Origin of the sequence: Rubripirellula reticaptiva, from assembly GCF_007860175.1 — a bacterium.
In the GTDB taxonomy this organism is placed as follows: Bacteria; Planctomycetota; Planctomycetia; order Pirellulales; family Pirellulaceae; genus Rubripirellula; species Rubripirellula reticaptiva.
In genome coordinates, this window is the sequence record NZ_SJPX01000003.1 from 409,488 (window position 1) to 457,369 (window position 47,882).

At 53.3% G+C, this 47,882-nt stretch carries 59 protein-coding genes and 1 pseudogene; 51 read left to right on the top strand and 9 right to left on the bottom strand.

What is annotated here, in order from left to right; translation table 11 throughout:
- Window positions 1–334 precede the first annotated feature (334 nt).
- The 5 genes from Poly59_RS14315 (at window position 335) to Poly59_RS14335 (ending at window position 5,514) form a co-directional block, all read left to right on the top strand.
- Window positions 335–691: a hypothetical protein gene (locus Poly59_RS14315; RefSeq protein ID WP_146534784.1), complete on the top strand. Its 357-nt coding sequence runs from the start codon at window positions 335–337 to the stop codon at window positions 689–691.
- 691 nt (window positions 692–1,382) lie between these two features.
- A complete protein-coding gene (locus Poly59_RS14320; protein WP_146534785.1) occupies window positions 1,383–1,886 on the top strand; it encodes a hypothetical protein in 504 nt (167 codons plus the stop codon).
- 124 nt (window positions 1,887–2,010) lie between these two features.
- Window positions 2,011–2,607: a hypothetical protein gene (locus tag Poly59_RS14325; RefSeq protein WP_186776251.1), complete on the top strand. Its 597-nt coding sequence runs from the start codon at window positions 2,011–2,013 to the stop codon at window positions 2,605–2,607.
- 963 nt (window positions 2,608–3,570) lie between these two features.
- Window positions 3,571–4,482, top strand: a complete 912-nt coding sequence (locus tag Poly59_RS14330) for a hypothetical protein (RefSeq protein ID WP_146534787.1) — start codon at window positions 3,571–3,573, stop codon at window positions 4,480–4,482.
- A gap of 675 nt (window positions 4,483–5,157) precedes the next feature.
- Entirely contained in the window at window positions 5,158–5,514 is a 357-nt protein-coding gene (locus tag Poly59_RS14335) for a hypothetical protein (RefSeq protein WP_146534788.1), read from the top strand.
- A gap of 80 nt (window positions 5,515–5,594) precedes the next feature.
- Here the strand turns inward: Poly59_RS14335 and Poly59_RS14340 are convergent, their stop codons facing one another.
- Both Poly59_RS14340 and Poly59_RS14345 read right to left on the bottom strand, forming a co-directional pair.
- Window positions 5,595–5,891: a hypothetical protein gene (locus Poly59_RS14340; RefSeq protein ID WP_146534789.1), complete on the bottom strand. Its 297-nt coding sequence runs from the start codon at window positions 5,889–5,891 to the stop codon at window positions 5,595–5,597.
- Between the two features lie 33 nt (window positions 5,892–5,924).
- A complete protein-coding gene (locus Poly59_RS14345) occupies window positions 5,925–6,269 on the bottom strand; it encodes a hypothetical protein (protein WP_146534790.1) in 345 nt (114 codons plus the stop codon).
- 47 nt (window positions 6,270–6,316) lie between these two features.
- Between Poly59_RS14345 and Poly59_RS14350 the strand changes: the two genes are divergently transcribed.
- From Poly59_RS14350 to Poly59_RS14375, 6 genes are all read left to right on the top strand, one after another.
- Window positions 6,317–6,880: a hypothetical protein gene (locus tag Poly59_RS14350; RefSeq protein ID WP_146534791.1), complete on the top strand. Its 564-nt coding sequence runs from the start codon at window positions 6,317–6,319 to the stop codon at window positions 6,878–6,880.
- Window positions 6,881–7,000: 120 nt separating this feature from the next.
- Window positions 7,001–7,378 carry a hypothetical protein gene (locus Poly59_RS14355; protein ID WP_146534792.1) on the top strand — a complete coding sequence of 126 codons (378 nt, stop codon included), beginning with the start codon at window positions 7,001–7,003 and terminating at the stop codon, window positions 7,376–7,378.
- 670 nt (window positions 7,379–8,048) lie between these two features.
- Window positions 8,049–8,489 carry a PEP-CTERM sorting domain-containing protein gene (locus Poly59_RS14360; protein WP_186776255.1) on the top strand — a complete coding sequence of 147 codons (441 nt, stop codon included), beginning with the start codon at window positions 8,049–8,051 and terminating at the stop codon, window positions 8,487–8,489.
- Window positions 8,490–8,595: 106 nt separating this feature from the next.
- On the top strand, window positions 8,596–9,030 hold the full coding sequence (locus tag Poly59_RS14365; RefSeq protein ID WP_146534794.1) for a hypothetical protein: 435 nt from the start codon (window positions 8,596–8,598) through the stop codon (window positions 9,028–9,030).
- A gap of 665 nt (window positions 9,031–9,695) precedes the next feature.
- Window positions 9,696–10,136, top strand: coding sequence for a hypothetical protein (locus Poly59_RS14370; protein ID WP_146534795.1), 441 nt, complete (start codon window positions 9,696–9,698; stop codon window positions 10,134–10,136).
- Window positions 10,137–10,232: 96 nt separating this feature from the next.
- Complete coding sequence (locus tag Poly59_RS14375; protein ID WP_146462533.1) at window positions 10,233–10,727, top strand: hypothetical protein; 495 nt, start codon at window positions 10,233–10,235, stop codon at window positions 10,725–10,727.
- A gap of 102 nt (window positions 10,728–10,829) precedes the next feature.
- Here Poly59_RS14375 and Poly59_RS14380 read toward each other — a convergent pair whose 3' ends face one another.
- Entirely contained in the window at window positions 10,830–11,090 is a 261-nt protein-coding gene (locus Poly59_RS14380) for a Lar family restriction alleviation protein (protein ID WP_146534796.1), read from the bottom strand.
- A gap of 56 nt (window positions 11,091–11,146) precedes the next feature.
- On the opposite strand from Poly59_RS14380, the gene Poly59_RS14385 reads away from it, so the two are divergent.
- From Poly59_RS14385 to Poly59_RS14400, 4 genes are all read left to right on the top strand, one after another.
- On the top strand, window positions 11,147–11,755 hold the full coding sequence (locus tag Poly59_RS14385; protein ID WP_146534797.1) for a hypothetical protein: 609 nt from the start codon (window positions 11,147–11,149) through the stop codon (window positions 11,753–11,755).
- An 88-nt stretch (window positions 11,756–11,843) separates the two neighbouring features.
- A complete protein-coding gene (locus Poly59_RS14390) occupies window positions 11,844–12,107 on the top strand; it encodes a hypothetical protein (RefSeq protein WP_146534798.1) in 264 nt (87 codons plus the stop codon).
- A 90-nt stretch (window positions 12,108–12,197) separates the two neighbouring features.
- Window positions 12,198–12,635 carry a hypothetical protein gene (locus tag Poly59_RS14395; RefSeq protein ID WP_146534799.1) on the top strand — a complete coding sequence of 146 codons (438 nt, stop codon included), beginning with the start codon at window positions 12,198–12,200 and terminating at the stop codon, window positions 12,633–12,635.
- Between the two features lie 976 nt (window positions 12,636–13,611).
- Window positions 13,612–14,187, top strand: a complete 576-nt coding sequence (locus Poly59_RS14400; RefSeq protein ID WP_146534800.1) for a hypothetical protein — start codon at window positions 13,612–13,614, stop codon at window positions 14,185–14,187.
- Window positions 14,188–14,279: 92 nt separating this feature from the next.
- On the opposite strand, the gene Poly59_RS14405 is transcribed toward Poly59_RS14400, so the two are convergent.
- Complete coding sequence (locus Poly59_RS14405; protein WP_146534801.1) at window positions 14,280–14,492, bottom strand: hypothetical protein; 213 nt, start codon at window positions 14,490–14,492, stop codon at window positions 14,280–14,282.
- A 1,659-nt stretch (window positions 14,493–16,151) separates the two neighbouring features.
- Here Poly59_RS14405 and Poly59_RS14410 point away from each other — a divergent pair.
- The 21 genes from Poly59_RS14410 to Poly59_RS14510 all read left to right on the top strand — a co-directional run bounded on the left by Poly59_RS14410 (window position 16,152) and on the right by Poly59_RS14510 (window position 34,392).
- Entirely contained in the window at window positions 16,152–16,667 is a 516-nt protein-coding gene (locus Poly59_RS14410; RefSeq protein ID WP_146534802.1) for a DUF4303 domain-containing protein, read from the top strand.
- Window positions 16,668–16,793: 126 nt separating this feature from the next.
- Window positions 16,794–17,285 (top strand): GspE/PulE/PilB domain-containing protein, encoded by a 492-nt coding sequence (locus tag Poly59_RS14415; RefSeq protein ID WP_146534803.1) that lies wholly within the window; start codon window positions 16,794–16,796, stop codon window positions 17,283–17,285.
- A 118-nt stretch (window positions 17,286–17,403) separates the two neighbouring features.
- Window positions 17,404–17,901: a hypothetical protein gene (locus Poly59_RS14420; protein WP_146534804.1), complete on the top strand. Its 498-nt coding sequence runs from the start codon at window positions 17,404–17,406 to the stop codon at window positions 17,899–17,901.
- 1,574 nt (window positions 17,902–19,475) lie between these two features.
- A complete protein-coding gene (locus Poly59_RS14425; RefSeq protein ID WP_146534805.1) occupies window positions 19,476–19,910 on the top strand; it encodes a hypothetical protein in 435 nt (144 codons plus the stop codon).
- A 190-nt stretch (window positions 19,911–20,100) separates the two neighbouring features.
- Window positions 20,101–20,535 (top strand): hypothetical protein, encoded by a 435-nt coding sequence (locus Poly59_RS14430; RefSeq protein ID WP_146534806.1) that lies wholly within the window; start codon window positions 20,101–20,103, stop codon window positions 20,533–20,535.
- 92 nt (window positions 20,536–20,627) lie between these two features.
- Window positions 20,628–21,059, top strand: coding sequence for a hypothetical protein (locus Poly59_RS29515; RefSeq protein WP_186776256.1), 432 nt, complete (start codon window positions 20,628–20,630; stop codon window positions 21,057–21,059).
- Between the two features lie 1,056 nt (window positions 21,060–22,115).
- Window positions 22,116–22,544: a hypothetical protein gene (locus Poly59_RS14440; protein WP_186776257.1), complete on the top strand. Its 429-nt coding sequence runs from the start codon at window positions 22,116–22,118 to the stop codon at window positions 22,542–22,544.
- A gap of 79 nt (window positions 22,545–22,623) precedes the next feature.
- Window positions 22,624–23,145, top strand: a complete 522-nt coding sequence (locus tag Poly59_RS14445; RefSeq protein WP_186776258.1) for a hypothetical protein — start codon at window positions 22,624–22,626, stop codon at window positions 23,143–23,145.
- A gap of 98 nt (window positions 23,146–23,243) precedes the next feature.
- Window positions 23,244–23,588, top strand: coding sequence for a hypothetical protein (locus tag Poly59_RS14450; RefSeq protein WP_222436106.1), 345 nt, complete (start codon window positions 23,244–23,246; stop codon window positions 23,586–23,588).
- A 96-nt stretch (window positions 23,589–23,684) separates the two neighbouring features.
- Window positions 23,685–24,095, top strand: coding sequence for a hypothetical protein (locus Poly59_RS14455; protein WP_146534811.1), 411 nt, complete (start codon window positions 23,685–23,687; stop codon window positions 24,093–24,095).
- 136 nt (window positions 24,096–24,231) lie between these two features.
- Complete coding sequence (locus Poly59_RS29520) at window positions 24,232–24,825, top strand: hypothetical protein (protein ID WP_186776259.1); 594 nt, start codon at window positions 24,232–24,234, stop codon at window positions 24,823–24,825.
- 175 nt (window positions 24,826–25,000) lie between these two features.
- Window positions 25,001–25,357 (top strand): hypothetical protein, encoded by a 357-nt coding sequence (locus tag Poly59_RS14465; RefSeq protein WP_146534813.1) that lies wholly within the window; start codon window positions 25,001–25,003, stop codon window positions 25,355–25,357.
- Between the two features lie 145 nt (window positions 25,358–25,502).
- Window positions 25,503–25,991, top strand: a complete 489-nt coding sequence (locus Poly59_RS14470) for a hypothetical protein (protein ID WP_146534814.1) — start codon at window positions 25,503–25,505, stop codon at window positions 25,989–25,991.
- A 1,513-nt stretch (window positions 25,992–27,504) separates the two neighbouring features.
- Window positions 27,505–27,975 (top strand): hypothetical protein, encoded by a 471-nt coding sequence (locus Poly59_RS29525; protein WP_186776260.1) that lies wholly within the window; start codon window positions 27,505–27,507, stop codon window positions 27,973–27,975.
- A gap of 160 nt (window positions 27,976–28,135) precedes the next feature.
- On the top strand, window positions 28,136–28,339 hold the full coding sequence (locus tag Poly59_RS14480) for a hypothetical protein (protein WP_186776261.1): 204 nt from the start codon (window positions 28,136–28,138) through the stop codon (window positions 28,337–28,339).
- A gap of 147 nt (window positions 28,340–28,486) precedes the next feature.
- A complete protein-coding gene (locus tag Poly59_RS14485) occupies window positions 28,487–28,939 on the top strand; it encodes a class II glutamine amidotransferase domain-containing protein (RefSeq protein WP_146534817.1) in 453 nt (150 codons plus the stop codon).
- A 168-nt stretch (window positions 28,940–29,107) separates the two neighbouring features.
- Window positions 29,108–29,488 carry a hypothetical protein gene (locus Poly59_RS14495; protein ID WP_146534819.1) on the top strand — a complete coding sequence of 127 codons (381 nt, stop codon included), beginning with the start codon at window positions 29,108–29,110 and terminating at the stop codon, window positions 29,486–29,488.
- Window positions 29,489–30,437: 949 nt separating this feature from the next.
- Window positions 30,438–30,773: a hypothetical protein gene (locus Poly59_RS14500; protein ID WP_146534820.1), complete on the top strand. Its 336-nt coding sequence runs from the start codon at window positions 30,438–30,440 to the stop codon at window positions 30,771–30,773.
- A 331-nt stretch (window positions 30,774–31,104) separates the two neighbouring features.
- Window positions 31,105–31,338, top strand: a complete 234-nt coding sequence (locus tag Poly59_RS14505; RefSeq protein WP_146534821.1) for a hypothetical protein — start codon at window positions 31,105–31,107, stop codon at window positions 31,336–31,338.
- Window positions 31,339–31,798: 460 nt separating this feature from the next.
- Window positions 31,799–32,179 (top strand): hypothetical protein, encoded by a 381-nt coding sequence (locus tag Poly59_RS29960; protein WP_222436107.1) that lies wholly within the window; start codon window positions 31,799–31,801, stop codon window positions 32,177–32,179.
- 1,223 nt (window positions 32,180–33,402) lie between these two features.
- Entirely contained in the window at window positions 33,403–34,392 is a 990-nt protein-coding gene (locus Poly59_RS14510; RefSeq protein ID WP_146534822.1) for a hypothetical protein, read from the top strand.
- Window positions 34,393–34,450: 58 nt separating this feature from the next.
- On the opposite strand, the gene Poly59_RS14515 is transcribed toward Poly59_RS14510, so the two are convergent.
- A complete protein-coding gene (locus Poly59_RS14515; protein ID WP_146534823.1) occupies window positions 34,451–34,720 on the bottom strand; it encodes a hypothetical protein in 270 nt (89 codons plus the stop codon).
- A 565-nt stretch (window positions 34,721–35,285) separates the two neighbouring features.
- Here Poly59_RS14515 and Poly59_RS30675 point away from each other — a divergent pair.
- Both Poly59_RS30675 and Poly59_RS30175 read left to right on the top strand, forming a co-directional pair.
- Window positions 35,286–35,444: pseudogene (locus Poly59_RS30675) on the top strand (HNH endonuclease); the annotation flags it as partial.
- Between the two features lie 189 nt (window positions 35,445–35,633).
- Window positions 35,634–36,089 carry a hypothetical protein gene (locus Poly59_RS30175; RefSeq protein ID WP_246151657.1) on the top strand — a complete coding sequence of 152 codons (456 nt, stop codon included), beginning with the start codon at window positions 35,634–35,636 and terminating at the stop codon, window positions 36,087–36,089.
- Between the two features lie 87 nt (window positions 36,090–36,176).
- Here the strand turns inward: Poly59_RS30175 and Poly59_RS14525 are convergent, their stop codons facing one another.
- Together Poly59_RS14525 and Poly59_RS14530 are read right to left on the bottom strand one after the other, a co-directional pair.
- Window positions 36,177–36,404: a hypothetical protein gene (locus Poly59_RS14525; RefSeq protein ID WP_146534825.1), complete on the bottom strand. Its 228-nt coding sequence runs from the start codon at window positions 36,402–36,404 to the stop codon at window positions 36,177–36,179.
- 332 nt (window positions 36,405–36,736) lie between these two features.
- Complete coding sequence (locus Poly59_RS14530) at window positions 36,737–37,030, bottom strand: hypothetical protein (protein WP_146534826.1); 294 nt, start codon at window positions 37,028–37,030, stop codon at window positions 36,737–36,739.
- A gap of 115 nt (window positions 37,031–37,145) precedes the next feature.
- On the opposite strand from Poly59_RS14530, the gene Poly59_RS14535 reads away from it, so the two are divergent.
- The 4 genes from Poly59_RS14535 to Poly59_RS14545 all read left to right on the top strand — a co-directional run bounded on the left by Poly59_RS14535 (window position 37,146) and on the right by Poly59_RS14545 (window position 39,451).
- The gene (locus Poly59_RS14535) at window positions 37,146–37,436 is read left to right on the top strand and encodes a hypothetical protein (protein ID WP_222436108.1); all 291 of its coding nucleotides are present in this window, start codon (window positions 37,146–37,148) and stop codon (window positions 37,434–37,436) included.
- Window positions 37,437–37,603: 167 nt separating this feature from the next.
- On the top strand, window positions 37,604–38,005 hold the full coding sequence (locus Poly59_RS14540; protein WP_146534828.1) for a hypothetical protein: 402 nt from the start codon (window positions 37,604–37,606) through the stop codon (window positions 38,003–38,005).
- Window positions 38,006–38,073: 68 nt separating this feature from the next.
- Entirely contained in the window at window positions 38,074–38,232 is a 159-nt protein-coding gene (locus Poly59_RS29530) for a hypothetical protein (protein ID WP_186776262.1), read from the top strand.
- A gap of 814 nt (window positions 38,233–39,046) precedes the next feature.
- The gene (locus Poly59_RS14545; protein WP_146534829.1) at window positions 39,047–39,451 is read left to right on the top strand and encodes a hypothetical protein; all 405 of its coding nucleotides are present in this window, start codon (window positions 39,047–39,049) and stop codon (window positions 39,449–39,451) included.
- A 550-nt stretch (window positions 39,452–40,001) separates the two neighbouring features.
- Here the strand turns inward: Poly59_RS14545 and Poly59_RS14550 are convergent.
- Window positions 40,002–40,322 carry a hypothetical protein gene (locus tag Poly59_RS14550; protein ID WP_146534830.1) on the bottom strand — a complete coding sequence of 107 codons (321 nt, stop codon included), beginning with the start codon at window positions 40,320–40,322 and terminating at the stop codon, window positions 40,002–40,004.
- Window positions 40,323–41,134: 812 nt separating this feature from the next.
- Window positions 41,135–41,488: a hypothetical protein gene (locus Poly59_RS14555; RefSeq protein ID WP_146534831.1), complete on the bottom strand. Its 354-nt coding sequence runs from the start codon at window positions 41,486–41,488 to the stop codon at window positions 41,135–41,137.
- A 46-nt stretch (window positions 41,489–41,534) separates the two neighbouring features.
- Between Poly59_RS14555 and Poly59_RS14560 the strand changes: the two genes are divergently transcribed.
- The 9 genes from Poly59_RS14560 to Poly59_RS14600 all read left to right on the top strand — a co-directional run bounded on the left by Poly59_RS14560 (window position 41,535) and on the right by Poly59_RS14600 (window position 47,272).
- A complete protein-coding gene (locus tag Poly59_RS14560; protein WP_146534832.1) occupies window positions 41,535–42,125 on the top strand; it encodes a leucine-rich repeat domain-containing protein in 591 nt (196 codons plus the stop codon).
- Between the two features lie 95 nt (window positions 42,126–42,220).
- Entirely contained in the window at window positions 42,221–42,646 is a 426-nt protein-coding gene (locus Poly59_RS14565; RefSeq protein ID WP_186776263.1) for a hypothetical protein, read from the top strand.
- A gap of 239 nt (window positions 42,647–42,885) precedes the next feature.
- A complete protein-coding gene (locus tag Poly59_RS14570) occupies window positions 42,886–43,191 on the top strand; it encodes a hypothetical protein (protein ID WP_146534834.1) in 306 nt (101 codons plus the stop codon).
- Window positions 43,192–43,244: 53 nt separating this feature from the next.
- A complete protein-coding gene (locus tag Poly59_RS14575; RefSeq protein ID WP_222436109.1) occupies window positions 43,245–43,739 on the top strand; it encodes a hypothetical protein in 495 nt (164 codons plus the stop codon).
- A 183-nt stretch (window positions 43,740–43,922) separates the two neighbouring features.
- Complete coding sequence (locus Poly59_RS14580) at window positions 43,923–44,264, top strand: hypothetical protein (protein ID WP_146534836.1); 342 nt, start codon at window positions 43,923–43,925, stop codon at window positions 44,262–44,264.
- Between the two features lie 112 nt (window positions 44,265–44,376).
- Entirely contained in the window at window positions 44,377–44,823 is a 447-nt protein-coding gene (locus Poly59_RS14585; RefSeq protein WP_146534837.1) for a hypothetical protein, read from the top strand.
- A 116-nt stretch (window positions 44,824–44,939) separates the two neighbouring features.
- The gene (locus tag Poly59_RS14590) at window positions 44,940–45,341 is read left to right on the top strand and encodes a hypothetical protein (protein WP_146534838.1); all 402 of its coding nucleotides are present in this window, start codon (window positions 44,940–44,942) and stop codon (window positions 45,339–45,341) included.
- A gap of 956 nt (window positions 45,342–46,297) precedes the next feature.
- Window positions 46,298–46,546 (top strand): hypothetical protein, encoded by a 249-nt coding sequence (locus Poly59_RS14595; protein WP_146534839.1) that lies wholly within the window; start codon window positions 46,298–46,300, stop codon window positions 46,544–46,546.
- Between the two features lie 114 nt (window positions 46,547–46,660).
- Window positions 46,661–47,272 (top strand): SMI1/KNR4 family protein, encoded by a 612-nt coding sequence (locus Poly59_RS14600; protein WP_146534840.1) that lies wholly within the window; start codon window positions 46,661–46,663, stop codon window positions 47,270–47,272.
- Window positions 47,273–47,882: the final 610 nt, after the last annotated feature.

The window sequence follows — 47,882 nt, forward strand, 5'->3', positions numbered from 1 at the left end:
GCCGAACCTGTGTTTGCTGTTGGCGTTTGTTGATGGCACCGCAACGTTTTTGATTCTTCGTTTATGAACAACACGCCCTGCCGGACGACGACACCCGTTTACTTGCCGACCGGGTCAACGCCCAATTACTTGCCGCACGAATCGACGCCCGCTAGACTGTGGCGACGCGGTTTCCGCTTCCCAGAACCCGATCAACGCTCGTCCATAAAAGCCGATAACCAAGTGATTCAACGGAGTCGGGCTTGCAGGGTTTTCGCAATGATCACGTCTAATCTCCCGACCCGCTGATCACCAGCGTTATCGCACTGATTTTGACTGCATCGAACCGCATGCCATGAAGCTGCCAATTCGCGAGCGGATCCCGGAGTCCTTCGTCGCCTACCTTGCCGAGGTTGATCAGTTGATTCGGTGCTCGGATCCGTCGGCCATTACACCTTCAGATGACCTACTGCAATGCGATGACGCCTATGGTGGTCGGCTTGACGATGGATCACTGGACTTTGCATTCACGTTTTTTCCAGAACCATTTGACGATCTTCCATTTCCGCCGCTTTGGTACTTCACTCTTTCAGAAGATCAGATTTCAAAAATCGCTGCTGGAAACCTAACTGATCTGGATATGTGGAGATGCCCTGCCGATTGCGGATTCCGTGGCTCGACACCTGACTACTACTGCTCTCGTTGCAACTAGCGACGTCAACAGCTTGGGAACGTCTGGGCGATAACCATGGCATTCACACGAAGCACGGCATAAGATACTTACAAATGGAAGCCACATAGGCCGTGCTCGGTGATGCCGGTCGTTCTGCTACTGAATTATGAATCTGCATCGCACTTTGATTTGTCTCGTTGCAACGGCTTTTTTGCCTGTAGTAACATCGTGCAATAAACGCAGGGCACCGACGACACTCAGCAACAACAAGTTCCGGACGGGGGCAGTGACGACTGGAAACAGTCTCGACGGCGATGGATATTTTGTAACGACTGTTCATCGGCCAGACGAACCGCCATGGCTTCTCGTGGCAAAGCCGATGCCATATGGAAAGGGAGGACGGATTCACGACCGAATCCTCAACTGATTCGATTACTGTCACAATCGACGGACGTGAATACACGCGGGAGCCCGGTGTGTGTTTCGTTGCTCTTGATACTGGCACTAAATACACGTCACAACGATTAACTGTTCCCGGAAACGCAACACTCGAAGAACTAAAACAGGTATCGCTGGCAATCGAATTGCCTCAGTTCAAACAGCTAATCGATCCACTTGAAAGAGCAGAACCATCCGATGCACCGAAGGACCGGGCGTCGCGTATTGACAATGGAAAATCAACTTCCGGTCCTCGGTGATCGGTACCGTTCTGCATGGACCAAATTTGCACATGGACCTTCGCCCCACACTTCAGCCCTCGAAGATCGACGAGGAGCTCGCCGCACGTCTTGCGGAACTTGCCGCAAAGATCGACGGTGCACGCCCCGGCGAATGGGAGGAATGGCTTGCCGAGTTCAACAATCTCGCGAGCACGTCGATTCCGTTCGGGCACTTTCAGGGAATCTACGGTGGTGAAGACCACATTGATTGGGTACGCCGTATTTTGCACGAAGAACAAACAACGCCGGCCGAAGATGTCACACGCGAAGAGCTAATCGAGATTGTTTGTCGCGCCATGCCGGAGAATGGATACGCCGACCATCAAGCGTACATGGAAATTCTCGACAAGAATGTACCGCGACCCGATGCATCAAATTTGATCTTCTATCCGCCTGACTACGATGCGGCTACCAACACATGGGCTGATGGTCGTATGATGGGTGAATATGATCCTACGCCCGAACAGATTGTCGATTGGGCATTGCAACCCGATCCAAGAAATGCAGAACAATGACATGCACGGGAGGACGGCTTGCGGCGTTTGCTGAAATGAATCGTCAACTCTCCGTCCCCCGTGATGTCTGCCGTTCTGTGACCTAAACAACTGCTCTGCGGCAAACGCAAAAGCCGCTCGAAACTTGACAACTAACGCAGATGAATCCCTTCGCACGACATTAGCGAAATTCAACCTGACACTGGCGGAGTACGTCATGCTAAATCTCGTGCGTTACGAGCCGAGGCATGTGAATGATGCTCCCGGCTACGCTCGCGGATTGGTCACGGACACGTCCGTCCCAGTTCCGACCGTTTCCGAATGCAAAGCCGCAATACGTACGCTTTGCGACCGGAATCTGGCACGAGTGATTGACCTCGATTCACAACGCGAGATTCGACGCTTCGTTAGCAGTCTCAATTGCATCGGCCCAACGGATGGAATTCCTCTCATCGGCCAGTTCGATTACACCATCGACGGTGCGAGTCTTTGTCGCGATGTACTGAATTTCGCGAATTCGGATTTTGGCGACGATTACTATTGGCACAATTACGTTTGCTTTATCCGACGACGAAGCCTTACAATCGTCTACACATTTGACTCGGAATGGGCGGACGACAGCATCACATCCTGCGAACTTGTTCCTGTCAGCGATTGGGAACCAATCGGTATTTGGCGTTCGCAATGGTGGCATGAGATTCCAAGCGGATATAGACGCGAGTGCCTCCCAGACCTCGACTGAAGCAGCACAGAACCATGTCATGCACACGAAGGACCGCGTGACGTTTTTACAAGTGGAAACCACATTGGCGGTCCTCGGTGATGACCGCCGTTATCCGTCTAACACTGATACGGAAAGACATGACCCGCCAGGACGCTATCAACGACCAAGAAGACTAGATGTCATGACACTTGTGACTCTCTTGGTAGCGTGAGCAGTTGCGCGGACGACATGCAACGGCGAACTGCTGCTGCGGTGATCGTCCGCATTTCACTTTAGAAGATAAAAGGTTTGAAATGCGGACGATCACCTTGCTATCTTTCGGATGGCAAACCTGATTCTTGGTTCACACACACCGGGCGACGACATGCTCGTGCAGAATCAACTTGATTCACACTTGAATCTAAGACACAATACATTTGCCATCGCAACATCGCATGGTGGTTTCTCCCATCGCTAACTACCGACGGATAACAAAACGATGAACCGAAGCGGCGGATTTCCGCGGTTTTGGGATGGAGAATCCAATCCCGCCACTCGGTTATCGTAGGCGTTATCCGACTGACTCCCTTAGGTGTCCGGCGTATTTGTTCGCACAAGCGATCATTTCAACGCTCGAATGCGAATTGGTCGTTCGGCTTTTGCGTTAGTGAGTCGACGCGTCAAATGTTTTGATCCTCCGTTGGCGTTGGCTACAACGTTGGTTGATCGCTGACTGATTTCCGTCTTAACGAATGGCGTTTGTCGATGGCACCGAAACGGTTCTGATCCTTCGATGAACGGAATTGCTTGCCGCGTACGTTAGGGCCCGCTAGACTTTGGCGACTTGAAATCCACTGCCCAACACTCGATCAATGCCCGTCGATAAAACGGATAACCATCGGTTGTACCGGAGCGGCGGTGGGCGCGTTGTTTTGAAATCACGGCACTCGCCGCCGCCCGGTAAACCGCAACGTTATGTCGCTAAACCATGCGAGGCCCCAAATGCGTTTGATTGCCCTTTCGCTTACTTGCTGTTTCCTTGGTTTGCTTGTCGGATGCTCCAAGCCTCAACCAAATGGCTTGCGTTCAGTCTCGTCATTAGAAGATGCCTCAGGTCAGGAAGACGCCGCAAACGAAAAGCTGTCCGAACAGGCAGGTCGAAATGCAGCAAAGCTGAAATCGCTAATCACCAAAGAAATTGAGTCACTTGGCAATCACGCTTGGGCTGGGTCGTACTACATGGGCGATGGGCTAGGAGAAAACGTCTCGCTAGTAATATCACCAACCAATGGGTACGTTTTTGAATGGCATGGCTGCATGGGCTTGTATGATCGAAATTTCGGGAAAATCAAACGCCAAAATGACCGCCTTCAACTTTCATTCACCTTTCCGAATAATCAACAGGGCTTTCAAGGGATCGCGGGAGAGTTCACGCCTGTCTCTTGGGCAAATCGAACTTATTTGATTCCGTCGAATGATCTAGTTGGGTTTTGCAACGACATAAATAGCGGGGCGGAGCCACGCAAACAGGTTCATGGCAATTACCTACTTCGTGATGGTGATGAATCGAGTCTTGTGACTGGGCATCCTGAGATTCCCGTGAAATTCAAACCATATCTGCTCGACCAACCTATCGAGGCAGCAATCATTGAAATTGGAGATGTTACGACTCGCCCAAGTGTTTGTGATTGGAATTTCAAGGACACTGAGGTAATCATAGACTCAGGGACCAACGCCGGCGTCCTGCAGGGAATGGAACTATATGTCGTTGCGCCGAATGACGTAGTTGAATCGGTTATAATTCGAAGCGTAGAGAACAACAAATCTATTGGCGTAATGACTCAGATCGACGACGATGAAACAGCAATCAAAGCCGGCTGGAAACTTTCGACCCGACCACGCTGGAACGACTGAAAAAATCGCGACATAACAATGCGATGCACGCGAAGCCGGACTTGCGCGTGGTTTGGAAATGGATGATCGCTGGTTCCGGCTCGGTGATCGCTGACGTTCCCCGACTGAAAGATTTAACGCGACAACCAACGTTGATCGATCACGAAAACCCATACGCACCTGCGTCGACGTTGCCTGCAAGCAATCGCGGTAATTGCCCAATCTGCGGCAACCGTGTTGGCTACGTTCGATTCATCTTTCCTTTCGGGCACTGTGGCGACTGCGGAAACTATTTGACGGTCCGAAATTGGGATGGTGCGAGTTGGCCGTGGTCTGTGGTTTTATTCCTGATCATTGCGTCTCCGATCATCGCGAGATACACCCTCGGTCCTGGTTCCGACGCTCCAACGATACGCCTGCTGCTATGTTGGCTCGTTGCTCATACCATCTACGACAAGCTCGTTGGGCGATTGGTGCCGGCCGTCTGCTGGGGATTGGTTGCACTTCGGGACGATGATCGCTTACCATCAAAGGACTCTCCCCATTGTCAGTCATGACGAAGAAGCGGGGAACCATCACATGCACCGAAGGACGCGAGTCGAGCGGTTTGGCAATGGAAAATCTTTCGCGCGTCCTCGGTGATGTGTAACGTTATCCGACTCGCGATGTGATGTTAACCCGCTTTTACATCAGGATATGACCTACCATTCTCCCTACCGTCCGCCCATTAAAGATTGCTCCTTTGAGGGCACCTCGCCGGCTCTACGCCTGCTGGACTTCTTCAAGCGTGGCTTCCGCATGGGCGCGATTGTCATGGGAATCTATCTGGTGATTCCATGGGCGCTAATGGTCGCATCATACCTCTACCGATGGTTTTCTGGCGGCACCTGCACATCTAAGTCGGTTCCCTGGTTGCTGGCGTTGCAAACGATCGGCTCTTCGCTCGGATTTGTCGCTGCGATGGGACTGGTCTGCGGCGTGTTCTGGGCAGCACTAAACGTAGTTTACCGATTTGCCTTCGGTAAGGCTCTAAATCCTTCAGACGGCGGATAACCATTCCGATGCACGGGAGCGGCGAAGTCGCGTTTTTCGACAATTGAACATTTCTCGTCGCCGCCCCGTGATCGGCGACGTTACCGTGACCAACAAGGCACGCCGTCACGTTGATACTGTGCTTTCCAGAACGCAAGCCTCCGAGCAGCCTCGTCCTGCGTTTCATGAGGGCCGTCAAGCGTCACGACTCCCATCGTTGTGTACGTTTTCTCAACACCCGGATTCAATCGCTGCCGTATCGTCATCATTCGCTTATGTCCGTTGTGGTAGATCGTCCAGTACCTCAATGGCGGTACGAACAGGCTCACCATCCACCGAAAGGGCACGGTAACAATGCCGTGCAACGGAGCGGCGGCAACGTCTGTTTTTTGATTCATAGTTTTTCCTTCGCCGCCCGCTGACGGCTGACGTTATCGGGATGTAGCCCCGACGATTTGGTTTCGCACGTCTGCCACTTCTTCTGTGATCGGCATCCCGTGCATGATCGCTTCCGTGATGATCGCCTGCGCCCGTTTATTCAATTCGGCTACCACGATGACCGTTGCCTTTAATCTCATCTCCTCGTTCAACCCGAACGATTTCGCGGAATCGTAGCCGTGCCGCACCGCCACATTGTTTTGCATGATCTCGCGAAACTTGTCCTCCAGTTCCATCTCTGCCCGTGGTTCTTCGTATTGCTCGTCAAACATAAAACACCCGATAACAATGTGATGCACGGGAGTTGCGGGCAGCCCGTTTGGTGGAATCAACGTCACGGGCCGCAACCCCGTGATCACTAGCGTTATCCGACTGAACTGAAGCCATGGCCATAAAAACGAACGACTGGGTGCGATCCTACTCTGCTGGCGTTTGGCGCGTTCTCTCGGAAGTGCCACCACACTTCGAGATGCGAACTTCGCCCGACGAACCGAAGGAGCTCTATGACGGGCCATTGTTCATCGTCAAACGTATTGTCAACAACAAATGGAAGCCTGCGTTTGAGATTGAGGCAGCACACGCCGCATTCATCAAGCCATTGAACAAGGCTGATACCAAGAAGTTGGAAGCGTTCATCTCACAGAACGATAGCGTCCTCAACGAATTTACGTCCTACGAGCGTCCATTGAAATGCATACTTAACATCGGATTTGCATTGAAGCGTAAGTCTGACCTCAAGAAGTTGCGCGATGAAGTTGCTGCAATATTAGGTGAAGACCTGTCCAAAGGTGTCTCGGCACCAGCAATCGCCAAAGCGATTTCCTCGACTTCATACGCTGCACTATGCAACGAGTCCCCCCAATCAGGTACACTTCAGTTCGTCAACTTCAACTATGAAATCCGTCGGCGTGAATTGATCTTTCGAGAAATGAACGCACTGAATTTCTGAACTGAATGGAGAACGGCGGATAACCAAGCGGTGAACGGGAGCCGCCGATGACGCGGGTTTTGAAATCATAGTCCATTGGCGGCGGCCCCGTTACCGCCAGCGTTCCCCGACTGAAGAATCGTGTCCGAACCGATTGCTGAAACCAAATTCGATTGCGTCGATCGACACGGAAACGCTTTTGTAGCGACCGTCCAGATCGGCGATCCAACGACCCGCGAGGACAAGCACGGCCGGACCGAGTACCTCATTCACATTTCGTTTGATCCGTTCATCGCAAAACGTCCACAAGGCGGACACGACACATTCACTGTGATGTGTTTCGCGATCGAACTTGTGCGTAAGGCACTGCGAGTGTTTGTGGCTCATGGTGGTTCGGTGTTTATGCACGGCACGCGCTCTCCCATCGACATCGACGACCCATACTTTACGCCCATCTGTGGTATCATCGATCGTAAGTTCATCGACGGAGAGCCCGCCCCAGGTTCACCTCGGCTCTGAGATAGCGGGGAACCATCCCGTGCACCGGAGCCGGGCTTGCGAGTTTTTTCAAATGGACAATCAACTTTCCCGGCCCGGTGACGGGTGACGTTATCCGACTGAAATACTCATGCATGAACCCAATCCCTACGCTACACCAGTAGGCAATGCCGATCGCGACAAACCCCGATCGGACGCAACTACCAACTGGTTTGACGCGCGATTTCTGTTTCGCTGTATGCTTGCGACCGTGGCGTCATTCCTAGTGCTGCCTCTCCTGTGGATCGTTACGCTCACTGTTCGCGACTACGACCGCGGAACTGACTTAACTGTGCTTGGCGACACGTTCTGGCAATATGTCTTCGTCTCAAAACTTCCTGTTCTCTTTATGCTCGGGTGCGTCGCGGCATTGGCTCTCCTCTTTTTCCTTTCGCGGTCTCACCGCAAACGATCATTCAGCAAACGCGCGTCGTAGCCCATTCCGTGGTGTGCGCGGACGTATTGCTTGGGCATTGGTGGCTCGACTATACTATCGCGGACGGTTCTGGTCCTGCGATGCAACGGCGCGTGAGCGGATAACCAAGCCATGCACCGGAGCCGGGCTTGCGCGTTTTTACAAATGGAACATCAACCGTCCCGGCCCGGTGATGGCAGACGTTATCCGTCTGTAACCCTAAGCACAGGTCCAATCATGATCGAGAATCGATACTCAAACGCAAACTTTCTTTCGAAACTCGGCTTGTTTGTAACATTCGAAATCGCAGTGTTCGCGATCGCGTCGCCGCCTGCCTACGCGGATCTTATTTACACGACTTACTTATACAACAGTGATGGCTTTACCGACATCGGCGACACCTACCGTTCGGTTGACTACGATGGAAGTACGGTTGGCTGGTCAGCGTTACGATCCGACGGGTCTTTCTACGTTCAGTCGCAAGGCGTGATTGACACATCCTCTCTTAGCGGCGAAATCGTTGACTGGGCATTTTCTACTTCTTCGGGTGGCTACGTCATTACTAGATCAATCGCGGTCCCGGAACCCTCGTCGGTACTTTCTGTCGGACTTCTGTTTCTATTTCTTGGGATAGCGCGTCGGCGTATTCGGCCAGGCTCCCCAACCACAGGTCAATGACGGATAACCACGCAATGCACCCGAGACGCGAAGTCGGGCGTTTTGACAATGGAGAATCTCTCGTCGCGACCGGGTGATTTTAGACGTTCCCTCAATGAGTTGACATGTGATACGTCGCACCCTCATTTGCACTGCGATCCTTCTGGCCATCGCGGCGGGATCGTGGGGCGTGTGGATCGCGTCTCAGGTCGCCGGAATACCACGCGAGGCGTACGCGTCAGATTGGACAGCGGTATTCATCATTGACCACATTCGCACGACGGGTGCTTGGCCCAACGGTTGGGACGATCTTCGCGACGAATACGATCGCATGGCCGTTCCACAACACTACGCGTGGACATTCGACGAACTCCAACAACTAATCGACGTGAACTGGAACACAACGGTTGACGAAATTCGTGGCTCGCCAAGTCCGCCAGACAATGTGCGTCTGACTAGCGGTCGTCAGCTTAGTTACAATGGCGACCCAGACAAATTGATCCACGACTTCGTCTTAACTGGCAACGACCCTCATCAAATCAGCGAACGAATCGGAAACTGAGGGAACCATGACATGCACGGGAGGACGGCTTGCGCGGTTTTTGAAATGGAGAATCTTTCGTCCGTCCCCCGTGATGTCTACCGTTATCCGACATACTCCCTCAGGTGTCCGGCGTATTTCTTCGCACAAGCGATCACTTCAACCTTCGATTGCGAATTGGTCGTTCGGCTTTTGCGTTAGTGAATCGACGCGTCAAACGTTTTGATCCTCCGTTGGCGTTGGCTGCAACGTTGGTTGATCGCTGACTGACTGCGGTCTTTACGGTTGGCGTTTGCCGATGGCATCACAACGGTTCCGATCCTTCGATGAACGGAATTGCTTGCCTGGGACTTTAGGGCCCGCTAGACTCTGGCGACTTGAAACCCACTGCCCAACACTCGATCAATGCCCGTCGATAAAGCGGATAACCATCGGTTGTACCGGAGCGGCGGTGGTCACGTCCTGTCGAAATCACGGCCTTCGCCGCCGCCCGGTAAACCGTAACGTTATCCGAGCTACCGAGAATTCGCATGCGAACTCTTGCTGTCTGCATCCTATTCGCTTCAACTTCGATTGCATGCGCTGAGAACGTTACGCACTTCTACCCAATTGGCACACAAGTAAGATTCACGGTCGACTCCAGCACGTTTGCACCGACACCCAAATGGCGACCGAGTAAGGGAAGGGTGCCGTTGTCTAGTGAGGACGCAATCGCCGTCGCGATGCGTTACCATAACTCTCTTTCGTTCTCGCGGTCGTTGGCACAACCTTATCGTTGGCAATTTGCTAGAGCCATCTTGATCTCACACGATGATGAACACTGGTACTGGGTCGTGACGTACAAAGGGGTGTTCGATATGAAGCTGATGGGCGCGGGTCACGCCAACTTCGGCGGCTATTCGGGCCCCTCCTTTCCGAAGACGATATTCACCCACTACCCGGTGCTGTTTAGTGGTGAAATGCCGAAGCCTGTTAAGCGACAGCGGGATGATCCACACCGCCCGGCAGAAACAGCGGGTGATCTGATCAAGATGCTAGAGAGTGATGGAGAAAAATTCACTCCGATCCTAAACCTCAATGAATGGCCTGTCCTAAACAACGGTACTCCAACGAGTGACGACGGATAACCATCGCGTGCACACGGAGGCCCGTTGGTTCGTTTTCACAAATGGATACTCAACTCACGGGCCCCGGTGACGCGGGCCGTTCCCCGACCGAAATTGATGACCACAAGACGCACACCGACTCAACGTTACGCATCCTATGCTATTGCGACGTTGCTGATTTGCGCTGCTCTATTCGGACTGCTATACAACGCAGGCTCACTCTTTGCGGCGTTTCAAGGTGCGTTCGACGAATCGCCGGACATCGCTCAATTGCCGCACTTTTTCACTGCGTTTTATGTAATGTCCACGATTTGCATCGTCTGCTACATCTCGATCATCGTCGCTTCTGTTGGGCTCTGCCTTGGCTCCGCGACCTGTGCACGGTTACTTGCGATGTTGCTGCTGTTTGAAGTTCTTTACTTTTTCGCGATTGGTGCGATGTGGACTCTACCGAACGCGGGTCGGGGAATTGGAGCCGCAACAGGGATCGCGAACGGCGGACTTATGGCTCAGTTCATCCTCTTAATGCCGATTTGGATACCGATTGCATTTGCTTTCCTTGGGCTCTACCGCCAAAATCCAGTGTTTGCTGATGATGGCACGTTGACCTGAACACCATTACCACACGGCGGGGAACCAAACGATGCAACCGAGCGGCGAAGTCGGGCGATTTGAAGTGGTTGATCTTCCGTCGCCGCCGGCTGATCGTAACCGTTATGCCTTACGAGTGTTCCATTTCTCCAGCACCTTCGCCTCGGCCTGCTCGCGTATCGAATACGTTCCTACACCTTGCTTCCATTCTTCAGCTTGCTCAGCAAATCCTATCCCACATAGTTCACAACGAATGCCCACCATGTTCGGCGTGTAACCCCAGTCGCCTTGCTTGAATGTCATTTGGACGCTGCTTCCGCAAAACGGGCACGGCATAACAATCGGTTGCACGGGAGCACTTATCGTCGTTTTCTCTGAACTCATAGCTTTCCTTTCGTGCCCCGTGAACCGCAAGCGTTAGCCCACAGATTTGAAGGCTCATGAATAGTCAGGTTCGCTTTGCGATGCATCCCGCCGACGAACGCGACTTCGAGCATTTGCTCGTCAGTGATGAGGCGATCCGTTTCATCGCAGGCCCTCGGTGGAAGGCGGAAACGCCAGTAACTTCGAGATCGCTTGCCGACATTGACACTAACTACTGCATCGTTTGGTCCACAAGCGACATCGCGAAACTGAAGGCCGAGTACATACCCGCGTGCGACGACTGGTACTGCCGTTCCGAGTACGCAACCATCCAGTTTCTTCGTTCTGAAATCGACGAGGCGTTGATCACTGAGGGGCGCATTGCAGTCTCTACGGTTCCAAGCCGCGACTTTCCGACGTCGCGCGTCAAGAGCCTCGAGAAACGATACAGCGACCTGCGGAAATACTTCCGGAAGAACTACTCGAATTCGATAATCCAATGGCGTAACCCGACTGTTGCTTATGCCCCCGCCGGTCCCAATCGCTCCGCGAACCCAAGCAAGCCCGATCCACAAGTATGGGTTGGTCCGCATGCGTTACGTTGGCTCCGCGAAGAGCCGGACCGTAGAATAAAGCAAAGTCGACAATCGATCGTCGAGGCCGTCCTCGTCGATGGCATGGGCTAACCATCGCATGCAACGGAGCCGGCGGTCGGGTCGGTTTTGAAATCAACGCATTTCGCGCCGGCCCGCTGATGCGTGTCGTTCGCCCATCATGACAACCGTCATTTTTTCAATCTTCTTCGGCATCGGCTGGGTCTTTGCTATTCTCGGAGCAATCAACGACTTCCGCATCCTGGTACACGGAAAAATCGAAGAAGACACGAACATGACTGGTATCCCAACGGAGGAACTTACCGGCATCGCAACCCGGCTCGGCTTCGTTCGCTTGATCGCTGCCCTCCGTTTGGTATTCGCCATCGCTTGGATCATCGCTGTTCCGATGCTTGCGATCCGAGCGTGGTGGGGCGAACCATGAAATGCACGGGAGGACGGGAGTCGCGTTTCTTGGTCAGCTTGCAAGTCTTTCACCCGTCCCCCGTGATTTCTAACGTTCCCCGACTGAAGAATGAAGCTCAAGTATCTCGTCGTTGGGCTATTGCTATTGGCGATTCCGCCAATCTTCCTTCTCTGCGCTGGCGCTCCGTTGCTTTTCCCAAACCGTGAAGGCTTCCCGCCATGGGAGAAGTTTCCGGATGGCAATGGCATCACATACGTTGACAAATACACACATGACCCAGGGATTGATCCTCTCTACCTTGCGTCATTCCGCTACGACGATGACGCGGCACTCGAACGCTTCATACAAACGTTTGGCCTTGTTCCACTTCAAGGCGAGGAAGACGCGGCAACGTTCACGACCACGATGCCTGATGCCGTGCCCTGGTTTCCGCTCTCAAACGTGACTACACAATACGTATACCCGGACAAGGATGTTGAATATGTCGCGAACGTTTGGATCGATTCCACGCAAAACTATGGTATCATCGAACGAACTTGGTGGTGAAACCAACACTCACCCAAGATACGGGGAACCATGACATGCACGGGAGCACGGCTTGCGGCGTTGTTTGCAATGGATCGTCAACTCTCCGTGCCCCGTGATGTCTACCGTTATCCTATAAATTGATGCTTGATGGCACTTCGACTATTCAACCATACAAGTCGGAACATTTTCGAGGCATCAGTTGCCGAGTCTGACGAACGTGTTGGGAAGTTCTTCACGGATTCAAACTCGCGACGCATTGGGCGTACCAGCTTCGAGCTCGTAGCGACGCTTGACGCTCGCTTCCTCGGTAACCCGAGTCTGGGTCTTCCTGCACAAGTGCCATTCGTGTATCGGGTGCGAAGCCCAGATTTCCATCCGTTTGCATATAGCGTCCGACCGAACGGACGCATCAAAATACTGTCGAAGTTTCTAACTGTTTCACTCCCGAAGATAGAGCTGAAATCGGAGCAATTGATTTTCGGCACCCGGCGTAAATACGATCCGACTGACGCACAGGACGCGCTTGATTGGGCCGGCGTATTTGGACTCGATCAGCTCGACAGCTCTCAACGTCAACGCGCAATTTCGCTCGTTACGGAATCCTGGGGTGATGATTGGTCGTCGCATTGCATTTGTCCAATCAAATATTACGACTCGCCATGGTCAATCCTTCGTGGCGAATGGATTCGACCGTTCTCGCAGAGTGCAAGCTTTTTTTGTCCGGTCCGTAATTCAAATTGTAACGAATTGGCCGGTCCAAGATCGACCGTTCCCATTGCCACTTTGAAAACTGACGATGCGTTCGATCTCTTCGGAGGATATCATGCAACGCTGATATTGACATTCTGCAAAGTTTGCAAAACGTTTTGCGTCGAGAATGAGGCAAACTAGGATAACCATCGCGTGAACCGGAGAACGCGAGCTGAGCGTTTTGGTCATTAGAGACTTTTCCGCGCGTTCCCGGTTACGCGTACCGTTACCCGACTGAAATGCCATGACTGAAACAGAACGCCACAACCGGGTCAACATTCATCATCACTTACGTGACGATGTTCTCGTTCTGCTTCCCTATGTCGCGTATCGAAACGGAACGCTCGGATACGGCGATGGCTGTGTATTAGCCCGACGTGAATCGGAAGCGATCGGCGATGCAGTCTTGCGTATGCTCGACCATTGCAAGACTGTTAACACACATCCACTGGAGCGAGCGCGAGACGCCGCAATGCAACGGCTACGCGAAGGTTTTGAACTGACGTTCGATGAACAGTTTCCGTCATTTGGCTTTCCGGACAATTGGGGACGCTTGTACGAGCAATACCCTGAAATCCTGCTTCATCCATTGCGGTCTGCACGATACTTTTCAACTGCTGGCATTTCGGATCGCAACGGCCCTGACCTCCTTGTTCTCGAACATTTAGTTCCGAATCGCAAGAATCGTGGAATCTACTATCCTACTGACACCACGAACCTGGATCGTCATCTCGGTAGGGCTGTGATCGGTGAGACGATTGCAGAGAAGCTACACTCCTGGAGACCCGCGCCGGGCATCCTTGCTCGTTTGATCGCTTAGTCACGTTGCGGGTAACCAAGCCGTGCACCGGAGTACGGCATCGCGCGTTAACAAATGGTAAATCAACTCGCCGTACCCGGTGACGGCCAACGTTATGCGGACGCAAGGCATTCGTCACAAAGACACCAGCCCTCGAATCCTTCTGGATGTTCAGGCTTCCCGTAGTTCGGTGCATCCTTCCGCGTCTCCCAGTTGTCCGCCACCGTCGCGATGTGGTCCGACAACCACTTGGGCGCATCATATTGGGCCAGCACGTAACTGAGTGATTCGACTAATGTCATGTCGTCCGCGAGTGTTTTGGCCATGTTTTTCTCAAATCGCCGCATAACAATGCCGTGCAACGGAGCGGCGAAGTTGCCGTTACACGAATGGAAAATCTTTCGTCGCCGCCCGCTGACGACAGGCGTTCTCCCGCTCGACTATTGGCTGCCGAAGATCAACCTCAATGGATCGTCTTGATAGAATGATGCGCGTGATGATTAGAGTCGCTCACAGATCTCGAATTCGCAATTCATGACGAGATTGAACGCGATTGTGAATACCATTTTCGCCCGCAGGCTTCCAGCACGGCTAAGACTGACCTTGCTGAAAACAAACCCTTCGAGATGAGCCGGATAAACTTCGGTAACGCCAATAAAAAAATCGCAGGCTCCCAGCGCGACGATATCTGACCATGCTCAAATCTTTACCTTTCGAGATGAACGGGATAGACTTCGGTCGTCCCAAAACGAACTTGGTTCAAATACTTTGACATCCCTCACGAAGATCGAATATACTTCTCCTAGCAGGCTGACGGATAGCGGGAGAACCATGCGTTCAACCAAAGCCGCCGAGCTTGTCCAACTTACTAAACAGCGTTACCCGGCGGCTTGGTTAACGCTCACGTTCCGCCGCTGATGCGCTTGGCAGGTAATCGTACGCGCTTGATGAAGAAGAGACAGTTGCGATTGCAGAATTACCTGTCTTGAATCTTATCTCAGAGAAGAAGAACCTCTTCAAACTGACAGAAGTTCCAAGAAAGCAATGCTCGATGGCTTGCGGTAGTTTTCGGCACTCGATGAACAACTTTGGATAGCATTGTGTCTCGATATCTTCGATATGATGTATGTTGATATTGCCGGGTTCGGGCTGACGCGATCAATCGCTGTTGGAACGACAACTTTGGATAGCATGGATTCACAACAACTTCGAACTGGCTGCGCTTGATTCTCGAACGCACTGGTGTATTCACAAACGCAGGCTTCCAGACCGACGGGACGAAATGCTGGACAAACCAATTCAGTTTCGATAGACTTACCCTCGGCAAACGCAGGGCGACAAATGCGGCGGAACAATGCCATGAACCCAAGTCGCCGAGCCTGTCCAACTTACTAACACAATCATTCGCGGCGACTGGGTTATGGCCGCCGTTATTCGGCTTGAATCACCGTGAACCCCTACCAGCCGCCAGTAACGGAAAACAAGCGAAGTTCGACTGGCGAGCTCGTGACGTCTCGTCGCGGGCCTGCTTTGTACATCATCGCCGCAGGGCTTGTTGGCGGCATCTGCTCGGTACCACTCCTAGTGATGCGAAGCCCGCTTGCTCTCCTTACGCCACTCGCAGGTTGCGTTGTCGGCGGACTAATTTTTCGTTCCGTTTCTCAACACTGGCCGCACGATCCGACTGTCCGGTCTCGTCAGACTCTGTTTTCGCTGCTCGCACTCACGGTGCTGCCCATCGCACTTGTCATCACCGCGAGGATCGAAGCGTATCGCTTGCCGTTTGGAATAATTGGTTTGTCGATTGGCAGTGCTGTCTCAGCCGGTATAATGGTGAGCGGTACTCGGCGTCTGAAGAGATACACGTGCGAATAACAAGGCGGATGCACCGCAGGCCGTGTGGCGACCGGAATTTTGCGGATCCAAGTCTTTCTCACGGCCGCAGTGATCCTATTCGTTACCCGAAGATGGACGAAACATAATAAATGCCCTCAGACTACTTCAGCGATTTTCGCAGGCCTTTGAAGACCGAACTGACCCAACTTCTTGCACAGCTCGCGGGGTACTCGGACAACTACGGTTTTGCTCTCGCCATTCCGAGTGACTATGGAAGTGCTTTCATGGTCTACGCGGTCGGGAAGGAATCAAATCTTAAGACCGATTCACTTGACAACCGGTATTCACCGGTTGAATGGACTCCGAGTTGGATGCCGTTAGCTGACGCAAACGACGCGTTGCAAGAGGCTGTCGCACGATTTTCTACGGACTACGAAATCGTCGATGACGAAGAACGAGAGGCGTTGCATGATCGGTTCATCGCTGATTGTGCCACAGCGTGTCTCGAAGTTCTTCAGGAGCTTGATGAGGAGGGACTCTTTGGCAGCATCTGGTACAAGGTGCTGGACATGTCCGACGAGGAGCATCCAGTTGTGGCTGAAGCGTTTCGTCGACTCAACACCGGCCGAGCCCGGTCAGAGGCTGCACCGCTTTTTGACTATTGACCGTCAGCCTCCGACGACCGGATTGGCGGGTAACCATCGCGTGAACCGGAGCACGCGAGGGAGCGTTTTTGAAATTGAGAGTCTTTCGCGCGTGCCCGGTTACGCGTAGCGTTACCCGACTGACTCATGCTGAACGCTAGCGATCTGGACCGAATTGCGATTGACGTGGACGTTCTCGAGATTGTCCCCGAATCTGTCGCACGGAACCACACGGTCCTTCCGCTCTCGTGGGATGAAACGACCATCCATCTCGTAATCCCTTCTGACACGCCGGGCCGCACCGACGAACTGCTGACGACCTTGCGATTTATTCTTGATCGCAAACTAACCTTTGACGTTGCTGAACGCTCAATACTCGAAACTACCGTTGACCTTCACTATTCAGCCTGCGGTTCTGTAATTCAAAACTGCCCTCGAACGTTTCTGTTCCGCTGCAACAAGCGATGGGTTGACCTGGACCGAACAAGCGATTCACAGCTCCGGCATTGTGGCAAATGCGACACCAACGTCCGCCTATGCAAGATCGGAGACGAACTTGATGCCGCAGTTGCTCGTGGTGAATGCGTGGCGTACTATGATCGCTCTGAGGCATTTCTTGGCATCATCTGCGACGACTGACCGGTATACTCAAATCGCGGGTAACCAAGCCATGCAACGGCGCACGGCTTGCGCGGTTTTTGGCAATGGACAATCAACTTTCCGTGCCCGCTGATGGCCAACGTTCGCCCACTCAAAGATGAAACTCCGCTATACGATTCGATCAGCGCTATTTGCAACCTTCGCTATCGCCGTTGCGTGCGGATGGTATGCGTGGAACGTAGCGGAACGCCAAAACGAAATCTTAGTCCTGGGTAATCTAGAGCGTCTGACTGAGCACGGTGTTGTCATCGCCGATGGTGGGCATCCTTACGACGGATGCGGAACATGGAGCGGCGCAATGGCCCACCTCGACTTCCGTGGTCCGTCATTTTTACGCGATCTGAATCTCGACGCATTCAAGCGTGTTGTGCGAATCGAAATTCAATACGAACAGAATTCGGAAATCATCGCACTGATCGGACAATTTAAACATCTCGACGAGGTCTTTTTCGACAACGGTTCCATCTATGCCAAAGATGAATTGCCGCCGGAAGAAATCGGATACCTGACTGCTGTTCGGGAATTTCGCTCCTCAAATCCCACAACGAAAGTCCGATTCTGGGACTACGATGAACCGGACGAAACAATAGATTGATCGCTGATTTGTCCACAACCTTAAGACGGGGCGAACCATGTGGTGCACCGGAGGACTCAAAAACGCGTTTCCTACTGGTGGCCTTTTCGTTCGTCCCCGGTGACCACCAACGTTATCCGACTGACTCCCTCAGGTGTCCGGCGTATTTGTTCGCACAAGCGATCATTTCAACGCTCGAATGCGAATTTGTCGTTCGGCTTTTGCGTTAATGAATCGACGCGTCAAACGTTTTGATCCTCCGTTGGCGTTGGCTGCAACGCTGGTTGATCGCTGACTGATTTCCGTCTCAACGCCTGGCGTTTGTCGATGGCACCGCAACGGTTCTGATCCTTCGATGAACGGAATTGGTTGCCGCGTACTTTAGGCCCCGCTAGACTTTGGCGACTTGAAATCCACTGCCCAACACTCGACCAATGCCCGTCGATAAAGCGGATAACCATCGGTTGTACCGGAGCGGCGGTGGTCGCGCTGTTTTGAAATCACGGCACTCGCCGCCGCCCGGTAAACCGTAACGTTATCCCTTGCAGCAGGATGGAACCGTTGTATGGCACTTTGCTTTGGTCTTAGAATACCCTGTTAAGTCCGTGCTGTTTGCAGATGATGACCTATAAACTGAGGCTTCAATTTACCTATGGAAAACACGTATACACCCTCAAGAATATCTGGCGCGTTCTTGATCTTAGCGTTTTATTCATTTGCCGGAATTCTGGCATCAATTGTCTACAGTGGCTACGTTGCGATTGTGATTGGCATCGTTGTCATTGCTCTTGCACTTGGAACAAAGTATCCTGACGCAAAGCGAGACCGAACTATTGTATTTTCATTAGCTGCCACAAGCGTACTACTTGGCGTCGGTGCAATTACACTTGGCGCCGTGGCACGGACGCTCACTCAAATAATACAAGCGGGATAACAAAGCGATGCACCTAAGCCGCCGAGCGGGGCGTTTTGACAATGGAAAGATCACTCCGGCGGCTAGGTGATCGCTGTCGTTCGCCGACTGAACCGCACACCTGCTACGCCGTCACCTCGCGTCCTTATGACTATCCGGTACCTTTTGTTTCTAACCGCGTTGACCGCCGCAGTATCGGTTGTCTGGGTATCCAATTGGGCTATTGGTGCATTTCTGGCGGCCGCTGCATTGCTTCTCGCGTCAACACACCTTCGGGGGAACATTCCCAAGCAGCGAACCTTGAGACGCTCGGCAGTCCTTTCCGCCGTTGTCCTCGTGTACACTCTTGCGGTTGGCCCGGCGCTCGCAATCGCACATGTCTGCAATAAGCTTCCAACATCTGTGCACGAAACAAAGGTGGTCGGAACCATGTTTCCCATGCAGGCTCGCGTGATCGACTCGGTCGCTATAACTGGTGCTCCAAATGGCAATAGCCTCACTTGCGATATTATTGCTGACTACGTGTATAACTGGCGTCGCGTCGGCGGTACCTGTCGCAGGTTTCTAACTGTACTTCGCGGCGAACCATGACATGCACGGGAGGACGGCTTGCGCGTTTTCTTGAAGTGGTGAGTCTTTCGTCCGTCCCCCGTGATGTCGGACGTTCCCCGACTGAAACGCGATGGGTTACGACCTTCACATCACCCGAAATACAGAGCCAAGCGAAGACGACTTCGACGGTGGTATCGACTTCGATGAATGGAAAACGTACGTCGAGGGTGATCCATCTTTGCGACTGGACGGATACGCGGAGGCACACGGGCCGAACGGCGAGACGTTACGTGTCACCGACGATGGGATTGCGGTTTGGACGGATCACCCAACCGCAAACGGCGAACACGGTTGGGCGTGGCTACACTTCCGCAGTGGCGAAATCTGTGTCAAAAGCCCCGACCAAGAATTCCTCGCTAAAATGCTCTCGATCGCTGCCGATCTCAACGCGTTTGTTGTCGGCGACGACGGCGAGCTGTATGAACGACCGGATGACCACGGTGTGCTTCCGGCTGAAACGCTCGCTCCGAAACCAGCATCAAAACCGTGGTGGCAATTCTGGTAACTCAAAACAGCGGGGAACAATGCCGTGCACCGGAGTACGGCATCGCGCGTTTACAAATGGAAACTCAACTCGCCGTACCCGGTGACGGCGGACGTTCGCCGACAAAAACAAACTGCTTCTCACTTGGTCACGCTGATTGATCCGTCGCTTCTCCATCTTCGCCACGCTACTTGCGGCCTCATGGGTTGTGATGACCTTCACACACGAATGCGGGCACATCATCGGTGGCATGACCTGCGGCGCAACGCTCACCGATTTCGACCTCGCTCCATGGCGCATGCCGTATAGCTTGCACTCTCCTGATCCACACCCGCTCGTGACGCTTTGGGCCGGTCCGATACTAGGCATCGCTGTCCCAATTTCCTTGGCGGCGATCATCCGCAAACGTTGGGCATGGTTCGTCGCTGACTTCTGCCTTATCGCCAACGGCGGCTACCTCGCGTTGGCGTGGCTATCGGGCGACCGCTTTCTCGACACGCCTCGGCTGCTCGACGCTGGGGCCCATCCGGTAACGATCGTGATATATTGCGTGTTGACGATCGGTGCCGGATACGTCTGGTTTCGGTCCGACTGTACCCACTACATAGCGCCCACACCGAAACCGCAGGACGGCGGCGAACCATGAATTGCAACGAAGTACGCGAGCAAAGCAACTTGGCCATCACAACGTCGTCCGCGCGTACTCGCTGAATTCCAACGTTCCCCGACTGAATCGTTGTGACCGCAATCAACACTGACGTACTGGAAGCTGTTAGAAGGTTTGCGTCTGAGCAGTGGGCCTCACTATCGGAGCGTGCATCAAACAACGCAGTCGACAGTCTTGTCCGACTGGTACTGGCGGAGCACTCCGACTTTGACGCAGATCGACTCTATACATCTGGACCTGCGATCCGCGCTTGGACCTCAGATGATTTGTTCACATCAACAGCCAATGTCAACGTTGTCGGGTCCACCTGCGTGGACAAACGTCGTTTTTACACCATGTACGAAACGCCCTTAATATCGTTCTTTGTTCCTGACCAACCGACTGGCGTGCTGGTAAACTGTCGTTACGGTCCGCGATGGGGCCGAGGCGGTTGGTTCGATATTGCGACAGATTCAATGCCGGCCATCTTGCTCGAGCGTGATTTCGGCGGATGGATCAAGTAGCGGGGAACCATGCGATGCAACGGAGCCGGGCTTGCAAGGATTCACGAATAGATAGTCAAACGTCCCGGCCCGCTGATCGCCGCCGTTATCTCAGCTAGTCTTGTGACCGCTCGAAAATGACTATCCGTTTCTTGCTTGCCGTCACCCTTGCCGTGGCTTTGTGCATCGTCGCTTGGAAGATCAACTGGGGAGTGTCAATCTTTCTATCCGCCGCGACATTCGTCGTTGTTGCTTCCGTTGGACTGAAGCGGATTGCCCCGACCAGAACCACACGTATTCTCGTATGCACGCTTCTGATCGTTGTTGCGTACGCATTGTCATTCGGCCCGGCTATCGCGGTGGACCAATTCCTTCATTGCCACAGACCTGGCACAACCAAATATTATGCCGTACCGACCGTTTGCCAACGTCTCTACCCGCTGCACTCGATACTTAGCGATCCTTCAGAAACGGGCGATGCTGCAAGGCGATATCGCCGACTCATCAGCAGCTACCAGATGCATTGGCGGAGTGTCGGCACAGACTGCCGGATGTTCGCGGATGCATTCCTTCAAAACATATGAGATAACCATCGCGTGAACCGGAGAACGCGAGCTAAGCGATTTGGCCGTTAGAAACTTTTCCGCGCGTTCCCGGTTACGCGTACCGTTATTTGCGAACGCCTTCGACGCAATTCGTAGCACCGCATTTGATCGCTCGAATGACGTGATGATTGGTCGCCGAACGGGCGGAACGCTATCCACGCGGCATGGACGTGTCGCAATCGATATCTGCTCATCAGCCGTAGGTGCGGGATACTCGACTTCTCTGCGTTGCCGATCGCCGTGATCGCAAAATCAATCCAAAAGTTGCGGGTGGAATTCGACACCGATACAATGCCCACTCCCGGGCCGAACAGTGATGCTGACGAAGCCTTGTGGGAACCAACACTGACTCAATGCCCAGCAAATAACCAAGTCGTGAACCGGAGCCGCGTGCTGCGGCGTCTGGTCGGGGCAAACTCTCCCGACGCGACCCGGTTACGACCACCGTTCGCCAACAAACAGAGGATTCACTGTGTTCCGTACCACGCTGTTACTGTCACTTGCCTTCGCGTGCGGTTGCGGACAATCTGACATTACGCCCATGGATTTTTCTTCGACGATCAGCGCGGATGCCGAGCCATCGCAATCGGTCAGCGCTATCGACTTTGACGAAGCAGGCGGGGTTGTTTCCCTGGATACCCGGATTCCACCCCGCCAAAGACAAAGTTTTGGTATCGGCCAGGGATCGGTCACGCTCGAGACGATCGAAGTGAAGGACAGTCATTTGACATTCTTGTACACTCCGGAGATTGAAGGCGGATACACGACCTACGAGTGCACCGTTCCAGTCTCTGACTCACCAATTACGATCAAGGTGAATAGGGACGGAACACCGGGCGTGACGTCCTTCGACCTTACAGAGTGTCGCGTCGTGAAATCTGGAAATTTGCACTGGGAATGAAACTCGGCGAACAATCGCATGCAACGGAGCCGGCGGTCGGGTCGGTTTTGAAATCAAAGCGTCTCGCGCCGGCCCGCTGATGCGTGTCGTTATTTGGCTGATGATGCCCATGCAAATGCAAACGACGTACGGCATCTTCGACAACGAAGCCGATCACATCATTGCGATGGTTTACGATCACGCGTCACTTGAATCGATCGTCGGCACTCCTTGCCCCGCGTGCGGCGCAAACATAGTCGTTGCGTTCAGCGAGGATGGCACTGGATTCTCGCTGAATTGTGACGGCGATCCACTACACATCACCAAACAACAGCAAATCGACAATCCGCCGCCATGGTGGCAACAGTGCTACGAAGAGCCAACTGATACGACATGGTATTGGCGCGAATGGCATTCGTATGATGACGATGGAACACTTCACATGAAGATTTCGGGATGGCAGGCCGACGACGTACGTTGGTCGGGTGCGATGGAATGCGCGCGGGATCATCGCGACTACGAATTGTGGCGATGGATACTCAACGAATCCGGTTGCACCAAAGACCTCATCAGCGATACTGATCTCGACGAACTTCGAGCCCAATACGAAAAAGCCAAATAACAATGCCGTGCACACGGAGCACGGCTTGCAAGTTTTCACAGATGGAAAGTCGTCTCTCCGTGCCCGGTGACGGCTGCCGTTATCCGACTAACATGCCCGTGACCCAAGACCCATACGCACCGTTGTCGCAGCAATCAGGATCGTCCCAGTCCCCGCACTCACGCCGTCGCGTTGCAGGTGCGGCTGTCGCCGTTATCGCTGCCATAGTCGTCGCTGGTTCTGGTATCGCTAACCAAAGGATCTCCCTTGATCACCCATTTCCGGATGGGACACGTTACGCGACGTACGATCCGGAGTTCTTCTTCCTTGGGATTCCTGCTTCGCCCGAGACTGCACGTTGGATCTCGTTCACGGTCGTCCCTATACTGATCGCATTGGCTATCGTGTTGCTTCGTCCACTTGTTCGTAAGGCTCGAATGCCGGAATCCCAGGACGGCGGATAACCAAGCCGTGCACACGGAGCACGGCTTGCGAGATTTCACAAATGGAAAGTCGTCTCTCCGTGCCCGGTGACGGCAACCGTTACCCGACTGAATCGCATGCCTAGTCCACGGTTCAATGTTCGCGTCTTGCTCATTGCCGTTGCTGTTTGCGCGGTGAGTTTTCTTGCCTTGCCATCGCTGATGGCGGTCTACCATCGCTCGAGACTCGATCCAGCAGTCTCCAAGTGGCTGAGTGTCGAACGAGACGCCAGCCAGAAATCCGAAATCGACTACAGGCTAGAACGCCTCGTGTCCCTCGGTGTGATCGAACGCCATGAGTTCGTGCAAATTTCGTCCATCGAAGATGGCCTTCCTGAACACGATATTTCTCAAGAGTTGATGGCGAACGATTGCCCTCCGGCGGTGTACTGGGATTTCGCTAGTTCCGACGTTGCACTACAAATGATCGTCGTGTGGTGCGAACCCGGTGACGAGGTTGCCTGGAAGCATTTCGTGAATGGCGACTGATTTATCACTCAATACAATTCTTGTGATCTAGAATCGCGGGTAACCATCGCATGCAACGGAGCCGGGCTTGCGCGTTTTCACAAATGGAGCATCAACCTTCCCGGCCCGCTGATGCGTAACGTTCGCCGACAAACATATGACCAACCCCTACGATTCACCGCATGCATCGCCGCGGGAACCAAATGTTGCACCGATTTGGTACACGTGGTTTTACAAACTGTATTGGCCGGCTTGGTGGATTGGGACTGCACTCATCGCTGGTAGCTGGTTCGGAATCGTGTCTTCGAATGTTGGTTGGATTGGTTTTGGTTTGGCCGGCGCTGCCGCTTTTGGCTCATACGTCTTGCCGTCACTTGCAGGCGTCGAGACGGAAGATTTCGTCATCCTTGATTCTCGACTTTTGAAGACGAAAGGTGACGCATACGTAAATGCGATCGAACGTTTCAAGGATGGGGCTTCGCTGATGTATGATGGGGTTGCGTTCGGATTCCGGCCTAGCAATGAAATTGCGTGCGGCATCGTCGCTGACAACGCTGACTTAGACGACAAGGCCGCGATGGCTTTAGCGAATCATGCCCAAGCGGCTTTTGACACTCTCAAGTCCGAATCCTCCGAATTTCGCACTGCTGTCGTGGGTCGTCAATTTCGTATTTCAATTATGTCGGGCATGGATCAATTTGCCCGCGAACTTTGCCGTGTGGTTGATGGTAAACTGGATTGGCGACGCTGAACGTGCGGCGAACCATGCGATGAACCGAAGTCGCGGAGTCGTCGTTTTCGACCATTGAAAATCAACCGCCGCGACTCGGTTATCGCGGTCGTTCGCCGACAGAAATGGACAGCGCATCCCACTGCTGTGCCATGGGTTGGCACTATGCAATTTTCGGAACATCACGACTGATCGCATGACTCCAAGTCAAACATCTCGTTCCGACGCAAACCACGACGGAATTACTCTGCAATCGCTACGTCGGTTTACTGCAACGATCGGCTTGTGGGCGTTCGGGGTTGTTGCGATTCTTGGCTCGGTGATCTCACTCGGCCTACTGATTGTCGTCCCATTATTTTCGCTCGAGAACGAGTTGTGGCATCGTGCCGACAACCCGCATACCCTGACAAACGTCATCATGTACGCTGCGATTGGCGTGACTGCGATATTTGCCGCGCGTAGTTCGGACCGCATTCGCTTTTGGCTTGGCGTCACCGCTTTCGTTGTTTGCATGCTCTACGGGTTGTATGATCTTGGATTGTTCCATGGATGATCTTCGCTCGCATGCGTGTGCGAGAACAGGCGGCGAACCATGCGATGCAACGGAGCCGGGCTTGCAAGGTTTTACAAATGGAAAGTCAACGGTCCCGGCCCGCTGATCGCTGCCGTTCGCCGACAGAATTGCATCGCAGACTCAAATGGAAACCTTTGACCAAATCTGGGAGTCTTCACGGACCAACTCGCTGTCATGGATGTATCCTGCTGCGGTTTGGTGCGGTGCCGGAATCCTGATCGCGCTCAGCGTCATCAAGAACCGCTGGTTGCGTCGCATTGGCAAACTCGCTGCGATTTTTGGCTTTGCGATACTTGCAACCGAGTTTTCCGCACAAGAAATCTACGAAAAATGGCGGTTACGACGTGAATGGGCTGATCTACATCCTGCCCAGATGACAGAAGACGGTTTGCAAGCTCTGACGGTTGATGGCGCTAACTTGACCCTCGGACCGTTGATCTATGGTTTCCAAGCGTTTCTGGTGTTTGTGGGCATTGCGGTAGGACTGTCGGTGCTTCGTGCCCTGTTCAAATCTCGACGCAAAGACACGATGACCGACACCAACGATCAACCTACACATCCCGAAATCCAAACTTCCGACAATCCGTATCATCCACCGAACGTCGCAACCTGACACAGAAGCGGCGAACCATCCGATGCAACCGAGTCGCGGTAGCCGGGCGTTTTCAAATGGAAGATCAACCGCCGCGACCGGCTGATCGGTACCGTTACCCGACTAGATCAAATCGGTTTCCGACACAGACCAATGCGCAAACAAGCTCCGGCCGAACGACGATTGCGCCGAATCAAATCTGTTGCCGCGCTCATTATGTTCGGATGTATTGTCATTTCCGTTTTCGGAACGGTTCACGGAATGGTGCGGAGCTTCAACGCAATTGCACTGGGGGGATCGGCACCGATTGAAGCGGACCTTGCCGAATCAATTCAATGGTCGATGACACTCACACGCATCTTAATGCCTGCCACGTTTATTGCTGCGATTGTTTGGGTCGGTAGCTGGTACAAACTTCGAACGCCGCTTACCATCGGTATACGTTCCGGTCGATTGGCCGCAGATGATTCGGGCCACCAACACAAACAGCAAAACGACGGGTAACCATCGCGTGAACCGGAGGACGCGAGCTAAGCGATTTGGCAGTTAGAGACTTCCCCACGCGTCCCCGGTTACGCGTACCGTTATCCCACTGGGCGCGTGAAGTTGCGCGGTCTTCACACTCGGTTGTTGGTGCGCGTGATCTCATGCCCGAAATTGGTGCGCTGCCCCTGCGTTCGACGATTGGTGCGCTCGATCCTGTGCCCGATGACTGGTACACTCCCTCAATGCTCGTTGATTGTTGCGCTCGACTCGCCCGGAACTTGGGTTCCCGAAAGTTGCTTGACTGGCCCCGCTTTGATACTATCACACATGACCGAGCGTCACCCACGTGGACGAAGTACGCGCTGGCGGCGTCCCGCCGTCGTTTTCCCCTCACGGGGTTCATGCTGGCGACGTTCCGTCGTTGCTTTCCGCTCGCGCGGCCTATGCTCGCTGGCGGTCCACATCGTAACACATAATCGGGGATAACCATGCGATGCACCGGAGCCGGGCTTGCGAGCGGGCTTGTCTGCTTGCATGTCAACACTCCCGGCCCGGTGATCGCGGACGTTATCCCAACTAATGCGCGGAGGTGCCGGCTGATCCTGCTTCGTTGCGGTTCGATCGGCAACGCTCGACTGCGGGGGATGTCGGCCGACTTTAGTGCAAATGGTTTTCTCGAAATCGCGTCCGAACGTGACGTACCGCATCGCCGGAAAATCTCTTGGTCGCGCTGATCTATTTTTTCCGGCGATGCGGAACGTCACGTTCTCCAAGTTGCTGCCAGCTTTTCCCCATGCCCGAAGCTTGCGGTTCGTCTTGCATTAGAATGGTTTACTCCGCTGCAAGCTGCCGAAACGCGGACACTCTCGCCAATGGCTCGATTTGTCTTTTCCCACCGGGGCTCGCCATTGGTGAGAGAGTCCGCGTTTCGGCTCCCTTCGGTCGCCGTGCGCGACCCGCTGACGGTCGGCAACGCTCGAAACTTGCCGCACGATTCAATGCCCGCTATGCTGTCGAACGGTGGTCACCACTGCCCATCGCTGATTCAATGCTCGATTCAATGCAATGGGATAACCACGGCATGCACCGGAGTGGCGGTGGTGCGGTTTTCTCGAAATCACGATTTTCGCCGCCACCCGGTGATGCCAACCGTTATCCGACCAAATTGTCCTCTCGTCATGCGATTCATGCCTTGATTTGTTGCGGCCCTCCGTTTTGTCGAATCTCCTTCAATGCTTCGCCGCAAGCCCTCACTCACTATTCTCGCAGCAATACAATGAAACGATTGTTTCTCAATTTCTCGACTACCGCATTGGTTGTGTTGATGACGATGGGTGCTCTCGACATGCTCGATAAACAGAACTACATCATAGCGGGTGTATTCTTGTTCCTTGCATTCTGGTTCCCTGCACGTGACGAGCTTGACGAACTATTCAAGCGTAGATTCGGAGTTGGAATGGATGCCGAGGCAGATTCAAACATTGGTCACGAAGTCGGCTCACAAGAAAAAGAGCGTTAGTGTTGTGCTGAGATTCTGGATCGTGCGCCGGATAACAATGGCATGAACGCGGAGCCGCCGATAACGCGTTTTCAAATGGAGCAACAACCGCGGCGGCCCGGTTATGCCAAACGTTATCGGTACTACGCGTTGGACTTGTTGTAACCGCATGACGTCGATCGTGAATCAAAACTCGCGTCTCAATCCGTTGGTGGCCTACGATACCGTGGCCGACACTTTGACCGCACGACGACCTGCGCAACCGAACATGGATCGCGGCTATATCGAGACCGCATCGGAACACTGCTGCGGGACCGCGTCGGATTTGCTTGCTGGACGACCCAACGCTCGGTATGCTGACTTCAAGGTCACGCGGGTTTACTGACCGATCCAATGCTCGTTCCGGACGACCGATAACAATGTCGTGCACACGGAGCACGGCTTGCATGTTTTCACAAGTGGAAAGTTGTCTCTCCGTGCCCGGTGACGACCGCCGTTATCCGACTGAAATACCCTCAACAGGACATCCGAAATGAAACACTACCTCGCCATGCTTTCGATTCTCGCAATCGCGATGACGTCGCTGGTTTCCTACACCAACAGCGCACCATCGCTGAACGCTGCCCCGGCTGACGATTCGTCGCGGCCTGACACCGAGCTAGTGGAGATTGCAACACATCCTCAGTCGTATCGGTTCATCGACCAAGCCACGGATCGTGTAGACGGTAATGAAATGGTAAAAATTCACTCCACCGCGCCGCTTGCTAGCAACCACAAGTATGTCGAACTGCGGCCCGGTTCAATACGGTACTTCCGAACCGATGGTGCCACTGCTGCCGACGGAGAACGCGCGACAATTACATGGTCGATTAACGGAAAGACCATGACCACCGACGTCGGTCGGCCGGGTGGCGTCATTATGGCTGTTCGATCTCTTGACGGTGTCATCTCCTGGTATTCACTAATGATGGACATGCGCTGCTAACATTTTCGCGCAGGACGGGCGGATAACCATGCGATGAACCGAAGTCGCGGAACTGTCGTTTTTGACAATGGAAAACCAATCGCCGCGACTCGGTTATCGCGGACGTTCGCCCATACTGATTTGCTGCCCAAAATGGATTGATCGTCTGGTCCTCCGTCGGTGATCTTCGTGTTCCGAATCATACTCGCCGTCTTGACGCTAACCACTGCGTTCTACGTCTATCGGGATTTACCTGAGTACCGAGTGACTATCACGATCGGCGTTGGGATTCCATTGGCGACGCTTGTCTTGATTGTTCGTCGAATTCATGTTTTCCCCATTGTCTGCTGTGCTGCTTTCTCCTTAATCGGCGCGGCGCTCAACACGTCCGTGTATTGCACACACGGCAACGGACTTGGGATCGACAGCCAATCCATGATTGTGGGCGTTGTGATCGGAGGCGGTTTCGGGATGTTCTTGAATGCGATACGGTCGCAGCGGATACTCGCCAATATCCACTCGACCACTGGCGTTGATCAATTCCTCACCAAGGCGGAGGGCGAACCATGACATGCACGGGAGGACGGCTTGCGGCGTTTCCTACAATGGATGACGAACCCCCCGTCCCCCGTGATGTCCACCGTTCGTCAGCTCGACAACGATCAATGCCAAACGACGATCTACGGCGCGGTCAGTTGCTCGGTCGATATGTTGCGCGGTCGTGTGCGCCGCTGATTTGGCACTTTCGAAGTTGCGCTGCTAATTACATTCGCTGTCATGTGCGCGGTCGACATTCAATGCTCGAACCGGCGCGGTCGATTGCTGGACCGACTACCATCGCGAATCTTGCTTGGCGATGCAACGGCGATCGGCTACACTGCAATCGACATGAACCGCGTTGGTTCGTGTCCGCCGTGCTGACAAAGATCGCTGACGAACAATGCGGTGCACCTCAGCGGCGTAAAAGGTTTTTATACACTGCAACGTCCACCGACGCCGCGAGGTGACCGCTAGCGTTATCGGGCTGACTCCTCATGTGTTTGGCGTGTTCGCTTGCGTTAGCGATTACTGCAACGCTGGATTGCGAATTTTTCGTTCGGTGTTTGCTTTAGTGTTTTGGCAATTCAAACGCTTTGATCCTCCGTTGACGATTGCCACAACGTAGAGCGTTCCCAAGCCGAACCTGTGTTTGCTGTTGGCGTTTGTTGATGGCACCGCAACGTTTTTGATTCTTCGTTTATGAACAACACGCCCTGCCGGACGACGACACCCGTTTACTTGCCGACCGGGTCAACGCCCAATTGCTTGCCGCACGAATCGACGCCCGCTAGACTGTGGCGACGCGGTTTCCGCTTCCCAGAACCCGATCAACGCTCGTCCATAAAAGCCGATAACCAAGTGATTCAACGGAGTCGGGCTTGCAAGGTTTTCGCAATGATCACGTCTAATCTCCCGACCCGCTGATCACCAGCGTTATCCCGCTCTGTGTTTCGCTTGCTGACGGCGTGAGGGTCGCGACATGAGTAATGACCACATATTACGCAAGAAAATACGAAACTACATCATCGCGGAATTTGGCGACGACTTTAACGCTTCGATTGTTGTTGTCCAATCAATCAAAGATCCGATTCGTTTTGTTGGGCCGGTCTATCTCGCTGTGGTATCGTTAAGACCTCTTGCGGAAGGCGTTTCGACTACTCTTACCGATTGCGATCCGGATGACATTGAACGGATGCAGCGGTTACTTTCCGATGGCGACGAGGTTTCCTGTGTTTTCAACAACTCCGGCCAAGAAATTGAACGACATTTTCGGGGCATGGATTACTTTTTTGACTACCAAAAGATCGAAATGTAATTGGATCCAATTGCATGAAACTCGGGATAACCATCGCGTGAACCGGAGAACGCGAGCTGAGCGATTTGGTTGCTAGAGACTTTTCCGCGCGTTCCCGGTTACGCGTGCCGTTATCCGACTCAACGCGTTGTAATGACGCCTTAAAATCGAGCCCATGCGTAAATTCGGGATCCAACACTTGCTGCTAGCGACGCTGTCTGCGGCATTGGCATTCCCCGTCGCGCGGATTGTTGGTTTCCGTGTTCTGCTTCCGTTCTTTGCGCTAACTGTTGTTTTTGCCCCTGCCGTTTTTTACTCGATGGCGGCACTACCAACTTCGACGACACGATCTATGCGACGATCCATACGATACACTCTGCTTGCCGGAACTCTAGGAGCATGTATTGTTACTGGCGTTGCTGTCGATGGATTCACCGTACTTCCTCCTTTGCTTGCGCTGCTGTTCGCGTTTTGGTTTCCGCAACTTGTTTTTCTCGAAATTGGATCGGCATACCGATCCGGTCTGATTGGCTCGCTTTACTGGGGATGCCGACCCGAAAACATTGCCGGCGAAGACGGCGGATAACAATCGCATGCACCGGAGGACGGGTGGTCCATTTCCTCTTTTGCTTGCGTGCGTTTCGCCCGTCCCCGGTGATGCGTTACGTTATCTGCTAAAGCCAAACCCTCACCCGTGTCCCCAGTTTACCGCTGCGGGACGGGTGCGATTCTTCCATTCTCACTTCCAAATTCTCAACAGTTGTCTCATACACATTTGGCAAAGGCACGCTGTGATCGCAATCCGGCTTTCCTGTACCGGTGCAAGTGACCTGTACGTCGCCGTGCTCGTTCTTTTGCCGCTCCAACTGCTCAATCAGTTCCGAAATCAACACTCGACACCTCGCAGATAACCAAAACATGCACGGGAGTTGCCGGGCTACCGTGTCTGAAATGGGGCATCGCTCGCGGCAACCCCGTGATGTTGTACGTTCGTCCAACTAAGAAACATCATCTCCGACCCTAACTCCAACTTAGGCACAAGCAATATGCAAGCGACCCGACAGGACTTTGAACGCGCCGGTAATGCCTACAATGAGCGATTCGCTAAGTTCGAGGAATTCTGCGAGGCCGCGCTTGAAATTCCGGCGATTCCAACCATGACAATCGAACGACCACGACCCGACGTATTGTCAATTCGCTATCTAAACGCCACGTACGAGATGTGGTTTGGATTCATTGAGCCAGAACCTCACCGATACTACGGTCAAATCACTTCGTGTATGGTTGATCCTTTCGACGATTCTAAACGCACCGCAAAACGTCAATTGCCGTTTGATCGCCTTGGAAACATAGGACCGGATCTTCCACATGCGAATATGTGTTTGCCCGACGACACGGAAAAGGTAATACTTGAACTTTTGGTTTAGCCGCACGCCTTAGGACAAACCAGCGTACAGGACGAACAATGCGATGCAACGGAGCCGGGCTTGCACGGTTTCACGAATGGAAAGTCAACTCTTCCGGCCCGCTGATCGCCGCCGTTATCCGACTGATCGTCGCCTCACAATGAATCTTGACGACATCCCAAAACGTTTCGCGAATCACTTTGGCGACGACCGATCTGACTACACGCTGAACCCGCCTTCGACCTCGACCGAACTTGAATCCGCCGAACTTCGACTCAGCGCATCATTTCCTGCTGACATTGCAACCTTTTTTCTCCGCTTCAATGGTTGTCTCGTGCCGAACCCTCACGTTGACATACTGCCACTCAATCTATGGTCACGTGCTTCCGATAGCCTGGTTCAATTTGCTTGGGTCGATTTTTCCGCAACCCTCTGCTTCGATACATCGTGCATCAACGATGCTGGACAATGGGACATTGTCTGTCCTGGTTCCCGGTTCCGTATTACACACACATTCGCAAGTCTGTTCACGGTTCACATATGGAAATGGATCGACCGCCGCATCCCGTTCTGGCTTCCAGACTGGCTCGACTATGCCCAAGGTCGTAAAACCCATGCTGGCGGATAACCATGGCGTGCACACGGAGCGGGGCTTGCGGCTGGTTATGAAATGGACAACTTTACTCTCCCCGCCCGGTGACGCCGGTCGTTCTGTCGCATGATTTCCTTTTTGGCGCAGGGACCTCACTACCATGAGAACAGCATCGACCATTATCACAGCGATGGTTCCATTCGCCGGATAATTCGCAACAACGCAGTTCTGCTGAGGCCATCCTCTGACTTGGCTCGGTCCGAGCCTGATTTACGTATCAACGCCAATCGCGGTCACAGCCGTCGTATTGCAGCACCGACGCCTCAGTGGCGGCGCCCGAACGTGGTCGCTACTACTGCTTGCCGCTACTACTGCTTGCCGTTACTATGCTACAATGTCTCTTCATCACAGGATTGACCTGCATCGGCGTCTATTACGACGGCATTCAGTTCTTCTTCAACGTATTTGGCATCCATTCGTAGAGGACGTGTCGGTGCGGCTGCTGCACCGAATGGTCGGTCGTAGTAGAGGCCAATCCTCTCGCGCGAGTTGCGACAGAACAAAGCCGTGAACCGGAGCACTCAATCGCGCGGCAACTGAAATCAAAGTCTTCCGTTCGTGCCCGGTTACGGCAGACGTTCTGCTATATCTCATGGAAACACCAAACCTAGTACGACAACGGATTGCAACATCGCATTTGGTCGGCCAATCCATCGTCACGGAGCAAGCGTTGCGAGGGATGGTCGAGCAACTGCGCAACTCTGAGCGGAAACCGGTTGTCATGGTGGAGCATGACATACTGTGTCCACCGCTTGGCCATACGCTCTCCGGCGAGGTTACAGAACTAGATGATGGATTCCACGCGTTGGACGTAGTTGCCGAGATCTACGGCCCGCCTCAACCATCCGCTCTACCGGATGGCGAGGATGGATACGTCGTTGCAAGCACGACACACCAGAACCCATTGTCAATTGGTATTCACCAACACGAAAGTGACGAGAATGTCATTCGGATTGACCCCGTCAATTTTGGAAGCCTCGAAGAGGCCGATCGTTTCTTCGACAAACTTCGTGCTGATGGTTGCGATGGATTCACACGGGGTCACTCCGAACGCCGATCAGAACTGCCCGATCCGCAGGTGGTATTTGACCTCGGCTTAAACGCATCGGTTGTTTGGATTGGTTACCGTATTGCGAAGGCAGCGGCTGATGCCTTGGACCCAACGCTCAAAACGTTTTTCCAGTCTATGTACGCCGCAATCCGTCGTTCAGCAAGCGAAATGTTGCCTAGAAATCGTCCGGTAACTTTCGTGCTTAATGTCAACGGCAAACCAAATTTGCAATTCGTCGCGCGAACTCGCGATGCAGAGGCTGTGGTTAATGCTTTCGAATCCGAAACGCTTTCGGACCTCAAATCTACGATCGACACAGCGTTAGATCGATTTGATGCTGAAATGGTGCAATTCGTGCTGTCGGAAAGTGGCAACTGGGTCCTAAACTACATGGTCTCAACGACTGGCAGAAGCATCGGATCGAAGCGGGCGTTCAAGGTCCGCTCGGCTCGAATCGCGGAACTGGACGGTCTTCCTGACGTAAGTGAGGACAGAGCAGAACCAGACGATGCACGTGAGTCGCCGAGCTGAGGTTATTGAAGTGGTATGTCGTTCGCGGCGACCACGTGATCGTAAACGTTATCTGCACCTACTCGGTTCCGTGTGCTGCCCAAAACAAATCTGATCCGTGCTTCGTCGCCATGTACGAAAAACAGCCCGTCGCATATCCGTTGTCGTAATCGCCACCTTCAAGGACGTGGCTCAAATGTCCTGCCATTGCTCGCACCGTAAACTCTGCCTCATCGTCCCACGGCAAAACCTGATCCCATTCGTCGCACCATTTGCGAATCCACCGTTTAGCAGACTCCAAATCTGGACACTCTTTGCGAAGATACTCGTACAAATCAGGTTTGGACATGGACAGATAACAATGTGATGCACGGGAGTTGCGGGCAGCCCGTTTGGTGGAATCAACGTCACGGGCCGCAACCCCGTGATCACTAGCGTTATCCGACATACTCCCTCTGGTGTCCGGCGTATTTCTTCGCACAAGCGATCACTTCAACCTTCGATTGCGAATTGGTCGTTCGGCTTTTGCGTTAGTGAATCGACGCGTCAAATGTTTTGATCCTCCGTTGGCGTTGGCTGCAACGTTGGTTGATCGCTGACTGATTTCCGTCTTAACGACTGGCGTTTGTCGATGGCACCGAAACGGTTCTGATCCTTCGATGAACGGAATTGGTTGCCGCGTACTTTAGGCCCCGCTAGACTTTGGCGACTTGAAATCCACTGCCCAACACTCGATCAATGCCCGTCGATAAAACGGATAACCATCGGTTGTACCGGAGCGGCGGTGGTACCGCTGTTTTGAAATCACGGCACTCGCCGCCGCCCGGTAAACCGTAACGTTACATGCCTCAGACGAACCCGCTCCGACCTTCGCGTGTCGTTGATACGACTGGTCACATTTCTGGCGAGGCGACATGACTCAATATTGCTGCATCTTCTGCAAGTCTGACGACCGCGAATTCACATCGCGTGAACACGTCGTTCCCGAATCTCTCGGCAATTCTGAGCACATACTACCGCGCGGCATCGTGTGCGATTGGTGCAACAACTACTTCGCGAGAAAGGTCGAAGCTCCGGTTCTAAATTCCGCGTTTTTCACGCAAGCACGCAATCGAACAGGAATCCCGAACAAGCGGCGGAACATTCCGCCAATTGACGTCCTGTCATATCCTGTTGCGCTTCATTTGCAACTTGCAGCGTCGACTGGTGGTGACCGATCAATCTATGCTGCGAATGACTCGGACAACGATGCCTTCGTTGATATGATCACTAAACGAAAACGATTCTCGGTCGTATTTCCGGTTCCGAAATTGCCCTCCGGCCGTTTGTTTGCTCGATTTCTCGCCATGATGGCGCTCGAAGCATGGGCAAAGACAATCCTCGATGCGAACGGTGACCTTCACGGCGATCTCATCGACAAACCGGAACTGGACGAAATCCGTGGCTTCGCTCGCTTCGGCACCGGCGCTGACGCATGGGTTTACGCGTCGCGGCGGCTCTATGCCGAGGATCATCACTTCGTTGATGACGATGGCTCCACCTTCGATGTGCTTCACGAATACACACTGCTCTATACTGACGCGAACGAACTGTACTTCGTGATTGCAATTCTTGGCATTGAATTTGCGATCAACCTAGGTGGCCCGGAAATCGACGGTTACAATGACTGGCTGAAATCGAATGCAGGCCGAAGTCCTCTGTACCCAAACGGCATGTAACAAATCGGTGAACGGGAGGGCTCGGCGCAGTCGGTCCTGAAGTCAAGTCCTCTCCTCGCCCCCCGTTACCGCAAGCGTTCGCAGGACTCAAATCGAGTCGTGCGTGTATCCTCGAAAATGCTTCTTGGCACACGACCGGCCAACCGGGAAGAATCCCATGTAGCCCGAATCGCTCTGGTCTGGATCAAGGCCGGGAGCTGCGACTTGCCCGCCACCGTCGATGACCTCAACGTAAACTGGTTCGCTCGTCAGCTTTCGACCGCAGCAGGCACAATGCTCCATGCTGCCGTTTGTGTCTTTGTCTGACCACTTCATCGGTATCATTGATGCTGTTGTCATACTGAGCCTGCGAACAAACCAATGCAATCGAGTTGCCGTCGATGCGTGTTTGGGATGGAAAATCAATCGCGGCAACCGATTGATTGGTAGCGTTCGTCGGTGCTGCAACGCCCGGCCCCGGCCCGAATCCAGAACTGAATCAACGCTCGTTGAACACTGGTTCGCCCACGTTCGATACACTGTCATGTGGCCATACTCGTTCGAACTGTCGCCGTTGGGACACGACGAACTATCCCGATGCACGGCAGCGGCCAAGACGCTATTTTGGAACTTCCAACCTTTCACCGGCCGCTCCGTGATCGGCGGTGTTAGCACGACGAGAAAACCTCGAAGTGCCCTTTGTACGGAACGTCGCCCAAATCGACGTGCGGCGAATTTGAATCAACTCTTGCTCGAATACGGTTCCACTCGACGCGATCAGGGCCGCGAGACTTGTAGCCCTCCAAGTAGACGACATTCACGCCATCATCCCAAACACTGAGCACGTTGCCGTCGAACCACTCGCCATCCGGTCGCTGGAATATCACAACATCACCAACCTTGACTCGCGTGCTAACAACCGCATGCACGGGAGCACTCATCGACGCGTTTTCTGATTGCATAGTTTTTCCTTTCGTGCCCCGTGATGCGGGACGTTATCGGACTAACCGACGATGCACGAGAAGATCGCTGCCGATGAGTGAGGTTGCGTTTACGAAAGACCGTTTCTCCGAGATCATGACAATGCTATCGACTGATCGTGTCACGTTGACTTCGATTGATCCGGAGCCCGTTCAACGACGGAATTCAACTTGGCAGCGATATGAAGCATCACGCGATTCTGCAATGGCAATGCTTGTACTACACACTCGATGGGAGTTGCCCGATCACGTCGTATTCATTTTGTCGCGAGACATGCGGCGCGTTTGTCGCCCTTCAACATGGTCCGGTGACACCAAGCTCGTAAAGGAACTCGACCGGCGACTGCTGGATGCAGATGGCTGGTACCTCGGAGACGGAAAGGGCTAAACTGTATCGCGATTTAACAGAGTGCCGATAACCAAGCCGTGAACCGGAGCGGCGAAGTCGAGCGTTTTGACAATGGACAATTTTCCGTCGCCGCCCGGTTACGGCAATCGTTACCGGACTGAATTCGTGCGCAGGCTGCGACAAATGAGCAACCCGCAATCACCGCCGTGAAGATGAACGTTTACGATCCATCACCGAGTGACGTAGCAGCCTGGGTTCAGCTCGGGATACCGACTCCCTGGCCAGACCAAGACTGGGACATGTACGTGTGCAATGGGCTCAACGATGATCTAATCCTAGCGTACGCCAATGATCCGTCTTGCATTCAACGCGAGTTCTTCGTTCATTGCCTCTATCAACTTGTCGGCGATTTCACTGCATGGAGCACTGGCAACACGGTCCTAGGTGCACGGATCGAGGAGCTGCTCGCAAATGTCGACGCGAAGAGTCACGAAGATGTTAGCAAATGGCGTGATGAAACGATTGCACTCCGTGGTGGCGAGCTGTCGTTTGACCTTAACTATTGGGTTCATCATCTATACGCCGACCAAATCCCAGACGGCCGGTAACCATCGCATGCAACGGAGCCGGGCTTGCGGGATTTTACAAATGGAACATCAACCTTCCCGGCCCGCTGATGCGTACCGTTATCGGGCTGACTCCTCATGTGTTTGGTGTGTTCGCTTGCGTTAGCGATTACTGCAACGCTGGATTGCGAATTTTTCGTTCGGTGTTTGCTTTAGTGTTTTGGCAATTCAAACGCTTTGATCCTCCGTTGACGATTGCCACAACGTAGAGCGTTCCCAAGCCGAACCTGTGTTTGCTGTTGGCGTTTGTTGATGGCACCGCAACGTTTTTGATTCTTCGTTTATGAACAACACGCCCTGCCGGACGACGACACCCGTTTACTTGCCGACCGGGTCAACGCCCAATTGCTTGCCGCACGAATCGACGCCCGCTAGACTGTGGCGACGCGGTTTCCGCTTCCCAGAACCCGATCAACGCTCGTCCATAAAAGCCGATAACCAAGTGATTCAACGGAGTCGGGCTTGCAAGGTTTTCGCAATGATCACGTCTAATCTCCCGACCCGCTGATCACCAGCGTTATCCGACTGAATCATGACAGTGCCTGACGCAAATCCCTACGCTGCGACAGCGCGAACTCCAAGTCAGAGCCATCGGTCGGAATCGCCGTTCTTCTGGCTTGCTGCCGTTGGTTTTGCGACCGCTCTACTCGTTGCTGCCCCTGGGGCCTTGCTCTGGCTGCACGAATTGCTCGCATCACAAGCCAGGGTCGGTATTTACGACGTTGAACTCCTGGGATTCTCGGTTGATCCGCCAACCGTAATCCGTTGGTCCTTCGGTTTCGCTTCTGTCGCCGCCTTCGTGTCCGCCTCACTCGTCGTGATCGGTATCCGCCGCTCCCGGGCCGGCACCGAGGCGAGATCTTGATTCTTGCTTCCTTGCCGTGTTACAATACTGGGACAACGGCGAACCCAAACTCGCGGATAACCAACGGTTGCAACGGAGTGGCGGTGGTCGGCGTTTCCGTTTGCTTGCACGGGAACTCCCGCCACCCGCTGAACCGAACCGTTCCGCTACAATTAATCATGAAATCCATTGCTTGGACCGTTGCTACAGCACTGCTTGTGCTGATCGTCGCATCGTTGGTGGGAGTTGTCGGATTTCACTATCCAAATGTGATTGAGAACGAGCCACTGAACGATCCGATCAAAGTGCTCCGCGTGGAAGGAAATCACCTCCATCTTGCTGATTCTCGTATCATCGAAATTCAGAACGCTTCAGATGAGGCGTTGACGAAAGCAATCGCAGAGTCTGATTTCCTTGTCGACGTGGAAGGCAGTGGATCACTCGTCACTGTTCATGCACGCCAGGACGGATGGGTTTGCGGCACGCCCTGGGCGCAGCCGATCCGAATACCACTTTTTGCGGACACCGTATACCGAAACCGACGCGATTTGATTGCAATCGGCGAGTTCGTCGGGTCTAATTGATTGCTTGAATTGCGATTTTATGCAATCGATCAGTACTAGACTGGAGAGACGCTGTAAACAAAGAGCGGAACCAAGAATTGCACCGAAGGACGCGGAGCCGTTTTTCTCCAGATCAATGTTCACTGCGCGTCCTCGGTGAATTCAAACGTTATCCGACATACTCCCTCAGGTGTCCGGCGTATTTCTTCGCACAAGCGATCACTTCAACCTTCGATTGCGAATTGGTCGTTCGGCTTTTGCGTTAGTGCATCGACGCGTCAAACGTTTTGATCCTCCTTTGGCGTTGGCTGCAACGCTGGTTGATCGCTGACTGATTTCCGTCTTAACGACTGGCGTTTGTCGATGGCACCGCAACGGTTCTGATCCTTCGATGAACGGAATTGCTTGTCGCGTACTTTAGGACCCGCTAGACTTTGGCGACTTGAAATCCACTGCCCAACACTCGATCAATGCCCGTCGATAAAACGGATAACCATCGGTTGTACCGGAGCGGCGGTGGTACCGCTGTTTTGAAATCACGGCCTTCGCCGCCGCCCGGTAAACCGTAACGTTATGCAGACGATTCCTCAGTCTGCCGTCTGTGCTGATTCTTCCATTTGTCGCTCAAATGCTTTGCGAACGCTTCAACGCTTCGCAGGTGTTCCAGTTCAACGAACGGAACCGATTCTTCGCAACGATACCGTTCCCCCTTCGCGTTGAATGTCCACTGATACGCCATTACTCTCGGTGGTGCCGATTGGCCCCACGTCCGCGTGAACATCACCAATTCGCCGAACCCCAACGATTCGCGTAGATGCCCGAACAATTCGCCCGCCGCTGCATAACAATGCGATGCAACGGAGCCGGACTTGCCAGCGTCTTTTGTACTCATATCTTTTCCTTTCCGGCCCGCTGATCGCGGACGTTATTTGGCTTCCACAGCATCCATTACCAGCATCTCCCCGAATTGCCAATTGCAATTCCCTCTCAATCCGTCCACATCTTCTTGCTGTGACTCGAAAAGATACTTCGGGTTCCGCCTGTCGCTTTCGTCTATCGACTCTTGAAGCCGCCTTTCAGCACTCTCCTTGCTTGTAAAAAACTCTGCGGACCACTCCCTACCTTGACGCATGCCGTCACATGAAACTAGACGCACACGCCAAATAACTAAGGATTGCACCGAAGTTGTCGATGCGGATTTTTCTGCACTCAATGTCTTACCCTCCAACTCGGTAAATCCAATCGTTATCGGGATAGATTTGCTAGCCGACTCCTGCATCTCGATTCTGCCCTTGATTTGCTTCCCAGTGAATACGGTTGCCTTGATGTGTTATCGAAGACATGCGGCATTACCTGGAATTCGTATTCAATCGACAACGATGTATCGCGGACGCCTCCATCACGATCACGCCAAAGCCTGTAGAGCCTTGAAACAACACCAACCCGTGTGCATGACTCTAAATCATAGATTTCATCTCCAACTTGCAATTCTGCATATTCTGCCATCTTGGAATCCAGCCAATCTCTGCGGGATTCGATTGCGGACAATACGTTTGCGTTCAACTCGTCTAGGCAAATTCGATCTTCCTCTGACATATCTTTCATAACCTACCCGATAACAATGCGTTCCACCAAAGCGGTGGAGCTAGTCTTGCTTAATTGAAAATCGTCCACCACCGCTTGGTGAACGCTAACGTTATGCGGCTAGTAACCGCGTCTTGATTTCATCTTCTCGTAAGATGCTTGCACTTCCAGTAGATACTCTTTGTCTGGGTTCAACGCCAATGCTGAGATTGCCAAACCAACTCGACGCCGGTAATCGTTCCTTGCGGCGTGATCCTCAAACTGAACAACATCGCCCGCCTCGACATCCGACACACCCTTTACCATGCGAATAGCCTGCATGATGACACCAACGCTTTCATCCTCGTTTCGGTAATCGTCATCCAATATAACCGTCAGTGTTCGCACTCGATCTGTCACCTTAACTCCGATGCCGCATAACAACGGCAATGCACCCGAGTTGGCGAATCGGGCTGGTTTTGTAATCAACGTCACCCGCGCCAACCGGGTGATTGCTAACGTTACCCCACTGAGATAGTCGATGCCCACGCTTGATTGGCACCGACCGGGTGAGTTTGAACCGCAGCCCGAAGATGCGCGTGCGGTCGAATCTCTATCTGAGATCAAGTGTGGTTTCCAACTCAACCCACGTGGATTCGTATTTGGCGTTCGAGGTGGGCATCGGTTATCTGACGCGCACGTCGACGATTTGCTGACGCTTCCTTTCTTGATGTCTTTGGTTTTGTTTCGGTTTTCACATCACGAATCGTTGTTCTCCGATGGCGGATTCAAACGACTGTGCCAGCATCCTCGATTTCGCGCGTACATGGATCAAAACAACCCCCGCATCACCGATGACGTCACACGGCATTTGGTTGCATTTCCGCACGTGCGTTGGGTAATAGTTCCGTTCTGCAATCTCACCGATGCAGCTATTCCGAGACTTGCGGAAACCAATCATTTGTTCAGCCTCAGTTTGATTGGCAACCAAATCTCAGATGAATCCGTCCCACACATGCGCAGGATGACTGAACTTCGTCGACTCTTCCTGCGCGACACCGAGGTAACGGAGGCAGGATTCGATCAACTCAAAGGTTCTTTGCTAAAGTGCCACACACTAAAATGGGGGTAACAATGACATGCACGGGAGGACGGCTTGCGGCGTTTTTCGCAATGGATCATTCACTCTCCGTCCCCCGTGATGTCTGCCGTTACGCCTTTAAACCCATGAATGACGATCGCAAGTCGAAATTGATAGCACGCGATAAGGCCATGCGTCAGGCACGCGACAAAATGCTTCGGCTTGTGTTTCAATACTTGCCGACCGTCGGATTTACTAAAGCTGGGGACGGACACTTTGTTTCGCAAACCGAAAATCAAACCAACCACATTGGGTTTCAAAAACATACGAGCGGACGCGAAGTTCGTGTCATGTCTCATGTCACGATGGACGGATCAACCGGGACATCGATATTGGGGCCACGCAGCGACGCCTACACACGCCCCAACCCGCCAAACGGAATTCGCTACAATCTGAGCTGGTCCACAAGAGACGAAGATATAGCCCGCTGTGCCGACGAGTATTGTCGCTTTATCAATGACGTTTTGATCGGCTGGTTCGCGAATCCTGTTTCACCAGAAGGGATGGCGTAACAATCGCATGCAACGGAGCCGGCGGTCGGGTCGGTTTTGAAGTCAACGCATCTCGCGCCGGCCCGCTGATGCGAAGCGTTCCCCGACTGTAGCCAGCTTGATCAATTTGAATCGAGATCACTGTCTCCATACCGACTGTTTTCAAAACCGATCACCACAGCCAACTTTGGTTAGGTGGCGTTTGAGTGACGACTAAATTTCGATTGCTGCAGCCTAGCAGAGACCGAATCGACGCGATAATGTCCATTTACGCACTTGTTCTTCTGATTGCCATTACGTGGCTCGCATATCCAGCGGTTGGCATCATCGGACTGCGGGCTGCTATCGCGCGAGGCGATCGACCGCCGGATGCCGGGTTCAGCTATTTGCCCGAGCTGATAATCTATCCGCCACTGTTTTTCGGATTCGCGATGATCGTTGACTTTTTCGTCATGCCATGGGGGCGTTGGTTCGTTGGTATACTATGCGCTATAATTCTTGTGCTTTTCGCGGTCGACATTGGTCGAAATCTTGCCGCCATTCGTCGGATCGAGGATCGCACGTAAAGACGCGGGGAACCATTGCGTGCACCGGAGCACGCGAGCGGTCCGGTTTTGAAATGGAAAATCTTTCGCGCGTGCCCGGTGACGCGTGCCGTTATCGCAATATAATGATCCGCTTCCTCCTGGTCTTCGTCGTGCTTTCGCTTAACGGGTGCCATCGAACCGTCGTCGATCGCGAAATCGTCGTTTCTCCAGATGGACAGTCCCGTCTTCTGCTTCGATACAACACTCGGGACAACAAGGGCTTCGATTTTAACGACTTAGTACTCGAAACTCAGTCTGGAATCGATTGGGAATACGACTCGACCATATGGAGCGGCGACGCTCACGTTGCGCCCGGCGTGAAACGCTGGGTGTCGTCTCTCGATTCTCTTGGAGACGATCGACAAACGGCGATCATTAAGATTGCTACAATGGGGCCACGTGACGCGGTCGGTAAATCAACGGTCGAATACTCGTGGGTGCGATGGGACCTAGCCGCGAACGCTAAGATTCAAACTCTACATGTTTGCGATTCGCCGTTCGATGCACTTCCGCCAGACAAGCGATAACCATCGCATGCAACGGAGCCGGGCTTGCGCGTCTCTACAAATGGAACATCAACCGTCCCGGCCCGCTGATGCGTAACGTTCGTCGAATTAAGGTCACCAGTAATTGAGACGCACGCTGACTATTTGAAACGCAAGATTCCGCTCGTTGCACTGCCTGGCGTTACGTCTGGCTTGGTGTGTCGCGTGAGCAAGTGTACAGACCCACACAACGCGGACTTCAGCACGATCAAAGGCCACGACTTTCGTGTCGCCAACAGTTTCGCATTGTCCGAATCTGATCTGCGTTCGGTTTGGGATCGCTTGCTAAATTGCAAGCCAACAGGTGAGTACAAGCCCAAAAGGGTGTCGGCGGATCTCGCGATACAATTCTTCGCGGGGGATGACTGGCTGGGGGCAGCCGAGATAAAATGGGCCAATAACTCGCTGCTCGTACTGCTGCGCGACTACTTTTCTGTGCCGATATTTGATGCGGATTCAGAAGACGCACAGGCGATTAAACGTGACTTTGATCAACGTCTGCTTTAGGCTCAAGATCTCGACGAACCATGCGTTGGACCGAAGCACCGCATGTCGTCTTTGCAAATGGAAACCACATTGGCGGTGCTCGGTCAACGCCGCCGTTCCCCGACTAAAGTCCATGTACGGCGACCTCTCGCACTTTAACGCGAAACTTCCGTCAGACGTTGCGTGCGAATTGCTAGACCCGGCATTGGAACTCGGGTTCCACGCGGCTCGCTGGCCCACTGACGCATTTCCCGACTTTCGCTCGTTCGTCCGTTTCACATTTGGCTATTCTTCGGCACTTCAGCCCTACATCTGTGATCCCACGCGTGACGATCTGCAAGGATGGTTTCGACCTGACGCGAGCGACATCGAACGCGCAGACAATCTCCTCGACCGTAACGCGACCACCAACACAGAAGTTCGTGAATGGATGCGCACGCAATACCCACTGCTCTCAATACCTTGGCTCATATCGGGCCTGCATGCTAAGCTGCTTTCTATGACCGATGGCGACTGGCCCGAAATGCTCGCATACGATACTGACGGGTATGTCACGGCTTTTGTCGCTGACCTTACCTAGTGCAAACAGACGGCGGGGAACCAAACGATGCAACCGAGCGGCGAAATCGGGCGTTTTGAAGTGGATGATCAACCGTCGCCGCCGGCTGATCGTAGACGTTCCCCGACTGAAGATTCATGACACAACCTGTCCACAGCTGCATGACGAAGGCGATCATCGCAGATGGTGACCAGCTGGAGACTGGGCCGCATTGGATCACCTCACGACGCGCTCGACTTCGCCTTTTCGACGACCACTTGATTTGCGGCGACTGGAACGTCCGCTACGACGACATTCGGGAAGCGGTGCTCGCATCATTTCGTTCGCCGATCCTTCGCATTCCTGGCTACGTCCTTTCTGCGCGAACTGATACTCACACGTACCACTTCGGCCTAAACGGATGGCGGTACTGGAAGGGTGAATTGCCCTTTCCTGTAACCCGAACCAATACTCGACTTCGCATGTCGTGGATTTCAATCGCGGCGAGGGCTATACTCATCGGCTACGTCGCGTACGCATTGTGGCGATGGGCCACGTAACCTCGATCACCAATGCGGCGGGGAACCATGCGATGCAACGGAGTCGGGCTTGCAAGGTTTCACGAATGGAAAGTCAATCGTCCCGACCCGCTGATCGCTACCGTTCCCCGACTGAAATTGGCTGCTCCATCGAGAACCGTGACACCCAACGCCTGTCTCCCCTCAGGTGATCGGTGCGCTGTCTCCAGGCTGTGATTGACAGTGCCCGGTCGACGCCCGAAGAAAACCAACGCCTGCAGATCCATGCTCGACTCCAGGCCGCTGATTACCCAACGCCTGTCTCCATGCTGCTACAATCCAACGCACGAAACCAGCGCCCGCAAACGGTGCGCGGTCTCCCGGCCCGAAGCGGGGAACCATCCAATGCACCCGAGCGGCGAAGTCGGGCGTTTTGACAATGGACAATTTCTCGTCGCCGCCGGGTGATTGGTAACGTTACCCGACTAGATCAAATCGGTTTCCGACACAGACCAATGCGCAAACAAGCTCCGGCCGAACGACGATTGCGCCGAATCAAATCTGTTGCCGCGCTCATTATGTTCGGATGTATTGTCATTTCCGTTTTCGGAACGGTTCACGGAATGGTGCGGAGCTTCAACGCAATTGCACTGGGGGGATCGGCACCGATTGAAGCGGACCTTGCCGAATCAATTCAATGGTCGATGACACTCACACGCATCTTAATGCCTGCCACGTTTATTGCTGCGATTGTTTGGGTCGGTAGCTGGTACAAACTTCGAACGCCGCTTACCATCGGTATACGTTCCGGTCGATTGGCCGCAGATGATTCGGGCCACCAACACAAACAGCAAAACGACGGGTAACCATCGCGTGAACCGGAGGACGCGAGCTAAGCGATTTGGCAGTTAGAGACTTCCCCACGCGTCCCCGGTTACGCGTACCGTTCCCCGACTGAAAGATACTCTGCAACGTTACACGATATGGATCGACAACGCATGCTTCTACGCACTCTCGCTGCGTCACCAGACATCGGTCGTGAATCGGGTTTTGTCGTTGATGGGCACGACCGTTTAACTGCCGCCGTTGAATCAGACGCACGCCTCATTGTCGAGGCAAAATACGCCGACGAGTGGAACGCGAGTGGGCTGATCCGCCGGTGGAAGTTGCAACGCAAAATGGACGCTGAAATTTCAGTGCTCGTTGCCGAAATGATGCCAGACGTTTCGCCGGACGCTTTGTTCTGATGATCTACTCGTTAAAAACTGGTCCTGCTCGATGCGGGTAGAGAACTGACGCCCATACACGACCCTAAGCGGCGGGGAACCAAACGATGCAACCGAGCGGCGAAGTCGGGCGTTTTGAAATTGTTGATCTGCCGTCGCCGCCGGCTGATCGTCACCGTTATCCCGCTAAGCCAAATGATTGCCGAACTCAAAAAACTCGCCCAGTTGACGAATTCGATTTTGAGGCCTCCTGCCTCCGACGCGACCTTGGAGCTACTCAAATCCAGCTATAGCGAAATTCCTGCATTGCTTGTCGAATTGCTTTCATTTGCAGATGGGGAACAAGATTCAAGCTTCAAATCAAATGGAATAATCGCTTTTGAGGCTTTTATTAGTGCGGAAGAGATTGCAAGAGAGCATGATTTTGTCACATCCTATGAGTACGATGACCTAAATCAATTCGTAGAATGCGATCGGATCAACCAGCGCCCAAACTGGCATTCTGGCCTGATCCCCATTTCGTTTGGCTATGACCTTCACTGTGTTTGCATCGACATGAATCCTGGCCCTGCCGGACGCGTTGGTCAGATACTTGGGCTCAGGCCAATTTGTGGTAATATCCAAGTGATTGCTAACGACCTCGAGGCTTTGATCCAGAAAACGTTAGCTATTTATGACGCACGATCTGTTGACGTCAGTGACCCGAATTGCCTTTGTTTGACACTTGACGACTTTCCGCCCCAGTAGCCAGCATATCGCGGGATAACAAAACGATGCACGCGAAGCCGGACTTGCGCGTGCCAATTGAAGCAATGATTTCCGTTCCGGCTCGGTGATCGTAACCGTTATCGGCACTTAGTAGCGTTGGAAGATTGTGCTCGAATTACTCATGCCCGGCTGTCCTTGGTTCTAGCTTGTCCTCTGATCGCCGGCGCAACGCTTGCATCGAACTCAACTCTAATGCCGTTGGGAGCTCTTGGGGGCCGACAATGGTACGTTCTTCGGCAACACTTCTTGTCGCACGCCGGACGAGAGCCACGCTCGAATATAGTCCTCCGAAAATTAGTTGCTCGATCCAGAGACGGCCGATACATTCAGCAAGACGCAACACCGGCGTACCGAAAAAATGGCCCCCGATAAAACAACTCCGATAACCATCGGATGCACCGGAGTACTCAAAAGTCTTTTCTCTGATGGTCCATCGTTCGTTCGTACCCGGTGATCCGAACTGTTATCCGACTGACGTTGCTCGACTTTTTCGTCTCCCTCAACATGAAACCAATAGCAAAATCTATCACGATCGTAGCCGGTGTCGCACTCTGGGTGCTCTTGGTCAAACTTAATTGGGGCCTTGCAC

What these genes read in the sequence shown, in the direction of transcription:
- Poly59_RS14315 (WP_146534784.1), top strand. Translation starts at nt 335, where the DNA reads ATGAAGCTGCCAATTCGCGAGCGGATCCCGGAGTCCTTCGTCGCCTAC.
- Poly59_RS14320 (WP_146534785.1), top strand. Translation starts at nt 1,383, where the DNA reads ATGGACCTTCGCCCCACACTTCAGCCCTCGAAGATCGACGAGGAGCTC.
- Poly59_RS14330 (WP_146534787.1), top strand. Translation starts at nt 3,571, where the DNA reads ATGCGTTTGATTGCCCTTTCGCTTACTTGCTGTTTCCTTGGTTTGCTT.
- Poly59_RS14335 (WP_146534788.1), top strand. Translation starts at nt 5,158, where the DNA reads ATGACCTACCATTCTCCCTACCGTCCGCCCATTAAAGATTGCTCCTTT.
- Poly59_RS14340 (WP_146534789.1), bottom strand. Translation starts at nt 5,891, where the DNA reads ATGAATCAAAAAACAGACGTTGCCGCCGCTCCGTTGCACGGCATTGTT.
- Poly59_RS14350 (WP_146534791.1), top strand. Translation starts at nt 6,317, where the DNA reads ATGGCCATAAAAACGAACGACTGGGTGCGATCCTACTCTGCTGGCGTT.
- Poly59_RS14360 (WP_186776255.1), top strand. Translation starts at nt 8,049, where the DNA reads ATGATCGAGAATCGATACTCAAACGCAAACTTTCTTTCGAAACTCGGC.
- Poly59_RS14375 (WP_146462533.1), top strand. Translation starts at nt 10,233, where the DNA reads ATGACCACAAGACGCACACCGACTCAACGTTACGCATCCTATGCTATT.
- Poly59_RS14380 (WP_146534796.1), bottom strand. Translation starts at nt 11,090, where the DNA reads ATGAGTTCAGAGAAAACGACGATAAGTGCTCCCGTGCAACCGATTGTT.
- Poly59_RS14385 (WP_146534797.1), top strand. Translation starts at nt 11,147, where the DNA reads ATGAATAGTCAGGTTCGCTTTGCGATGCATCCCGCCGACGAACGCGAC.
- Poly59_RS14390 (WP_146534798.1), top strand. Translation starts at nt 11,844, where the DNA reads ATGACAACCGTCATTTTTTCAATCTTCTTCGGCATCGGCTGGGTCTTT.
- Poly59_RS14395 (WP_146534799.1), top strand. Translation starts at nt 12,198, where the DNA reads ATGAAGCTCAAGTATCTCGTCGTTGGGCTATTGCTATTGGCGATTCCG.
- Poly59_RS14400 (WP_146534800.1), top strand. Translation starts at nt 13,612, where the DNA reads ATGACTGAAACAGAACGCCACAACCGGGTCAACATTCATCATCACTTA.
- Poly59_RS14405 (WP_146534801.1), bottom strand. Translation starts at nt 14,492, where the DNA reads ATGGCCAAAACACTCGCGGACGACATGACATTAGTCGAATCACTCAGT.
- Poly59_RS14410 (WP_146534802.1), top strand. Translation starts at nt 16,152, where the DNA reads ATGCCCTCAGACTACTTCAGCGATTTTCGCAGGCCTTTGAAGACCGAA.
- Poly59_RS14415 (WP_146534803.1), top strand. Translation starts at nt 16,794, where the DNA reads ATGCTGAACGCTAGCGATCTGGACCGAATTGCGATTGACGTGGACGTT.
- Poly59_RS14420 (WP_146534804.1), top strand. Translation starts at nt 17,404, where the DNA reads ATGAAACTCCGCTATACGATTCGATCAGCGCTATTTGCAACCTTCGCT.
- Poly59_RS14425 (WP_146534805.1), top strand. Translation starts at nt 19,476, where the DNA reads ATGGGTTACGACCTTCACATCACCCGAAATACAGAGCCAAGCGAAGAC.
- Poly59_RS14430 (WP_146534806.1), top strand. Translation starts at nt 20,101, where the DNA reads ATGACCTTCACACACGAATGCGGGCACATCATCGGTGGCATGACCTGC.
- Poly59_RS14445 (WP_186776258.1), top strand. Translation starts at nt 22,624, where the DNA reads ATGCGTGTCGTTATTTGGCTGATGATGCCCATGCAAATGCAAACGACG.
- Poly59_RS14455 (WP_146534811.1), top strand. Translation starts at nt 23,685, where the DNA reads ATGCCTAGTCCACGGTTCAATGTTCGCGTCTTGCTCATTGCCGTTGCT.
- Poly59_RS29520 (WP_186776259.1), top strand. Translation starts at nt 24,232, where the DNA reads ATGACCAACCCCTACGATTCACCGCATGCATCGCCGCGGGAACCAAAT.
- Poly59_RS14465 (WP_146534813.1), top strand. Translation starts at nt 25,001, where the DNA reads ATGACTCCAAGTCAAACATCTCGTTCCGACGCAAACCACGACGGAATT.
- Poly59_RS14470 (WP_146534814.1), top strand. Translation starts at nt 25,503, where the DNA reads ATGGAAACCTTTGACCAAATCTGGGAGTCTTCACGGACCAACTCGCTG.
- Poly59_RS29525 (WP_186776260.1), top strand. Translation starts at nt 27,505, where the DNA reads ATGCTCGATTCAATGCAATGGGATAACCACGGCATGCACCGGAGTGGC.
- Poly59_RS14485 (WP_146534817.1), top strand. Translation starts at nt 28,487, where the DNA reads ATGAAACACTACCTCGCCATGCTTTCGATTCTCGCAATCGCGATGACG.
- Poly59_RS14500 (WP_146534820.1), top strand. Translation starts at nt 30,438, where the DNA reads ATGAGTAATGACCACATATTACGCAAGAAAATACGAAACTACATCATC.
- Poly59_RS14505 (WP_146534821.1), top strand. Translation starts at nt 31,105, where the DNA reads ATGCGACGATCCATACGATACACTCTGCTTGCCGGAACTCTAGGAGCA.
- Poly59_RS29960 (WP_222436107.1), top strand. Translation starts at nt 31,799, where the DNA reads ATGCAAGCGACCCGACAGGACTTTGAACGCGCCGGTAATGCCTACAAT.
- Poly59_RS14510 (WP_146534822.1), top strand. Translation starts at nt 33,403, where the DNA reads ATGGAAACACCAAACCTAGTACGACAACGGATTGCAACATCGCATTTG.
- Poly59_RS14515 (WP_146534823.1), bottom strand. Translation starts at nt 34,720, where the DNA reads ATGTCCAAACCTGATTTGTACGAGTATCTTCGCAAAGAGTGTCCAGAT.
- Poly59_RS30175 (WP_246151657.1), top strand. Translation starts at nt 35,634, where the DNA reads ATGATCACTAAACGAAAACGATTCTCGGTCGTATTTCCGGTTCCGAAA.
- Poly59_RS14525 (WP_146534825.1), bottom strand. Translation starts at nt 36,404, where the DNA reads ATGAAGTGGTCAGACAAAGACACAAACGGCAGCATGGAGCATTGTGCC.
- Poly59_RS14530 (WP_146534826.1), bottom strand. Translation starts at nt 37,030, where the DNA reads ATGCAATCAGAAAACGCGTCGATGAGTGCTCCCGTGCATGCGGTTGTT.
- Poly59_RS14535 (WP_222436108.1), top strand. Translation starts at nt 37,146, where the DNA reads ATGACAATGCTATCGACTGATCGTGTCACGTTGACTTCGATTGATCCG.
- Poly59_RS29530 (WP_186776262.1), top strand. Translation starts at nt 38,074, where the DNA reads ATGCGTACCGTTATCGGGCTGACTCCTCATGTGTTTGGTGTGTTCGCT.
- Poly59_RS14545 (WP_146534829.1), top strand. Translation starts at nt 39,047, where the DNA reads ATGAAATCCATTGCTTGGACCGTTGCTACAGCACTGCTTGTGCTGATC.
- Poly59_RS14550 (WP_146534830.1), bottom strand. Translation starts at nt 40,322, where the DNA reads ATGAGTACAAAAGACGCTGGCAAGTCCGGCTCCGTTGCATCGCATTGT.
- Poly59_RS14560 (WP_146534832.1), top strand. Translation starts at nt 41,535, where the DNA reads ATGCCCACGCTTGATTGGCACCGACCGGGTGAGTTTGAACCGCAGCCC.
- Poly59_RS14565 (WP_186776263.1), top strand. Translation starts at nt 42,221, where the DNA reads ATGAATGACGATCGCAAGTCGAAATTGATAGCACGCGATAAGGCCATG.
- Poly59_RS14570 (WP_146534834.1), top strand. Translation starts at nt 42,886, where the DNA reads ATGTCCATTTACGCACTTGTTCTTCTGATTGCCATTACGTGGCTCGCA.
- Poly59_RS14575 (WP_222436109.1), top strand. Translation starts at nt 43,245, where the DNA reads ATGGAAAATCTTTCGCGCGTGCCCGGTGACGCGTGCCGTTATCGCAAT.
- Poly59_RS14585 (WP_146534837.1), top strand. Translation starts at nt 44,377, where the DNA reads ATGTACGGCGACCTCTCGCACTTTAACGCGAAACTTCCGTCAGACGTT.
- Poly59_RS14590 (WP_146534838.1), top strand. Translation starts at nt 44,940, where the DNA reads ATGACACAACCTGTCCACAGCTGCATGACGAAGGCGATCATCGCAGAT.
- Poly59_RS14595 (WP_146534839.1), top strand. Translation starts at nt 46,298, where the DNA reads ATGCTTCTACGCACTCTCGCTGCGTCACCAGACATCGGTCGTGAATCG.